At 70.4% G+C, this 56404-nt stretch carries 52 protein-coding genes and 4 tRNA genes (2 of these 56 only partly in view); 37 read left to right on the top strand and 19 right to left on the bottom strand.

The features are described from left to right. The 5 genes from ACZ7OY_RS17810 to ACZ7OY_RS17830 all read right to left on the bottom strand — a co-directional run. Window positions 1-335, bottom strand: the 5' portion of a protein-coding gene (locus ACZ7OY_RS17810; protein WP_471912234.1) for a 2-oxoacid:ferredoxin oxidoreductase subunit beta. 745 nt of this gene lie to the left of the window's left edge; the window shows 335 of its 1080 coding nt (coding positions 1-335); its start codon is at window positions 333-335; the stop codon falls past the left edge of the window. Beyond that, a complete protein-coding gene (locus ACZ7OY_RS17815; RefSeq protein WP_471912235.1) occupies window positions 328-2256 on the bottom strand; it encodes a 2-oxoacid:acceptor oxidoreductase subunit alpha in 1929 nt (642 codons plus the stop codon). Before ACZ7OY_RS17815 ends, ACZ7OY_RS17810 begins: the two co-directional genes overlap by 8 nt. Window positions 2257-2672: 416 nt before the next feature. Further along, window positions 2673-3332 (bottom strand): response regulator transcription factor, encoded by a 660-nt coding sequence (locus ACZ7OY_RS17820; protein ID WP_351607368.1) that lies wholly within the window; start codon window positions 3330-3332, stop codon window positions 2673-2675. 279 nt (window positions 3333-3611) lie between these two features. Continuing rightward, window positions 3612-4982 (bottom strand): sensor histidine kinase, encoded by a 1371-nt coding sequence (locus ACZ7OY_RS17825; protein ID WP_471912236.1) that lies wholly within the window; start codon window positions 4980-4982, stop codon window positions 3612-3614. 128 nt (window positions 4983-5110) lie between these two features. Then, window positions 5111-6436: a sensor histidine kinase gene (locus ACZ7OY_RS17830; protein ID WP_471912237.1), complete on the bottom strand. Its 1326-nt coding sequence runs from the start codon at window positions 6434-6436 to the stop codon at window positions 5111-5113. A gap of 194 nt (window positions 6437-6630) precedes the next feature. On the opposite strand from ACZ7OY_RS17830, the gene ACZ7OY_RS17835 reads away from it, so the two are divergent. The 11 genes from ACZ7OY_RS17835 (at window position 6631) to htpX (ending at window position 18081) form a co-directional block, all read left to right on the top strand. Continuing rightward, a complete protein-coding gene (locus tag ACZ7OY_RS17835) occupies window positions 6631-7050 on the top strand; it encodes an NADH-quinone oxidoreductase subunit A (protein WP_471912238.1) in 420 nt (139 codons plus the stop codon). Then, complete coding sequence (locus tag ACZ7OY_RS17840; RefSeq protein WP_384730685.1) at window positions 7041-7649, top strand: NADH-quinone oxidoreductase subunit B; 609 nt, start codon at window positions 7041-7043, stop codon at window positions 7647-7649. Before ACZ7OY_RS17835 ends, ACZ7OY_RS17840 begins: the two co-directional genes overlap by 10 nt. Continuing rightward, window positions 7646-9262, top strand: a complete 1617-nt coding sequence (locus tag ACZ7OY_RS17845; protein WP_471912239.1) for an NADH-quinone oxidoreductase subunit C — start codon at window positions 7646-7648, stop codon at window positions 9260-9262. Before ACZ7OY_RS17840 ends, ACZ7OY_RS17845 begins: the two co-directional genes overlap by 4 nt. Then, entirely contained in the window at window positions 9259-10227 is a 969-nt protein-coding gene (locus ACZ7OY_RS17850) for an NADH-quinone oxidoreductase subunit H (protein WP_162468675.1), read from the top strand. Before ACZ7OY_RS17845 ends, ACZ7OY_RS17850 begins: the two co-directional genes overlap by 4 nt. Beyond that, entirely contained in the window at window positions 10227-10787 is a 561-nt protein-coding gene (locus ACZ7OY_RS17855; protein WP_384730584.1) for a NuoI/complex I 23 kDa subunit family protein, read from the top strand. The genes ACZ7OY_RS17850 and ACZ7OY_RS17855 overlap by 1 nt, the downstream gene beginning before the upstream one ends. Then, a complete protein-coding gene (locus ACZ7OY_RS17860; RefSeq protein WP_471912240.1) occupies window positions 10784-11452 on the top strand; it encodes an NADH-quinone oxidoreductase subunit J family protein in 669 nt (222 codons plus the stop codon). The genes ACZ7OY_RS17855 and ACZ7OY_RS17860 overlap by 4 nt, the downstream gene beginning before the upstream one ends. Further along, window positions 11452-11856, top strand: coding sequence for an NADH-quinone oxidoreductase subunit NuoK (nuoK, locus tag ACZ7OY_RS17865; RefSeq protein WP_471912241.1), 405 nt, complete (start codon window positions 11452-11454; stop codon window positions 11854-11856). Before ACZ7OY_RS17860 ends, nuoK begins: the two co-directional genes overlap by 1 nt. Then, window positions 11853-13886: an NADH-quinone oxidoreductase subunit 5 family protein gene (locus ACZ7OY_RS17870; protein ID WP_471912242.1), complete on the top strand. Its 2034-nt coding sequence runs from the start codon at window positions 11853-11855 to the stop codon at window positions 13884-13886. Before nuoK ends, ACZ7OY_RS17870 begins: the two co-directional genes overlap by 4 nt. Window positions 13887-13892: 6 nt before the next feature. Next, window positions 13893-15476, top strand: coding sequence for a complex I subunit 4 family protein (locus ACZ7OY_RS17875; protein ID WP_471912243.1), 1584 nt, complete (start codon window positions 13893-13895; stop codon window positions 15474-15476). Then, entirely contained in the window at window positions 15473-17032 is a 1560-nt protein-coding gene (locus ACZ7OY_RS17880) for an NADH-quinone oxidoreductase subunit N (protein ID WP_471912244.1), read from the top strand. Before ACZ7OY_RS17875 ends, ACZ7OY_RS17880 begins: the two co-directional genes overlap by 4 nt. Before the next feature lie 185 nt (window positions 17033-17217). Further along, on the top strand, window positions 17218-18081 hold the full coding sequence (gene htpX, locus ACZ7OY_RS17885; protein WP_471912245.1) for a zinc metalloprotease HtpX: 864 nt from the start codon (window positions 17218-17220) through the stop codon (window positions 18079-18081). 32 nt (window positions 18082-18113) lie between these two features. Here the strand turns inward: htpX and ACZ7OY_RS17890 are convergent, their stop codons facing one another. Then, complete coding sequence (locus ACZ7OY_RS17890; RefSeq protein ID WP_392620078.1) at window positions 18114-18515, bottom strand: YccF domain-containing protein; 402 nt, start codon at window positions 18513-18515, stop codon at window positions 18114-18116. Window positions 18516-18714: 199 nt separating this feature from the next. Beyond that, window positions 18715-19959, bottom strand: coding sequence for an APC family permease (locus ACZ7OY_RS17895; protein ID WP_471912246.1), 1245 nt, complete (start codon window positions 19957-19959; stop codon window positions 18715-18717). Between the two features lie 165 nt (window positions 19960-20124). On the opposite strand from ACZ7OY_RS17895, the gene ACZ7OY_RS17900 reads away from it, so the two are divergent. After that, entirely contained in the window at window positions 20125-20391 is a 267-nt protein-coding gene (locus tag ACZ7OY_RS17900; RefSeq protein WP_471912247.1) for a GlsB/YeaQ/YmgE family stress response membrane protein, read from the top strand. Window positions 20392-20480: 89 nt separating this feature from the next. On the opposite strand, the gene ACZ7OY_RS17905 is transcribed toward ACZ7OY_RS17900, so the two are convergent. Then, window positions 20481-20969 (bottom strand): YajQ family cyclic di-GMP-binding protein, encoded by a 489-nt coding sequence (locus ACZ7OY_RS17905; RefSeq protein WP_471912248.1) that lies wholly within the window; start codon window positions 20967-20969, stop codon window positions 20481-20483. Between the two features lie 234 nt (window positions 20970-21203). Here ACZ7OY_RS17905 and ACZ7OY_RS17910 point away from each other — a divergent pair. Beyond that, window positions 21204-21285, top strand: a tRNA-Tyr gene (locus ACZ7OY_RS17910). Between the two features lie 440 nt (window positions 21286-21725). Here the strand turns inward: ACZ7OY_RS17910 and ACZ7OY_RS17915 are convergent. Beyond that, window positions 21726-22286, bottom strand: coding sequence for a hypothetical protein (locus ACZ7OY_RS17915; RefSeq protein WP_471912249.1), 561 nt, complete (start codon window positions 22284-22286; stop codon window positions 21726-21728). An 87-nt stretch (window positions 22287-22373) separates the two neighbouring features. On the opposite strand from ACZ7OY_RS17915, the gene ACZ7OY_RS17920 reads away from it, so the two are divergent. From ACZ7OY_RS17920 to ACZ7OY_RS17930, 3 genes are all read left to right on the top strand, one after another. After that, on the top strand, window positions 22374-22676 hold the full coding sequence (locus ACZ7OY_RS17920; RefSeq protein ID WP_471912250.1) for a DUF6009 family protein: 303 nt from the start codon (window positions 22374-22376) through the stop codon (window positions 22674-22676). An 87-nt stretch (window positions 22677-22763) separates the two neighbouring features. Next, complete coding sequence (locus ACZ7OY_RS17925; protein WP_471912251.1) at window positions 22764-24050, top strand: hypothetical protein; 1287 nt, start codon at window positions 22764-22766, stop codon at window positions 24048-24050. After that, window positions 24040-24600, top strand: a complete 561-nt coding sequence (locus ACZ7OY_RS17930) for an NUDIX hydrolase (protein ID WP_471912252.1) — start codon at window positions 24040-24042, stop codon at window positions 24598-24600. The genes ACZ7OY_RS17925 and ACZ7OY_RS17930 overlap by 11 nt, the downstream gene beginning before the upstream one ends. A 119-nt stretch (window positions 24601-24719) precedes the next feature. Here the strand turns inward: ACZ7OY_RS17930 and ACZ7OY_RS17935 are convergent, their stop codons facing one another. Then, entirely contained in the window at window positions 24720-25034 is a 315-nt protein-coding gene (locus ACZ7OY_RS17935) for a hypothetical protein (RefSeq protein ID WP_471912253.1), read from the bottom strand. A 129-nt stretch (window positions 25035-25163) separates the two neighbouring features. On the opposite strand from ACZ7OY_RS17935, the gene ACZ7OY_RS17940 reads away from it, so the two are divergent. Then, a complete protein-coding gene (locus tag ACZ7OY_RS17940; RefSeq protein ID WP_152888533.1) occupies window positions 25164-25376 on the top strand; it encodes a hypothetical protein in 213 nt (70 codons plus the stop codon). A gap of 78 nt (window positions 25377-25454) precedes the next feature. On the opposite strand, the gene ACZ7OY_RS17945 is transcribed toward ACZ7OY_RS17940, so the two are convergent. Next, window positions 25455-26111 (bottom strand): NAD(P)H-binding protein, encoded by a 657-nt coding sequence (locus ACZ7OY_RS17945; protein WP_471912254.1) that lies wholly within the window; start codon window positions 26109-26111, stop codon window positions 25455-25457. Window positions 26112-26279: 168 nt separating this feature from the next. After that, a complete protein-coding gene (locus tag ACZ7OY_RS17950) occupies window positions 26280-27593 on the bottom strand; it encodes an amidohydrolase family protein (protein WP_471912255.1) in 1314 nt (437 codons plus the stop codon). Window positions 27594-28061: 468 nt separating this feature from the next. Here ACZ7OY_RS17950 and ACZ7OY_RS17955 point away from each other — a divergent pair. The 8 genes from ACZ7OY_RS17955 to ACZ7OY_RS17990 all read left to right on the top strand — a co-directional run bounded on the left by ACZ7OY_RS17955 (window position 28062) and on the right by ACZ7OY_RS17990 (window position 33185). Further along, window positions 28062-28134 (top strand) — tRNA-Thr (locus tag ACZ7OY_RS17955). 46 nt (window positions 28135-28180) lie between these two features. Continuing rightward, window positions 28181-28253, top strand: a tRNA-Met gene (locus ACZ7OY_RS17960). A gap of 90 nt (window positions 28254-28343) precedes the next feature. Next, complete coding sequence (rpmG, locus tag ACZ7OY_RS17965; RefSeq protein WP_003948671.1) at window positions 28344-28508, top strand: 50S ribosomal protein L33; 165 nt, start codon at window positions 28344-28346, stop codon at window positions 28506-28508. Window positions 28509-28628: 120 nt separating this feature from the next. Further along, complete coding sequence (locus ACZ7OY_RS17970) at window positions 28629-29081, top strand: MaoC family dehydratase N-terminal domain-containing protein (RefSeq protein WP_351618909.1); 453 nt, start codon at window positions 28629-28631, stop codon at window positions 29079-29081. A 7-nt stretch (window positions 29082-29088) separates the two neighbouring features. Beyond that, window positions 29089-29517 (top strand): MaoC family dehydratase, encoded by a 429-nt coding sequence (locus ACZ7OY_RS17975; RefSeq protein ID WP_351618912.1) that lies wholly within the window; start codon window positions 29089-29091, stop codon window positions 29515-29517. A gap of 149 nt (window positions 29518-29666) precedes the next feature. Further along, the gene (locus ACZ7OY_RS17980; RefSeq protein ID WP_471912256.1) at window positions 29667-30236 is read left to right on the top strand and encodes a TetR/AcrR family transcriptional regulator; all 570 of its coding nucleotides are present in this window, start codon (window positions 29667-29669) and stop codon (window positions 30234-30236) included. A gap of 167 nt (window positions 30237-30403) precedes the next feature. Beyond that, a complete protein-coding gene (locus ACZ7OY_RS17985; RefSeq protein WP_471912257.1) occupies window positions 30404-31900 on the top strand; it encodes an MFS transporter in 1497 nt (498 codons plus the stop codon). A 229-nt stretch (window positions 31901-32129) separates the two neighbouring features. Further along, window positions 32130-33185 carry a UDP-N-acetylmuramate dehydrogenase gene (locus tag ACZ7OY_RS17990; protein WP_471912258.1) on the top strand — a complete coding sequence of 352 codons (1056 nt, stop codon included), beginning with the start codon at window positions 32130-32132 and terminating at the stop codon, window positions 33183-33185. Window positions 33186-33207: 22 nt separating this feature from the next. Here ACZ7OY_RS17990 and ACZ7OY_RS17995 read toward each other — a convergent pair whose 3' ends face one another. After that, window positions 33208-33840, bottom strand: coding sequence for an NAD(P)-dependent oxidoreductase (locus ACZ7OY_RS17995; RefSeq protein WP_471912259.1), 633 nt, complete (start codon window positions 33838-33840; stop codon window positions 33208-33210). Between the two features lie 136 nt (window positions 33841-33976). Here ACZ7OY_RS17995 and ACZ7OY_RS18000 point away from each other — a divergent pair, with 136 nt between their 5' ends. Then, complete coding sequence (locus ACZ7OY_RS18000; protein WP_471912260.1) at window positions 33977-34606, top strand: TetR/AcrR family transcriptional regulator; 630 nt, start codon at window positions 33977-33979, stop codon at window positions 34604-34606. Window positions 34607-34619: 13 nt separating this feature from the next. Here the strand turns inward: ACZ7OY_RS18000 and ACZ7OY_RS18005 are convergent, their stop codons facing one another. Both ACZ7OY_RS18005 and ACZ7OY_RS18010 read right to left on the bottom strand, forming a co-directional pair. After that, window positions 34620-35657 (bottom strand): adenosine deaminase, encoded by a 1038-nt coding sequence (locus ACZ7OY_RS18005; RefSeq protein WP_471912261.1) that lies wholly within the window; start codon window positions 35655-35657, stop codon window positions 34620-34622. Between the two features lie 140 nt (window positions 35658-35797). Beyond that, window positions 35798-37024, bottom strand: a complete 1227-nt coding sequence (locus ACZ7OY_RS18010) for a pyridoxal phosphate-dependent aminotransferase (RefSeq protein ID WP_471912262.1) — start codon at window positions 37022-37024, stop codon at window positions 35798-35800. Window positions 37025-37306: 282 nt separating this feature from the next. Here ACZ7OY_RS18010 and ACZ7OY_RS18015 point away from each other — a divergent pair. The 11 genes from ACZ7OY_RS18015 to ACZ7OY_RS18065 all read left to right on the top strand — a co-directional run bounded on the left by ACZ7OY_RS18015 (window position 37307) and on the right by ACZ7OY_RS18065 (window position 51108). Next, window positions 37307-37379 (top strand) — tRNA-Trp (locus tag ACZ7OY_RS18015). Between the two features lie 110 nt (window positions 37380-37489). Then, window positions 37490-37777 carry a preprotein translocase subunit SecE gene (gene secE / locus ACZ7OY_RS18020; RefSeq protein ID WP_152888556.1) on the top strand — a complete coding sequence of 96 codons (288 nt, stop codon included), beginning with the start codon at window positions 37490-37492 and terminating at the stop codon, window positions 37775-37777. An 81-nt stretch (window positions 37778-37858) separates the two neighbouring features. Further along, window positions 37859-38746, top strand: a complete 888-nt coding sequence (gene nusG, locus ACZ7OY_RS18025) for a transcription termination/antitermination protein NusG (protein WP_471912263.1) — start codon at window positions 37859-37861, stop codon at window positions 38744-38746. A 55-nt stretch (window positions 38747-38801) separates the two neighbouring features. Then, window positions 38802-39311: a hypothetical protein gene (locus tag ACZ7OY_RS18030; RefSeq protein WP_471912264.1), complete on the top strand. Its 510-nt coding sequence runs from the start codon at window positions 38802-38804 to the stop codon at window positions 39309-39311. Window positions 39312-39422: 111 nt separating this feature from the next. Then, window positions 39423-39857 (top strand): 50S ribosomal protein L11, encoded by a 435-nt coding sequence (gene rplK / locus ACZ7OY_RS18035; protein WP_037627044.1) that lies wholly within the window; start codon window positions 39423-39425, stop codon window positions 39855-39857. An 87-nt stretch (window positions 39858-39944) separates the two neighbouring features. After that, on the top strand, window positions 39945-40670 hold the full coding sequence (gene rplA, locus ACZ7OY_RS18040) for a 50S ribosomal protein L1 (RefSeq protein ID WP_471912265.1): 726 nt from the start codon (window positions 39945-39947) through the stop codon (window positions 40668-40670). Window positions 40671-40809: 139 nt separating this feature from the next. Further along, a complete protein-coding gene (locus tag ACZ7OY_RS18045; RefSeq protein WP_471912266.1) occupies window positions 40810-41679 on the top strand; it encodes an SCO4651 family lipoprotein in 870 nt (289 codons plus the stop codon). 304 nt (window positions 41680-41983) lie between these two features. Further along, a complete protein-coding gene (gene rplJ / locus ACZ7OY_RS18050) occupies window positions 41984-42514 on the top strand; it encodes a 50S ribosomal protein L10 (protein ID WP_351602441.1) in 531 nt (176 codons plus the stop codon). A 121-nt stretch (window positions 42515-42635) separates the two neighbouring features. Next, on the top strand, window positions 42636-43019 hold the full coding sequence (rplL, locus tag ACZ7OY_RS18055; protein WP_471912445.1) for a 50S ribosomal protein L7/L12: 384 nt from the start codon (window positions 42636-42638) through the stop codon (window positions 43017-43019). Between the two features lie 609 nt (window positions 43020-43628). Then, the gene (gene rpoB, locus ACZ7OY_RS18060) at window positions 43629-47114 is read left to right on the top strand and encodes a DNA-directed RNA polymerase subunit beta (protein ID WP_471912267.1); all 3486 of its coding nucleotides are present in this window, start codon (window positions 43629-43631) and stop codon (window positions 47112-47114) included. A gap of 94 nt (window positions 47115-47208) precedes the next feature. Then, window positions 47209-51108, top strand: coding sequence for a DNA-directed RNA polymerase subunit beta' (locus ACZ7OY_RS18065; RefSeq protein WP_162468683.1), 3900 nt, complete (start codon window positions 47209-47211; stop codon window positions 51106-51108). A gap of 87 nt (window positions 51109-51195) precedes the next feature. On the opposite strand, the gene ACZ7OY_RS18070 is transcribed toward ACZ7OY_RS18065, so the two are convergent. From ACZ7OY_RS18070 to ACZ7OY_RS18085, 4 genes are all read right to left on the bottom strand, one after another. After that, window positions 51196-52575, bottom strand: coding sequence for a M48 family metalloprotease (locus ACZ7OY_RS18070; RefSeq protein ID WP_471912268.1), 1380 nt, complete (start codon window positions 52573-52575; stop codon window positions 51196-51198). An 87-nt stretch (window positions 52576-52662) separates the two neighbouring features. Further along, window positions 52663-53232 carry a Pycsar system effector family protein gene (locus tag ACZ7OY_RS18075; RefSeq protein ID WP_471912269.1) on the bottom strand — a complete coding sequence of 190 codons (570 nt, stop codon included), beginning with the start codon at window positions 53230-53232 and terminating at the stop codon, window positions 52663-52665. Then, on the bottom strand, window positions 53229-55334 hold the full coding sequence (locus ACZ7OY_RS18080) for a hypothetical protein (protein ID WP_471912270.1): 2106 nt from the start codon (window positions 55332-55334) through the stop codon (window positions 53229-53231). Before ACZ7OY_RS18080 ends, ACZ7OY_RS18075 begins: the two co-directional genes overlap by 4 nt. 55 nt (window positions 55335-55389) lie before the next feature. After that, window positions 55390-56404 carry the 3' end of a hypothetical protein gene (locus tag ACZ7OY_RS18085; RefSeq protein ID WP_471912271.1) on the bottom strand. It continues 1211 nt past the right edge of the window, so the window shows 1015 of its 2226 coding nt (coding positions 1212-2226); the start codon falls outside the window, past its right edge; the stop codon is at window positions 55390-55392.

The raw sequence follows: 56404 nt of genomic DNA on the forward strand, positions 1-56404 counted from the left end.
ACCACCCACACGCTCAGGTCGCGCCTGCTGGAGGCGAGCCCCGTCGCGATCGCCGGCGCGCGGCCGTGGATGGAGTGCATGCCGTACGTGTTCATGTAGTACGGGAAGCGCGACGAGCAGCCGATGCCCGAGACGAAGACGATGTTCTCCCTGGCCAGACCGAGCTCGGGCATGAAGCCCTGCACGGCGGCCAGGATCGCGTAGTCACCGCAGCCGGGGCACCAGCGCACTTCCTGATCGGACTTGAAGTCCTTCATGGACTGCCTGGCCTCGGCCTTGGGGACGAGCGAAAGTGCCTCGATCGTGCCCGTGCCTTCCGTGGACGTCTCAGCCATCGATGGCCTCCTTGAGCGCCGTGGCGAGCTGCTCCGCCTTGAACGGCATGCCGTTGACCTGGTTGTACGAATGGGCGTCGACCAGGTACTTCGCCCGGACGAGCGTGGCGAGCTGCCCGAGGTTCATCTCGGGGATCACCACCTTCTCGTACTGCCTGAGCACCGCGCCGAGGTTGCGCGGGAACGGGTTGAGATGACGCAGGTGCGCCTGGGCGACCGACTCGCCGGCCGCGCGCAGACGGCGGACCGCCGCCGTGATCGGGCCGTACGTCGATCCCCAGCCCAGCACCAGCGTGCTCGCGCCGTGCGGGTCGTCGACCTCGAGGTCGGGGACGTCGATGCCGTCGACCTTGGCCTGCCGGGTGCGGACCATGAAGTCGTGGTTGGCGGGGTCGTAGGAGATGTTGCCGGTGCCGTCCTGCTTCTCGATCCCGCCGATACGGTGCTCCAGGCCCGGCGTGCCCGGGATCGCCCAGGGGCGGGCGAGGGTCTGCGGGTCGCGCTTGTACGGCCAGAAGACCTCGGTGCCGTCGTCCAGGGTGTGGTTGGGGCCCTGGGCGAACTGCACCCGCAGGTCGGGCAGCTCGTCGAGTTCGGGGATGCGCCAGGGCTCGGAGCCGTTGGCGAGATAGCCGTCGGAGAGCAGGAAGACGGGCGTGCGGTAGGTCAGCGCCATCCCGGCCGCCTCCAGTGCCGCGTCGAAGCAGTCGGCCGGGGTGCGCGGGGCGACCACCGGGACCGGGGCCTCGCCGTTGCGGCCGTGCATGGCCTGGAGCAGGTCGGCCTGTTCGGTCTTGGTCGGCAGACCGGTGGAGGGGCCGCCACGCTGGATGTCGATCACCAGCAGCGGAAGTTCGAGGGAGACGGCGAGACCGATCGTCTCGCTCTTGAGCGCCACGCCGGGGCCGGACGTCGTGGTGACCGCGAGGGAGCCGCCGAAGGCCGCCCCGAGGGCCGCGCCGATGCCCGCGATCTCGTCCTCGGCCTGGAAGGTCCGTACACCGAAGTTCTTGTGCCGGCTCAGCTCGTGCAGGATGTCCGAGGCCGGGGTGATCGGGTACGAGCCCAGGAACAGCGGCAGGTCCGCCTGGCGGGACGCGGCGACGAGCCCGTAGGACAGCGCCAGGTTCCCCGAGATGTTGCGGTACGTGCCGGTGGGGAACGCCTTCGCCGCCGGGGCGACCTCGTAGGAGACCGCGAAGTCCTCGGTCGTCTCGCCGAAGTTCCAGCCCGCGCGGAACGCGGCGATGTTGGCCGCCGCGATGTCGGGCTTCTTCGCGAACTTCGACGTCAGGAACTTCTCGGTGCCCTCGGTCGGCCGGTGGTACATCCACGACAAGAGGCCGAGCGCGAACATGTTCTTGCTGCGCTCGGCTTCCTTGCGACTGAGGTCGAAATCCTTGAGTGCCTCGACGGTCAGTGTCGTCAGCGGCACCGTATGGAGCTGGTAGCCGTCGAGCGATCCGTCCTCCAGCGGCGAGGTCTCGTACCCCACCTTCTGCATCGCCCGCTTGGTGAATTCGTCCGTGTTGACGATGATCTCCGCGCCGCGCGGCACGTCCCCGATGTTCGCCTTGAGCGCCGCCGGGTTCATCGCGACCAGAACGTTGGGCGCGTCCCCCGGAGTGAGGATGTCGTGGTCGGCGAAGTGCAGCTGGAAGGAGGAGACACCGGGCAGGGTGCCGGCGGGGGCCCGGATCTCGGCAGGGAAGTTCGGCAGCGTCGACAGGTCGTTCCCGAACGACGCGGTCTCGGAGGTGAAGCGGTCACCGGTCAGCTGCATGCCGTCACCGGAGTCCCCCGCGAACCTGATGATCACCCGGTCGAGGCGTTGTACGTCCTTCGCCCCGCCCGGTTTGCGCTGCTCTCCTACGACGGCTCCGTCGGCCTGTTCCGCTGCGCTGCTGACCTTGCTGGTCACTGAACTGGACCTCCCTCGAGGCGGCTGTCTGGGAGCGGCCTTTGCGAAGGCCCTCCCGAAATCAACCCTACGTCCGCAAGGGGCGCCTTCCCCGGGTCATCCGAGCGACGGTCACCGCTTCGGGGCGCTTGTGCGCCCGGAGGTGACACTCTCCCGACGGTCCGGCTCGACACGGTTCACTCGCCCCCGGCGCTTGCCTTGAAGACGTTCTGCGATCGCTGTCTGTTTCGGTGGTGCGGCGGTTCGGTGGTGCGGCGGTTCGGTGGTGCGGCGGTTCGGTGGTTCGCTCGGTTCGTTCGGTGCGCTTGTTACGTGTGGTGCGCTCGGTATGCGTGGTGCGTGTGGTGCATTTCCGTGCGTGTTCCGGTTCATGCGGCCGTTCAACTGAAACAGGTGCGGACACCGGTGTCAGTACGTCACGAGTTCAGGTAGGTGAGCACGGCGAGTACACGGCGGTGGTCCCCGTCGCTGGGGGACAGCCCGAGTTTCAGGAAGATGTTGCTGACGTGCTTCTCCACCGCCCCGTCGCTCACCACCAGCTGCCGGGCGATCGCGGAGTTCGTCCGTCCCTCCGCCATCAGCCCGAGGACCTCCCGCTCCCGCGGGGTGAGTCCCGTGAGCACGTCCTGCTTGCGGCTGCGCCCCAGGAGCTGCGCGACCACCTCGGGGTCGAGTGCCGTACCCCCCTGGGCCACCCGCACCACCGCGTCCACGAACTCGCGCACCTCGGCCACCCGGTCCTTGAGCAGATAGCCCACACCGCGGCTGGAACCGGCCAGCAGTTCGGTGGCGTAACGCTCCTCCACGTACTGCGACAGCACCAGCACCCCAAGGCCGGGGTGCGACTTGCGCAGCTGTACGGCGGCCCGCACCCCTTCGTCGGTGTGTGTCGGGGGCATCCGCACATCGGCCACCACGACGTCCGGCAGCGCGCCCTCCGCGTCCAGCTCCGTGATGGTCTTCACCAGGGCCTCCGCGTCGCCGACCCCGGCGACGACGTCGTGCCCGCGGTCGGTCAGCAACCGGGTCAGTCCCTCCCGCAGCAGCACCGAATCCTCGGCGATGACCACCCGCACCCTGTCCTCCACGATCTTCGGCCCCCCACAGCCCGGTGTCTCCAGACGGCTTCCGCACGGCTCGCCGTACCCCCACCGGGTACCCGCCCGTACGTATACGTCCAGCATTCCAGCAATCGGATCCGACCGCGGCGCGGCGACGGGAAAACGCGCACGGCATGCCGACTTTCGGCCTTCGGGCGCATTGTCGATTACGGGGGTCGTGTCTTACTCGGTTCTGCACGGAGCCCTGTCCCGGGTCGATCGCGGGCACCGGGTTCCGGCCGTCGGGGCGGAGGGTCAGCCCCGCCAGGGCAGCTCCGCCGTCACCAGGGTCGGCCCTCCGGGCGGCGAGTCCACCACCAGCAGCCCGTCCACCGCGTCCAGCCGTCCGGCCAGCCCCGCCAGCCCGGAGCCCGCGGACGCGTCCGCTCCACCGACCCCGTCGTCGAGGACCTGGAGCATCAGCCGGTCCTCCGCCCGCCACACGTCCACGGTCGCGCTCGTGGCCCGCGCGTGCTTGCTGATGTTCTGGAGCAGCTCGGAGACCGTGAAGTAGGCGATGCCCTCGATCGCCTGCGCCGGCCGCTCCGTCAGGTCCACATGCACCCGCACCGGCACCGTGCAGCGCGAGGCGACCGACGACAGCGCGGCGTCGAGCCCGCGGTCGGTGAGAACGGCCGGGTGGATGCCCCGGGCGAGATCGCGCAGCTCCTGGAGCGCCGTCTTCACCTCGCCGTGCGCGTCGTCCACCATCCGTGCCGCCGCCTGCGGGTCCTCGGTCAGCTTCTCCTTCGCCAGTCCGAGATCCATGGCCAGCGCCACCAGCCGCGCCTGCGCCCCGTCGTGCAGGTCCCGTTCGATGCGCCGCAGGTCGGCGGCCGCCGTGTCGACGACGACACCCCGGTCCGACTCCAGCTCCACCACCCGTGACGCCAGCCGCGACGGCCCCAGCAGCCCGTGCACCAGCAGCCGGTCCACCTGCGTCAGCGCCCGTACGATCCACGGCGTGGCCAGCGTGAACAGCAGGCCGACCAGCGCGGTGACGGTGATCTCGAACGGGTTGTCGAGGTAGACCCGGTGGTGCTCGTCGCCGTACAGCTGGAGACCGTCCTGACCGCCGTACATCGGGAAGACCCAGAACCACAGCGGGTACGTCAGCGTCGCCCACCCGTACACCCAGAAGGTCACCGCGACGCAGAACGAGAACACCGCCCACGGGAAGTGCAGCACCGCGTACAGCAGCTGCCGCCACGACGTGCCGCTCTTCAGGACCGCGCCCATCCACGCCCACGCGCCGCGCCCGCGCATCCGCAACGGCTCGGGTTCGGCCACCTCCAGGCCGAGCAGCCCGCGGGCCCGCGCCCGCTCCAGCGCCCCGAAGCCCCGGCAGCCGACCAGCCCCGCCGCCAGCACCGGGATGCCGAGGAAGGTCACCAGCAGGCCCGCGCCGACCGAGAGCATCGTGACGGCGTACGTGAACAGCAGAATGCTGATCGGCAGGCTCAGCAGGACATATCCGAACTCGCGCCAGGCGCGCGCCTCGAACGGCGCCCGCAGCACGGCCGGCAGCCGGTGGCGCCGCTCGTCGCCGCCGTGGCCCTGCCGGTGCTCCTGCCCGTAGGGCATCCCGTACTCCTGCCCGTACCGCGGTCCGTACTCGCTGGCCATCGGTGTCGTCCGTTCTGCTGGTCGGCGGGCCTGTTCCCGTATCTCCACCCTGCTCGATCGCAGGTCAGCGCGACATGGAGGCCGTCGGCGTCTTGGGCGGGGGGTTTTCCCCACCCCGCGCGCCGGGGTCACCTCCGCGGGGAGTCCTCCGCGCGCTCCCGCCAGGGCAGCTCCGCGGTCACCGTCGTCGGACCGCCCGGCGGGGAGTCGACGACGAACAGTCCGTCGACGGCGCCGAGGCGCTCGGCCAGGCCACGCATACCGCTGCCGCCGTCGAGCCGCGCGCCCCCGCCGCCGTCGTCCGAGACCTGGATGAGCAGCCGGTCGTCCACCCGCCACACGTCGACCGACGCCGACTTCGCCCCGCTGTGCTTGCTGACGTTCTGGAGCAGCTCCGAGACGGTGAAGTAGGCGATGCCCTCGATGGCCGCGGCGGGTCTCGACGTCAGCTCGGCCGTCACCTTCACCGGCACCGTGCAGCGCGAGGCGACCGACGACAGCGCGGCGTCGAGCCCGCGGTCGGTGAGAACGGCCGGGTGGATGCCCCGGGCGAGGTCGCGCAGCTCCTGGAGCGCCAGCTTCACCTCTCCGTGCGCCTCCTCCACCATCGCCGCCACGTGTTCGTCGGCCTGGCCCTCCAGCAGCTTCTCCTTCGCCAGGCCGAGCCCCATCGCCAGATTGACCAGCCGGGCCTGCGCCCCGTCGTGCAGATCGCGTTCGATGCGCCGCAGGTCGGCCGCGGCCGTGTCGACCACGACCCCCCGGTCGGACTCCAGCTCGGCGATGCGCCGCTCCAGCTCGTCGGAGGGCGACAGCAGCGCGCGCACCATCGCCCGGTCCGCGTTGGCGAGCCCGCGCGCCAGGAAGGGCAGCACGGGCCACAGCACGAAGAGCGAGGTCAGCGTGATGGTGAAGGTGAGAATGCCCCAGGGCAGCCGGATCACGTCGTACAGCGCCGCCCGCCAGCCCACCGGGTCCTTCACCATCATCCAGATCCGCTGGAAGACCCCCTCCGTCCGCTTCAGCGGCAGCGGGCTCGGCTCGTCGATCCGTATGCCGAGCAGCGTCCGCGCCCGGCCCCGCTCGAACCGGCCCAGCAGCCGCGACCCCATCAGCCCCAGCGCCAGCAGCGGCAGACCGACCACGGTGAAGGTGAGCACGCTGCTGACGAGCAGCGCCGTCGTCACGTAGACGAAGCCGAGCAGTGACATCGGCAGGTTCGCCAGGAGATGCGCGATCTCCTTCCACGTCTGCGGGGCGAAGGCGATACGGGCCGGAGGCAGCCGTCCGTCGTCGTCACCGGGGTCGGCGGCCTGCGCGCTCAGGTTGCTCTGGGGGCTCTGGGGGCCCTGAGGGCTTCGGAAGGCTCGCGTGTCCCGGGCGTTTCGGGGGCCGTGGACGTGATGGGTGTCTCCGGTGACGTCTCCGCCGTCGGAAGGCATGGCTGCGGTCATACCGGCCAGGGTGCCCGGCGCGGCGCCGCGACGCCATGAGGGCGGCCACCGCGACCGACGGGGGAAAACCCCACCGTCGGATCTCAACGAGTGACGGGCTGCTTACCGCTTCTTTATCAGGGCCTAGACTCCCGTGCGTACAGATCGTCGAACGCAGGGTTCACGAGGGTCACGAGTTCAGGGAGCGAGGGACGTTGCCGGAGACGTTGCGGGACACGCTGCGGGACCCGTCCGTCGTCGTCGCGGCGGACTACTTCCACTCCTATTCGGTCGTCGGACTGCTCGCCGTCGTCGGTGTGCTGTTCGTCGCCGTCGCCTTCGGGGCGGGCCGGCTGCTGCGCCCGGTGGTCCCCACCCCCGAGAAGCTCCTCACGTACGAGTGCGGCGTCGACCCCGTCGGCGAGGGCTGGGCCCACACCCAGGTCCGCTACTACGTCTACGCGTTCCTGTACGTCATCTTCGCCGTCGACTCGATCTTCCTGTTCCCATGGGCGACGGTCTTCGCCGACCATGGATACGGCGCGACGACGCTGGTGGAGATGTTCATCTTCCTCGGCTTCCTGACCGTGGGTCTGCTGTACGCATACAAGAAGGGCGTCCTGACATGGACGTGACCCCCGCCTCCCCCGAGCCCGTGCCGCTCCCCGAGCCGAAGCGGCTGGGCGCCCTCGCCCGGCTGGCTCCCGAGCCGATGAAGGTCGTGCTGAACTGGGGCCGCCGCTACTCGCTGTGGGTCTTCAACTTCGGCCTCGCCTGCTGCGCGATCGAGTTCATCGCCGCCTCGATGGCCCGCCACGACTTCATCCGCCTCGGCGTCATCCCCTTCGCACCGGGGCCGCGCCAGGCCGACCTGATGGTGGTCTCGGGCACGGTCACGGACAAGATGGCACCGGCCGTCAAACGTCTGTACGAGCAGATGCCCGAGCCGAAGTACGTCATCTCCTTCGGCGCCTGCTCCAACTGCGGCGGCCCGTACTGGGACTCCTACTCGGTCACGAAGGGCGTCGACCAGATCATCCCGGTGGACGTCTACGTCCCGGGCTGCCCGCCGCGCCCCGAGGCCCTGCTCCAGGGAATCCTGAAACTCCAGGAGAAGATCGCCCGCGAGTCGCTGGCCGAGCGCTACGGAACCACGCGGCCCTCCGCGGCCGCCCTCCAGAGCGGGCTGGTGCAGCCGCCGCCGGCTCCCGTCGCCGCGGGTGAGGACCGATGACCGCGACCGGCTGGCTGCCCGCCCCCGCCGACGAGCTCTTCGGCGCCGGGGCCACGGCCGAGGAGTCGTACGACGTCCTGACCGTCGACGTGCCGCCGGAGGCCTGGATCCCGGCGCTGCACGTCGCCCGCGACGAACTGGGCTGCACCTACTTCGACTGGCTGAGCGCGGTCGACGAGCCGGGCACCGGGTTCCGTGTCAGCGCCCACGTGGCGGCCCTGGGGCCGGTGCGCCGGCTCCTGGTGCGCACGACCGTCCCGCACGAGTCGCCGATGCTGCCGTCCGCCGTGGACGTCTACGCGGGTGCCGCCTGGCACGAGCGCGAGACCCACGAGATGTTCGGCATCGGCTTCGAGGGCCACCCGGCCCTGGACCACCTCCTTCTCCCCGAGGGCTTCGAGGGCCATCCGCTGCGCAAGGACTTCGTCCTGGCGGCGCGGGTCGCCAAGGCCTGGCCCGGCGCCAAGGAGCCCGGGGAGTCCGAGCACGGCGGCCCCAAGCGCCGCCAGATGCTTCCCCCGGGGGTCCCCGACCCGAACGAGTGGGGCCCGCTCAAGGGCCGGCTTCCCGCCGCCCCGGCCCGTCCGGCCCGCGCCGCGGGCCGCGCTCCCGGCGAACGCCCGGTACGCCGTGCCCGTACGGCCTCGGAGGGCTCGGCCAGCCAGACAGGCACGACGACCCCGACGGGTACGGACGCAGGCGCGGCCGCGGGTGCGGGTACGGGTGCGGCTGCGGCTGCGGGTACGAGGGCGGACACGCCCGGCACGGCCACCGGCCCCGGCACGGCCACTGGTCCCGGCACGGCTACCGGTCCCGGCACGGCCACTGGTCCCGGCACGGCTACCGGTCCCGGTACCGGCGGGGAGCCGACGGCGCAGACGCCCGCCGCGGCCCCGGCTCCCGCGCCCGGCACCGCCCGCCGGTCCCGCAGCGCGACCGGCGGGTCCGCCTCGCAGCGGACGGGAGCAGCGGGAGCAGCGGCAGCGGCAGGACCCACGGGAACGGCGGGAGCGCGTCGCTCCCGCTCGGCCACGGAGGGGTCCGCATCCCAGCGCGCCGAAACCCCGGCGGCTCCCGCCCCGGCCACGCCTGCCCGGCCCTCCTCCACCGGCCCCCGCAGCTCGGACGCCCCGTGGCACCACGCCCGCCCGGCCTTCGACGAACCGGAACCGAAGCCGGCACAGGAGCAGGCTCCCGAGCCGGAGCCCGCGCCCGAGCCCGGGTCGGCTCCCGAGCCGAAGCAGGCACCGACGCCTGAGTCGGTTCGCGAGCCGGAGCCTGCGCCTGAGCCCGAGTCCGCTCCCGGACCGGCGCCTGAGCCCGAGCCCGAGCCTGAGTCGGTTCGCGAGCCCGAGCCTGCGCCTGAGCCCGAGTCCGCTCCCGGACCGGAGCCTGAGCCCGAGCCTGAGTCGGAACGTGAGCCCGAGCTGGCGCCCGAGCCCGAGCCCGAGTCCGCTCCCGGACCGGCACCTGAGCCCGAGCCCGAGTCCGCGCCCGAACCGGCACCCGAGCCCGCTCCCGGGTCCGAGGTGAAGTCGGTGCCGGGCAAGGACCCCGTGTCCGACGAACCGACCCCCGACGCCCCCACCGACCCCCAAGGAGGCCCGCAGTGAACGACGCGCTGGATGTCGCCCTGCGACTCCTCGTCGTCTTCGGCGTCTTCCTCACCTTCCCCCTGATCGTCGGTCAGACCGAGCACAAGGTGATGGCCCACATGCAGGGCCGCCTCGGCCCGATGTACGCCGGTGGCTTCCACGGCTGGGCCCAGCTGGTCGCGGACGGTGTGAAGTTCGCGCAGAAGGAGGACGTGGTTCCGGCGGGCGCGGACCGCCGTGTCTTCCAGCTGGCCCCCGCCGTGGCCCTCCTGCCCTACCTCCTGGTGCTGCTCGCCATCCCGATCGGGCCGGGGGAGGGCGCGGTCGGCCAGGTCGTCGACGCGGGCATCTTCTTCGTGCTCGCCGTGATGGGTGTCGGTGTCCTCGGCTCCCTCATGGCCGGCTGGGCCTCCGCCAACAAGTTCTCCCTCCTCGGCGGCCTGCGCACCGCCGCCCAGCTCCTCGCCTACGAACTGCCGATGCTGCTCGCCGCCGCCTCGGTGGCGATGGCGGCCGGCACGGTCTCCCTGCCCGGCATCGTGGCCTCCTTCCACTGGTGGTGGCTGCCCTGGCAGCTCACCGGCGCGTTCGTCTTCTTCATCGCCGGCCTCGCCGAACTCCAGCGGCCGCCCTTCGACATGCCCGTCGCCGACTCGGAGATCATCTTCGGCGCGTACACCGAGTACACCGGTCTGCGTTTCGCCCTCTTCCTCCTCGCCGAGTACGCCGGAATCGTCGTCCTGTGCGCTCTGACCACCGTGCTCTTCCTGGGCGGCTGGCACGGTCCGTGGGGCGCCGAGGGGCTCGGCTGGGTCTGGACCCTGCTGAAGACCGCGCTGCTCGCCTTCGTCGTGATCTGGCTCCGCGTCACCTACCCCCGGCTGCGCGAGGACCAGCTCCAGAGGTTCTCCTGGACCCTCCTCGTCCCGCTCTCCCTCGCCCAGATCGCCCTCACCGGCATCGTCAAGGTGGTGATCTCCTAATGGCCCCCTTCCCCGGCTCCGGACTGGCCAAAGGCCTGGCCGTCACCCTGCGCACGATGACGAAGAAGACGGTCACCGCGCAGTACCCGGACGTCCAGCCCGACCTCCCGCCCCGCTCCCGCGGTGTGATCGGCCTGTTCGAGGAGAACTGCACGGTCTGCATGCTGTGCGCCCGTGAGTGCCCCGACTGGTGCATCTACATCGACTCACACAAGGAGACGGTCCCGCCGGCGGCCCCCGGCGGCCGTGAGCGCAGCCGCAACGTCCTCGACCGGTTCGCCATCGACTTCTCCCTGTGCATGTACTGCGGTATCTGCATCGAGGTGTGTCCTTTCGACGCCCTTTTCTGGTCCCCGGAGTTCGAGTACGCCGAGACCGACATCCACGAACTCACCCACGAACGCGACAAGCTCCGTGAGTGGATGTGGACGGTCCCGGCCCCGCCGGCGCTGGACCCGGCGGCGGAGGAACCCAAGGAGATCGCCGCCGCCCGCAAGACCGCCGAGAAACTGGCCGCCGCGCAGGACCGGCCGGACGAGCGGCAGGGGGAGCAGCCGTGACCCTCGCCGCCACCGCCGTCCCGCACGGTTTCCTCTCTCCGACGGGCGTGGAGATCGCCTTCCTCCTCGTCGGTCTGGTCACCTTCGGCGCCGCGCTCGTCACCGTCACCACCCGGCAGCTGGTGCACGCCGCCCTGTGGCTCGTGGTGACCCTCGGCGGCCTGGCCGTCGAGTACCTGCTGCTGACCGCGGAGTTCATCGCCTGGGTGCAGGTCCTCATCTACGTCGGTTCCGTCGTCGTCCTCCTGCTGTTCGGTCTGATGCTCACCAGGGCTCCGATCGGCCGCTCCCCGGACGCCGACTCCGGCAACCGCTGGGCAGCCCTCACGGTGGCCACCGCGGCAGCGGCCGCCCTGGTCTGGGTCGTCGTCGACGCCTTCCGGGCCACCTGGATCGACCTGGACGGAGAACCCGCCGGCACCACCCGCGTCACCGGCGAGAGCCTCTTCCAGAACTGGGTCCTCCCCTTCGAGGCCCTCTCCGTCCTCCTCCTCGCCGCCCTGGTCGGCGCGATCGTCCTGTCCCGCAAGGCGAAGGCGGACGCGACGGCGACCGCCTCCCCGCGCACCCCCGACCCGGACGGCGGCGCAGGCAGGCCGAACGGCGCCGGCAGCCCGGACCGGGCCCGGAGGGCCGCCGAGGCCGACCAGGAAGGCGTCCGCTGATGCACCTCGTCTATCCCGCCGTGCTCTCCGCCCTCCTGTTCTGCACCGGCCTCTACGGCGTCCTCGCCCGCCGCAACGCGATCCTGGTCCTGATGTCGGTCGAGCTGATGCTCAACGCCGTCAACCTCAACCTGGTCGCCTTCGACGTCTGGCTCAGCAGGACCGCCGAGGAGACCCTGCACTCCGGCCAGGCCCTGACCCTGTTCACCATCGCCATCGCCGCCGCCGAGATCGGTATCGGCCTGGCGATCGTCCTCGCCGTCCACCGCAACCGCGGCACCTCGGACATCGACAAGCTTCGCGACACCGCCGAGGGCCCCGGCAAGGACGGCCCCGACAGCGACGCCTTCGCGGCGCAGAAGGCCGACGACAAGGCCGGCGAGAAGGCTGAGGCCACCGCGTGACCACGACAACCCTTGCCGCGCTCGTCCCCCTCCTTCCCTTCCTGGGCGCCGCGGCCGGACTGCTCCTGGGCCGCACGGCCCCCGGCCTCGTCCGCCCGCTCGCCGTGCTGCCGACGCTGGGGGCGCTCGTCCTCGCCGTACTGGTCGCGGCGCGCCAGGGCGGCGGCCGGGCGATCGACGCCGCCACCGAACTCACGCCCACCGGCTCGGTGCCCATCGAACTCGCCCTGCACATCGACGGCTTCGCCGCTCTCGTCGCCATCCTGGTCGGCGTCGTCGCCACCTGCGTGCAGATCTATTCGACGGGCTACCTGCACAACGACCCGCGCTACCCCTCCTACGCCGCCCTCGTCTCCCTGTTCACCTCCGCGATGCTCCTGGTCGTCTACTCCGGCGATCTGATGGTGCTGCTGGTCGGCTGGGAGGTCATGGGCATCTGCTCCTACTTCCTGGTCGGCCACTACTGGGAGACACCGGAGGCCCGCGCCGCCTCCCTGAAGGCCTTCCTTGTCACCAAGCTCGGCGACGTCCCCTTCCTGATCGGTCTGTTCGCCCTCGCCACCGACGCCGGCTCCTTCCGGATCACCAAGGTCCTCGGCGCCGTCGCCAGTGGCGGCATCCACCACGTGACCCTGGTCGCCCTGCTGCTCCTGGCGGGCGTGGCGGGCAAGTCGGCGCAGTTCCCGCTGCACACCTGGCTCCCCGACGCGATGGCGGGCCCCACCCCCGTCTCGGCGCTGATCCACGCCGCGACCATGGTGGCCGCCGGTGTCTACTTCGTCGCCCGGCTCCTTCCGCTCTTCCAGGCCTCCGCGGCGGCCATGGTCGTCCTCGCCGTGATGGCCGCCGTCACCATGACGGGGGCGGCGCTCGCGGCGCTCGCCCAGGACGACATCAAACGCGTCCTCGCCTACTCGACGATCAGTCAGCTCGGCTACATGACCGGCGCCCTCGCCGTCGGCGACCGCGGTGCCGCCGTCTTCCACCTCCTGTCGCACGGCGCCTTCAAGGCGCTGCTGTTCCTCGCCGCCGGCGTGATCATCCACGTCACCGGCACCAACTCGCTCGCCGCCATGTCCCGGATGACGGGCCTGCGGGACCGCGTCCCGGACGCCTACTGGACGATGACCGTGGCGCTGCTCTCCCTTGCCGCGATCCCGCCGTTCAGCGGCTTCTTCTCCAAGGAGTCCGTCCTCGGCGCCGCCGAACACGTCATCGCCGGCCACACCGGGCACGCCCCCGTCGCCGCGGGCTGGACGGTCCTCGTCGCCGGCCTGGTCACCGCCCTGCTCACCGCCGGGTACGCGACCCGGCTGTGGCTGCTCGCCTTCCGCGGACAGGGTGCCGAGGTGCCGGGCCTCGCCTCGAGCACCGACCCCGGCCGGGCCGAGGAGCACCGGGTCCGCGAGCCCCTCACCATGACCGTGGTGCTGTGGGTGCTCGCCGTCCCGTCCCTCGCCTTCGGCGGGTTCGCCTATGCGTCACTGCCCGGCTGGTTCGACGGCCGCGACCTGACCCCGACGCTCACCACGTCCATCCTCGGCACGGGCCTCGCCCTGGTCGGCGGACTGGTCACCTACGGTGCCTGGCAGCGCGTCACGGCCCTCGCCCCCCGGGTGCCGCTCGGCGCGGTCGCAGCCCACCCCGGCGGCGACGCCGGACTCGTCGAGGCCGAGGCCATCGCCGCCCACGAGCCGGCCTACGGGGACATCGCCCAGGCCCCCGACCCGGCCGACCCCGGCCGCCTCCTGCTCGGCCCGCTGCACCGCCACGCGGCCGCCGGCTTCCACCTGGACGCCCTGTACGGCGTGCTGTTCGTCCGCCCGGTCCAGGCCGGAGCGAGCCTCGTGCGGTTCCTCGACCGCGAGGTCGTCGACACCTACGTACGTGGCGCGGGCGCCCTACCCCGCTGGCTCGGTGCCGCCGTACGACGGGCTCAGACCGGCAATGTGCAGACCTATGTGAGCGCGCTGCTCGCCGGCGCCGTCGTCCTGACGGTCGCCGCCGTCCTCGTCGCCACGGGAGCGTGAGCAGGCGTGATCGATATCAACGAGTCCGTGATGCAGTTCCTTCTGGCGTTCGTCGTCGTCGGCCCGCTCCTCGGTGCCGTCGCCGCCCTGCTGCCGGCCCCGCCCGGACTGAAGGGGAAGTCGCCCGAGCAGGCCGTGCTGCGGCACGGCGTGACCGTCACCGGCGTCGTCCTGCTGGCCGCGATCGTCCTGGCGCTCGGCTTCGACCACGACAACCCGTCGAAGATGCAGGCCACCACGGACATCAGCTGGATCCCCGCGCTCGACGTACGGATCCACCTCGGCGTCGACGGCATCTCCCTCCCCCTTCTGGTCCTGACCGCGCTGCTGACCTTCCTGTGCGCGCTGTACTCCTACTTCAAGCCGCCCGCGGGCCCGGCCCCGAAGGCGTTCGTCGCACTGCTGCTCGTCCTGGAGTCCGGCACCCTCGCCACCTTCGCCGTCCTCGACCTGCTGCTGTTCTTCCTCGCCTTCGAGACGGTCCTGATCCCGATGTACTTCCTCATCGCCCGCTGGGGCGGCGCCGGGCGGGCTCAGGCGGCCTGGAAGTTCATCCTCTTCACCCTGCTCGGTTCGGTCGTCATGCTGCTCGGCCTGCTCCTGATCGGAATCAAGGCGGGCACGTTCGACATGGTGGCACTCGCCACTGACAACGGCCGGTCGCTGACCACATCCGTGCAGGTCATCGCCGCTCTGGCGATCGGGATCGGGCTCGCGGTGAAGACGCCGATGTGGCCGCTGCACAGCTGGCTGCCCGACGCCCACACCGCCGCGCCGACCGTCGGCTCGGTCCTGCTGGCCGGCGTGCTGCTGAAGATGGGCACGTACGGGTTCGTGCGCATCCTCCTGCCGATCACGCCCGACGGCCTGAGCACCTTCGCGCCCTACCTCGCCGCCTTCGCCGTCGTCGGGATCGTCTACGGATCCCTGGCCTGCCTGGCCCTCGCCAAACAGGGTGCGAAGGGCGACCTCAAGCGTCTGATCGCCTACTCCTCCGTCGGCCACATGGGCTTCGTCCTGCTCGGCATCGCGACCATGACCCCGACCGGCGTGAACGGCGCCCTGTTCGCCAACATCGCCCACGGCCTCATCACCGGCCTGCTCTTCTTCCTGGTCGGCGCGCTGAAGGACCGCACCGGCAGCACGGACCTCGACACCCTCGCCGAGGGGACCGGAGCGGCGCTCTACGGCAGGGCCCCGCGCCTGGGCGGCCTGCTCGCCTTCGCCGCGGTCGCCTCGCTCGGCCTGCCCGGCCTCGCCGGGTTCTGGGGCGAGATGCTGGCGCTGTTCGGCGCGTTCGACCCGGCCGCGGGCCTCAGCCGCCCGGCCTTCCTCACCTTCATGGCGATCGCCGCGTTCGGCACGCTGCTCACGGCCGCGTACATGCTCATCGTGGTGCGGCGCGTCTGCATGGGCGCCGTCCCGTCGGACCCGCAGCGGACCGGGCGGCTCGCCGACGTCCAGGCCTACGAGTTCGCGGCCTGGACCCCGCTCGTCGCCCTCACCGTCGTGGCCGGACTGTGGCCGAGGGCCCTTCTCGGCCTGACCGACCCGGCCGTGCAGCAGCTCCTCGCAGGAGGCACCCGATGAGCGTCCTGGCCCTGCCCGCGGCCCAGCCCCTGGCCGAGTCCACAGCACAGACCGCCGCCCAGTCCATGGTCCAGTCCGTCGACTGGCTCGCCGTCGCGCCGCCCACCCTCGCGGCCGTGGTCGGACTGGCCGTCCTCGTCGCCGACCTGTTCCTGCCCGAGGCCAGGAAGGCCGTGCTCGGCTGGACCTCGGTCGCGGGACTCGCCGCGGCCGCGCTCCTGCTGCTGCCCCTGCGCGACGGCGACCGCTCCACCTTCTGCCTCACCGGCGAACCGGCGGTGTGCAGCTACACCGTGGACCGCTTCACCCTCGTCGTGCAGTTCCTGGTCCTCGGCGGCGCCCTCCTCGCGGCGCTCCTGTCCGTCACCACCCTGAAGGACGCCGACAAGGCGCTGCCCGAGGGGGAGTACTGGTTCCTGCTGCTCTCCTCCGCCGCGGGCGCCGCCCTGCTGCCCGCCTCCCGCGACCTCGCCACCCTCGTCGTCGCCCTGGAGGTCGCCTCCCTGCCCGCGTTCGCCCTGGTCGGCATCCGGCACGGCGACCGGAAGTCCTCCGAAGCGGCGCTGAAGTTCTTCCTGTCCTCGGTGACCGCGACCGCGGTCAGCCTGATGGGCATCAGCTTCGTGTACGCCTGCACCGGCAGCCTGTACCTCACCCAGGTCGCCGACCGCATCCAGCACGTCGACGGCCGCCTGCACACCCTCGCCGCGGCCGGCGTCGTCCTCACCCTCGTCGGGTTCGCCTTCAAGACGGCCGCCGTCCCCTTCCACTTCTGGGTGCCCGACACCTACGTGGGAGCCCCCCTCCCCGTCGCCGCGTACCTGTCGGTGGTCGGCAAGGCGGTCGGCTTCTCCGGGCTGATCCTCGTCACCGTCGTCGCCCTCCCGTCGTACGCCGACGCCTGGGGCCCGGCGCTGGCCGCGCTGGCCGCCCTCACCATGACCGTCGGCAATGTCGGCGCGCTGCGCCAGCAGGCCACGCGCGCGTACAGCGCGGTACGGCTGCTCGCGTGGTCGTCGGTCGGCCAGGCCGGCTATCTCCTCGTACCGATCGCCGCCGCCGCGTACTCCGACGACCCGCAGAAGTCGGTGGGCTCCACGCTCGCGTACGCCCTGATGTACGCGGCCGTGAACCTGGGCGCCTTCGCGGTGGCCGCCCTGGTCGGCCGCAGGAGCCCCCTGAACCGCCTCACGGACTACCGCGGCCTCTACGCCTCGAACCCCCTGGCCGCCCTGCTCCTGGCCTTCTTCCTGCTCTGCCTCGCCGGACTGCCGCCGGGCGTCATCGGCCTGTTCGCGAAGGTCACCGTGTTCTCGGCGGCCGTCGACGCGGGCCTGGGATGGCTCGCGGTGGTGATGGCCGTCAACGTGGTGATCGCGCTCTTCTACTACCTCCAGTGGACGACGCTGCTGTTCCGCGCGCCCGAGGGCGAGCCCGAGCGGCATCGCGTCCCGGCTCCCCTCACCGCCGCCGTCGCCCTGACCGGGGTCCTGGGCATCGCCCTGTCCGGCGCGCCGCAGCTGGTCCTGCGGTTCGCCGCCACCGGGCTGTTCTGAGACCGGCGCGCGGCGCGGGCCCGTCACCCGGACGGCGGACGCGCGCGGTCGTGGGCACAAGGGAACTCGGCGCTCCCGCCTGGCGTTGACGAGAGCGGGAGGGTCCACTGGACGTGACACGACACCAGTGGCATCGGAGACAGCAAGCAAAGGGTTCCCCTGCGGCACCACTTGGAGGGCGTACCGTGCACCGCCGGCACAACGGGCTCAGGACCGCAGTCCTTCTCGGGGGACTGTCCGCACTCATCATCCTGATCGGCAGCTTCTTCGGCCGTACGGGCCTGATCGTCGCGGTCGTCGTCGCTCTCGGCACCAACGCGTACGCGTACTGGAACAGCGACAAACTGGCGCTACGCGCGATGCGTGCCCGTCCGGTGAGCGAGTTCGAGGCCCCGGCGCTGTACCGCATGGTCCGCGAGCTCTCCACCCAGGCCCGCCAGCCCATGCCGCGCCTGTACATCTCCCCGACGGAGGCCCCGAACGCCTTCGCGACCGGCCGCAACCCGCGCAACGCCGCCGTGTGCTGCACCGAGGGCATCCTGCGGATCCTGGACGAGCGTGAACTGCGCGGAGTCATCGGCCATGAGCTCAGCCACGTCTACAACCGCGACATCCTGATCTCGTCCGTCGCCGGCGCCCTCGCGTCGGTGATCATGTTCCTGGTCAACTTCGCCTGGCTCATCCCGGTCGGCCGCTCGGACGACGACGACGGCCCCGGCTTCCTGGGCCTGTTGCTGATCATGATCCTGGGCCCGCTCGCGGCCACCGTCATCCAGCTGGCCATCAGCCGTTCCCGGGAGTACGAGGCGGACGCCTCCGGCGCCCAGCTCACCGGCGATCCGATCGCGCTCGCCAGCGCCCTGCGCAAGCTCGACGCGGGCACCAAGCAACTGCCGCTGCCCCCCGAGCCGCGCATCGAGACCGCGAGCCACATGATGATCGCGAACCCGTTCCGGCCCGGCCAGGGACTGTCGAAGATGTTCTCCACCCATCCGCCGATGGCGGAGCGCATCGCCCGGCTGGAGCGGATGGCGGGCCGCCGGGCGTAGGTCCGGCCGGCGCCCGCCGCGCACGGCCCCGGTCAGCGGCCGCCGAATCCTTCGTCCGTCGACACCACTTCCCGCCCCAGCGGCATGAGAGAGATCGGGATCAGCTTCAGGTTGGCCCAGCCGAACGGGATGCCGATGATCGACAGGAAGAGCGGGATGCTGGTGACCAGGTGCGCCAGGGCCAGCCACCAGCCCGCGAAGATCACCCAGATCACGTTGCCGATGAACGACCCGGCTCCGGCGCCCGGCCGTTCCACCGTGGTCCGGCCGAACGGCCACAGCACGAACCCCGCGATACGCAGCGACGCGATCCCGAACGGGATCGTGATGATCAGGACGAAGCAGATCAGGGCGGCGATCGTGTACCCGATGGCCATCCAGATGCCGCAGAAGATCAGCCACAGGATGTTCAGCAACAGGTTGAACAGTTTCATGATCAGTACCTCTCCCCAGGTGGCTGCGCGGACACCGCCCATTCCGGTCAAGTATGGGCGGGCGGAGCGCTCGACCGTGAGCTGCGGCAGCCTTGTGGCGTGATCGGGAACATCCGGAGACGAACATCCCCGGAATCCACGTGGCGCCACACCTCACCGCGTCGCCACGGCTCACCGCACCGCCGCACGGTCGCCGTCGTCACCCTCGCCGCCGCCACTGCCGTACGCCGTACAGGACGATCCCCGCGGCCAGTGCGCCCGCGCCCACCGCCACCGATCCCCACGGCAGCGCGAACGCCAGCACCACACAGCCCAGCAGCCCCGCCACCGGTACCACCCGCGCCGCCGGGGCCGGGTCGAGGGTCCAGGCCGAGGCGTTGGCGACCGCGTAGTACGTCAGTACGCCGAAGGAGGAGAAGCCGATCGCGCCGCGCAGGTCCACCGTGGCGGCGAGCACCGCGACCACCGCCCCCACGGCCAGCTCGGCCCGGTGCGGTACCCGGAACCGCGGATGCACGGCGGCCAGCGCGCCCGGCAGATGCCGGTCCCGGGCCATGGCCAGCGTGGTCCGGGAGACACCGAGGATCAGCGCGAGCAGCGACCCCAGGGCGGCCAGGGCCGCCCCGGCCCGGACGACCGGCACCAGCGCCGGCACCCCGGCCGCCCGTACCGCGTCCGCCAGCGGCGCCGCGGCGCGCGCGAGCCCGTCCGGCCCCAGCACGGACAGAACGGCCACCGCCACGCACGCGTACACCACCAGCGTGATGCCGAGGGCCAGCGGGACCGCCCGCGGAATGATGCGCGCCGGATCCCGTACCTCCTCGCCGAGGGTCGCGATGCGCGCGTACCCGGCGAACGCGAAGAACAGCAGCCCGGCGGCCTGGAGCACCCCGCCCACGCCCCCGGAGGCACCGGTGCCCAGCCGTCCGGCGGCGGACGCCCCGGACCCCAGGCAGACGACCACCACGGCGGCGAGCACGGCCAGCACCACCGTCACGATCGACCGCGTCAGCCACGCCGACTTCTGGACGCCGCCGTAGTTCACCGCGGTCAGCGCCACCACGGCCGCCACCGCCACCGCATGGGCCTGCCCCGGCCAGAGGTACGTGCCCACCGTCAGCGCCATCGCCGCGCACGAGGCGGTCTTGCCGACCACGAACGACCAGCCCGCGAGATACCCCCAGAACGCCCCGAGCCGCTCGCGCCCGTACACGTACGTGCCGCCGGAGGCGGGATAGCGGGCCGCGAGCCGGGCGGACGAGGTGGCGTTGCAGTAGGCGACCACCGCGGCCAGGGCGAGCCCGAGCAGCAGCCCGGAACCGGCCGCGCGCGCCGCGGGCCCCAGGGCCGCGAAGACGCCGGCGCCGATCATCGAGCCGAGACCGATCACGACGGCATCGCCCACGCCCAGCGTCCGCCGCAGTTCAGAGCCGGACTGTGTCATGGGCGGCACCCTACTGACCGTCGCAACCACCGGAAGGCGCGCCGGCGTCTTCCTGGCCGACACATCACGAACGGGCGCGACGAGAACGGCGGGACACGGTCCGGCCGGAAGAAAGTCACAGCGCCGGGACAGTGCAAGCACAACCTGGAGGGGCAGGTTCACGGCATGAGCATCATCAGCTGGATCATCCTGGGGCTGTTGGCCGGAGCCATCGCCAAGTTCCTGCTGCCGGGCCGTGACCCGGGCGGCTTCATCGGTACGACCGTGATCGGCATCGTGGGCGCGTTCCTCGGCGGCTGGATATCGGCCCGCTGGCTGGACCACCCGATCACCAAGAACTTCTACGACGGCGCCACCTGGGCGGCGGCGATCGGTGGAGCGCTCGTGCTCCTGATCGCCTACCGCCTGCTGTTCGGCAACTCGCGCGACTGATCCCGGCGCACGCGAGGGAGGGGTGGACACCGACGGTGTCCACCCCTCCCTCGCGTCCGCCCGACGCCGACGCGCCCGACGCGCCGGAACTACCGGTAGTTCACGAACTGAAGCGCGAAGTCGAAGTCCTTGCCCTTCAGCAGGGCGATGATGGCCTGGAGGTCGTCACGGCTCTTGGAGCTGACGCGCAGTTCTTCGCCCTGCACCTGGGCCTTCACGCCCTTCGGACCCTCGTCGCGGATGATCTTCGCCACCTTCTTGGCGTTCTCCTGGGAGATGCCCTCCTCGATGGTGGCGAAGATCTTGTACTCCTTGCCGGAGAGCTGCGGCTCACCCGCGTCCAGCGACTTGAGCGAGATGCCCCGCTTGACCAGCTTGGTCTCGAAGACGTCGAGGACGGCCTTCACCCGGTCCTCGGAGTTCGCCTCCATCAGGATCTTCTCGCCGGACCACGAGATCGAGGCGCCCACGCCCTTGAAGTCGTAGCGCTGCGAGATCTCCTTGGCGGTCTGGTTGAGGGCGTTGTCGACCTCCTGCCGCTCGACCTTCGAGACGATGTCGAAACTGGAGTCGGCCATGTCCTGTGGCTCCTTGTATCTGAGGGCGAATCGGGTCCGTACCGGCTGCGTACCGCCGTACACGGGGCTGCCGCCGAGCCCGCCGGGGATCGGGGCCGCATCCGCACAAGCCTAGCCACCCAGCCCCTCGCGGGTGGCGATCAATCGGGTGGCGAAGCACCCCTCCTCATCGGGTATTGTTTACGTCGTTGCCAGGGAGCACCGCCAACAGGGGGTGTGAAGGGCAGCAACCCCGGCGGTGTGCCCGAGCGGCCAAAGGGAGCAGACTGTAAATCTGCCGGCTTCGCCTTCCCAGGTTCGAATCCTGGCGCCGCCACCCGGAGGGAAACCCCCTCTGATCAGGTCAAGTACCTGATCAGAGGGGGTTTCTCGTTGTCCCGCCCCGTTCGATTCGGCGTGGACGAGGCATGGACGTGTCTCACCTCGTACCGCCCGTTTCCCACCGTCGATCAGTGCGTGTCCCCCAGGTGTCCCCCAGCGGTGAGCATGATCACTGGGGTTCGTTCCACAGGTCAGCGGCACCAGGTGTGTCCTTGCAGGGGTCCTGCATCACCTTGATCCGGCTCTGTTTCGTTGTGGATCGCTGCGTGTGGACCGGGCGTGGACCATCATTGCGAGACAAACAGCAGGTCAGCGCCCGGTCGAAGGATTGGCGCTGTTGCGACCAGGGGGTGCGGGGGCGCTGTGACGTGGGAGATGGCGGGCCCCCGCCCTCCGACTCGTTCCGGGGGGCGGGAGACCGGGGTGCTCATGTGATCAGTTGCTGTTTTTCATTCTGGAGCCGGTTCCTCCCGGCTCCTTCGGCGCCCAGTCGGGAGTACGGGTCGCGTCCTTGAAATCGGTCGACTTCATCAGAACCCGCCAGTCCTCCTTGCCCGCGTCGCCATCGAGCCGAACGGTGAACTCTTTGACCTGGCGGGTGTCATGGAAGTACAGGACCACGACTTGGCGCTCTGAGCCGTCGTCATAGAAATCGCCTGTCACATTGCGACGGGCGCCAGTACCGAAGCCCTTGATCCAGTTCTCGGCGGTCTTCCGGGAGTCCGTCTCGTTACTGTCGCTGGTCGCCAGCTTGCGAAGTTCATCCGTTTTGCCATCGGCGATGTCCCATACGAGCTTTTGCACCACCAGCAGAGAGCCGGTTGAGGGGTAGCCGACCACGTGCAACGGCTCGTGGTCGGCGTACGCCTGCTCGTAGGACGCGCCCGGCCCTCTGGCATCAGCAGCGCTGCTGTCGAGGACAGCACATCCAGACGTCAGCAGCACTGCTGCTGCCAGCCATCCGGCCGCCGTATGGCTCTGCTTCAACCTGGGCATCTCACTTCCTTGCTAATTGCGAGTCTTGGGCCTGACGATCGTGACCTTCTCGATCGGATTCGAGATGCGGAACTCGTGATCAGGAGGATGGAGGAGCAGGCGCTCGGGTTCCCAACTGGCCGTGTTTTATGTGGCATTCGAGCCGGAGCGCCCTGGCTTCGCTCGGATGCCCGGGCTGGAGACGTGCCAGGCAAGTTCATCCGGCGCGCCCTTTGGGTCAAGGACTACGACAGGTCCGAGGCACCACACGGGACGTACGAGCGCTCAGCACCCAGCGAAGCGGTCGATCCAGCCTCTGCGGCAGGTCGAAGGGGGTTTCTTCGTTTTCGATTCTGTTCGATGCGGCACCTGCTGAACTGGCTCGTGCATGGACGCCGTAGAAAGGGCTGACACATGACCGCGGTCCTCAGCACGTGGTGGGACAGCGTAGGACAGCGGGCCAGGCTGAGCGCCCGGGCGCCCGGGGCCATCGCCCCCATGGAGCGACCGACCTCGCTGGAGCGGGCGGAACTGCTCGGGCGGCTGCGTTGGGAAGTCATCCAGGGCGGCTCTCTTTTCCTGACCTATCCCCAACTGCTCGATGGCGCCGCCTTCGGAGTGCTCCGGCCCGCCGCACTGCTCGACGAGCTGGCCGTCCGGGCGATCGGCGGTGGCGCGGTACTGCCGATCCGGGTGAACTCCCGCAACGCGGACCTGGCCGGACAACTGATCGCGATGCTCTCGACCGGTTTCCTCTTCTCCTCCCTCCCGGTCCCCGACGAACAGTGCCTGCGGCTCCAGCGGGAGCTCGCCGTCCGCGCGGACGGCGAGGCCGCGGCCGCAGCCCTCGCCGCGGAGGGGCCCGTCGGCATGGCGGACCGGTTGCTGGCGGCGACCGGTGTCCTCGACACGCCGTTACGGCGGCGCACAGTCGCCCGGTGGCGGGACTGGCTGGAGGCCGCCGAGCGCGGACTGCTGGAGGTCAGCCCCCTGGTGACGGCCGATTACGCGACCGCGTACGCGCTGCGTCCCCCGCCGCGCCCGGAGGACGCGGCCAGCGACGAGGGCCGGGCGGTGCTCGCCGCCTGGACCAGCGGGGAGTTGGACGTGAACGGCCTGCCCAGCCGCAGCCGCCTGTACGAGAGCCTCGACCCCCTGCTTCGCTCCGGTGACCCCGCGGCGCGTGCCGACGCACAGACACTGCGAGAGTCCTTCGACGAGACGTACTACCGGGCCATCGCAGTGAGCGAGGGCTGCTCGCTCGGGCTGGCCTCGCCGCGACGCGGCATCCGGCGCCGAGAGGCGGCGACGCTGGTGGAGCAGACCCCGGTCGTGATCTATCCGACCCGGTTCGAGCTGCGGCTCGGCCTGATGAGCGGGGCGCAATGGCAGCGCTACACGGATGACGCAGCCGACGCCCTGGCCAACTGGTGGCACCGGCGTGACCTCGCGGCACTGCAGGAGGTCGGCGATCTGCTCGCGGAGCGCACGAAAGAGCCGCCGGCCGCCGACGCGCACGAGGTGCCAGTGACCCGTCTCCAGCGGTTCGTACGGTCCGCAAAGGGGGTCACCACCCAGACGGTTGCGGGCGGCGGAATGAGCCTGGCGACCAGCCTGCTCGGCCAGGGGATGCCCGAGGCGTTCGCCGCCGGCGCCGGCGGAGCGCTCGCGCCGGCCGTCGTTGCGGCCGTATCGGCAGGTGTGACCCGCCTGACCGACTTCCGAGGGCGGTACGACGTGATAGAGCTCCCCGAAGCGACAAGGGGAGGGTCCGATGGACACTGAGGCGCCACGCACACACACCCGCAAGGCCTACACGGACGCCGACGGCGGGCGCTGGTGCGAGGTCCATCTCGACACCTACCGCTTGCCGTCCGGCGCCGAGACCGTCCTGCACCGGATCCGCGTCGGCGGTGGCCGTACCGGAGTCCTGATACTGGTCCGACGAGGCGACGACATCCTGCTGGTCCGCCAGTGGCGGCCGACGATCGGCCGGTGGGCCTGGGAACTCCCGCGCGGCTTCGGCGAGACCGATCCCGTCTCCGACGCGCTGCGCGAACTGGCCGAGGAAGCGGGACTCGTCGGTTCGACAGCGGCTGTGGTGGCGTACCTGGACGTCGACTCCGGCATGCTGGAGAACGAGGTCGCCGTCGTCGAGGTCTCGGTCCAGGGCGACGCCCCACTGCGCCCCGACTCGGCAGGCGACGGCGAGATCGCCGCCGCGCGCTGGTGGAGTCCACGCGAAATCGCACAGGCGATCCGCGCGGGAGAGCTGCGGGACGCCTTCACGCTCGCCGCGCTCGGGGCATCCGGCGCGGCCCGCAGTCAGCCCTAGGGGAAAGGGCTCGGGACCCGCGGCGAGCAAGGGCCCGTGACCTGCGTGACGGCAGGTCACGAACCCTCGGCCGGGCGGGTCGGCGCGTGGTGCGGCCGGTCGGTTCGCGTGGGACGGTGTCAGCCGTCGGTTCGGCCGGCCTTTCCGTGCTCCTCCAGGGTCTCCTCGGGCTCGGGGCCCGCCGCCTGCTTCACGTCCGCCTCGACGTCGTTGCGCGACCTGCCCTCGTCCTTTGCGTAGTCGGTCAAGGAGGCCTGTACGTCCCGTGCCAGGTCCCGCCAGGCCCGCCAGGCGGTCTCGTACGTCTCGGTCTGCTGCTGCGTCCACGACGCGGTCGTGGGGGCGCCGTAGGTGTCCCGTAGCTGCAGGACCCTCAGATGCGCCTCGTTCGCGGCGCGCTGTTTCTCCACGAGTTCCTCGAAGGTGTCTGCCACGTGCACGGAGCCTAGGTACGCGAGCGGGTTTCCGCGCGTCGGCGCCCGCGACCCGCCCGAGCTCCGCCGGTACGGACGTATCCGCACAGCAGTTGTGCCGTCAGGACCCGTGCAGGGCACACTGATTCCATGTCCTCCCGCCGCAGAAGCTGCCCCGAGTGCCGTCGCGAGATCGCCGTGGTCGCGGGCCGGTACGCCCGGCACGACCCGCCCGGGGCACGGGAGAACGGCGCGCTCACCTCGTGTCCGGGCTCGCGCCGGGCCGCCTCGCTGGGCGCGGCCCAGCCCACGCTGGACGGGTACGCCGTACCGGAGTTCCCCGGCCAGATGCCGCTGTTCTAGAAGGCGAGTGCGGGTGTTCCGGAACACACCTGTGCCGTACGGCCGTTCGGGGGACCGCGGCGGTCGTACGCGGGGTGCTCAGTTCCCCGCCACCGACTTCACCGCGACCGACACCGGGGTCGACCCGCCGATCAGCTCCAGGACCAGACCGGCTGTCGCCGGAGTGTCCACCAACTCCGCCAGTACGGCGGCCACGTCGTCCCGCGTCACGGAACCGCGCCCGGTGTGCGCCTCCAGGCGGACCAGGCCGGTGCCGGCGTCGTCCGTCAGCGCACCGGGGCGCAGGATCGTCCAGTCCAGGCCCTGGAGGTTCCGCACGTACGTGTCGGCCGCGCCCTTGGCACGCAGATAGACGTCGAAGACGGCGTCGCCCTCGTGGGCCGGGTCCGCTCCCATCGAGGAGACGATCACCAAGCGCCGTACCTTCGCCCTGACCGCCGCGTTCGCGAACAGCACCGCCGCGGCCTTGTCCACCGTGCCCTTGCGTGCCGCGCCGCTGCCCGGACCGGCACCCGCCGCGAACACCGCCGCGCCCGCGCCCTGGAGGTGCGCCGCGACCTCCTCGACCGAGGCCGACTCCAGGTCGAGCAGGACCGGTTCGGCACCGGCCTCCCGCAGAGCGTCGCCCTGTTCGGCCTTACGGATGATTCCCGCGACCTCTTCCCCGCGCGCGGACAGCAGCCGCTCCAGCCGCAGCGCGATCTGACCATGACCACCAGCGATGACAATGCGCATGTCTTCGACCGTACGCCCGGACAGGCGGGTCCGCCGCACGGCTTCGGCCGTGTCGCCCGCACCCGGCGGCGGCGCCGACGACGGCCCCTTCCGGGTCGACGGCCCCATTCGCGTCGACGGTCCCGTCCGCGTCGACAGCACCCCGTCCGGGTCGACGGCCGCCCTCGCTCAGGACACCCCGCCGCGCCCCTGCCGCGGCAGCCCCGGCTCCATCGCCGCGGCCGGGTTGAAGTACTCCCGCACCGCGCTCGTCCGGGTCACCACCCGCCCCTGGTGCACCACGATCCGGCTGTACGCCGGTGACAGCACCTCCGTCAGCCGGCTGCCGCGCACGGCCAGGAGATCGGCCGGGAAGCCCGCCTCCACCCGGACCTCGGGCAGGCCCAGGGCGGCCCGCGCGGACGCGCTCACGGTGTCGTACGCGTCCTCGGGGTGCAGCCCGTGCCGGGAGGCCAGCAGGTAGGCCGCCTCCAGGGGGTCGCCGCGGCCCACGGGGTTCGAGACGTCCCGCAGCGCGCCGCTCCCGGCGGCGACGCGCACGCCGGCCGCGCGCAGCAGCCGTACCGGAGCGGTACCCCGCCGGTCGACGCCTCCGCAGCCGCCCTGCGGCAGGCACACCACCGTCACCCCGGCCGCCGCCAGCTGGTCCGCGACGCGCGAGACCGCCTCGACGGGCAGCCGGCCGAGGCCGCCGCAGGGGCCGAGGGTCACCCCGGGCCGCAGCCCGCCCGCCATCGCCGCGAGCCGGGCGAGGCGGGCCGGGTCGGCCGCGTCGGTGTGCAGGTCGACCGGGCAGCCGTGCTCCGAGGCGACCTCCAGCACGGCCTCGACATAGCCGGTCGGATCCACGTCCAGGTCCGGGCAGCCGCCCACCACGGAGGCACCCATCTTCATCGCGTCCCGCAGTACGGCCAGGCCGTCGGCCCCGGCCACGCCGGTCAGCAGCCGTGGCATCGCCACCGTCGTCAGCGCGGTGAGTCCGCGCAGCGAGCGCCGCGCCTGGAGGACGGCGGCCAGCGCGCTCAGCCCCTGGACGTCGCCCACGCGCACGTGCGCCCGCAGCGCGGTGGCCCCGTGCCCCAGTTGCACCAGCGCGGCCTCCGTCGCCCGGCGCTGGACGTCCCGGGGGTCGTGCGAGACCGGTCCGCACTCGTCGGCCGAGAGCGCGGTGTCGGCGTGGGCGTGCGGTTCGGCCGGGGCCGGCAGGAGCAGATAGCCGTCGAGATCCACCCGGGCGGCGCATCCGCGGGCCGCCTCCGCCGCCAGGCTCCCGGCGGTGCCGACCGCCTCGATACGTCCGCCGCCCAGCCGTACGTCCACGGCCCGGCCGTCCGTGAGCCGCGCCCCGCACAGCAGCAGGGGAGCCGATTCGGCCTGGTCCGGATATCCCGAGAATTCCGACCGTCCCGAGGGCTCCGATGGCGAAGAGGGGGACGGGGAGGAAGACGACGAGTGGGGCTGCTGCGGCTGGCTGTCGGGCATCGCGCTCCAAGGACTCGGGGATCGGGGCCGGCTCAGGGCCGCGCACGGACGACTGGGCGCAAGATCACGCAGAGTGAGTCGAGCCTAGGGCGGCCGTCTGCCCGCGTCGGGGAGGAGCGCAATAGTCGTACCGGTGTGGCCCTGGCGTCGTTCCGCTGTGATCCTGCCTACAGAAAGCCGACGTGAGCGTGGTGAAAGCGAATCGGGAGAGGCGCGTGGGGCCTGTGAACGGAACTCGTGGGGCCCGTGAGCGGAACTGTCGCATCCGCTCCGTATCCGCTGCGTATCCGTTTCGGCCGCGTCCCGGAGCCTTCCCGGACCCGCCCCGGACCGTTCCCGAACCCCTCCCGGACCCGTCCCGCACGGGCCTCGCGCCGGCCCTGGCCCAGGGCCCTGCCCGGGCCCCGTGAGCCGGAGCGGAACGGATTTGGGTGAACGGCGGCGGACCGTGTAATGTCTTCATCGCTCGCCCCAATAGCTCAGTCGGCAGAGCGTCTCCATGGTAAGGAGAAGGTCTACGGTTCGATTCCGTATTGGGGCTCTGGTGGGAGAGGTCCCCGTCGCAAGACGGGGTCCGATCGCATCAAAGCGGTGTAGCTCAGTCGGTAGAGCAAGCGGCTCATAATCGCTGTGTCACCGGTTCAAGTCCGGTCACCGCTACTGACAGTAGCCGATTGTGGGGTCGGTCCTTCGATCGGCTACTCTTTCTTGCGTTAAATAAGTCCTATCCGTTCGTCAAGGAGCACTCACGTGGCTGCCACCGACGTCCGCCCGAAGATCACGCTGGCCTGCGTGGAGTGCAAGGAGCGGAACTACATCACCAAGAAGAACCGGCGTAACAACCCGGACCGACTGGAGATGAAGAAGCACTGCCCGCGTTGCAACGCGCACACCGCGCACCGCGAGACGCGATAAATCAGGCTCGTACACGAGGCCGCCCCCGCAGTCAGGGGGCGGCCTCGTGTCGTTTCGGCGGGCCGTCGGGCCGGCGCCGATCACAGCAGTCGACAGCACATCAGCAGGAGGTGCCGGGCCATGGCGCTCGATCAGTCCTTCGTGGGGCGGACCTATCCGCCCACCGAGCCCTACGAGGTGGGGCGGGAGAAGATCCGAGAGTTCGCGGAGGCGGTGGGTGACACCAATCCGGTGTACACGGACCCGGAAGCCGCCAAGGCGTTCGGCCACCCCGATGTGATCGCTCCGCCGACCTTCGTCTTCGCGATCAGCTTCAAGGCCGCGGGCCAGGTCGTCGAGGACCCGCAGCTCGGGCTGGACTACAGCCGGGTGGTGCACGGCGACCAGAAGTTCGCCTACACCCGCCCGGTGCGGGCCGGCGACCGGCTGAGCGTCACCTCCACCATCGAGGCGATCAAGTCCCTGGCCGGCAACGACATCCTGGACATCCGTGGCGAGGTCCACGACGAGGCCGGCGAGCACGTCGTGACCGCCTGGACCAAGCTGGTGGCCCGTGCGGCCGAGGAGGCGTGAGGAACCGATGACGGCGAAGATCGCTTACGACGATGTCGAGGTCGGCACCGAGCTGCCCGCGCAGACCTTCCGGGTGACCCGTGCCGACCTGGTCCGGTACGCGGGAGCCTCCGGCGACTTCAACCCGATCCACTGGAACGAGAAGTTCGCCAAGGAGGTCGGCCTCCCGGACGTGATCGCGCACGGCATGTTCACCATGGCCGAGGCGATCCGGGTGGTCACCGACTGGACCGGCGACCCGGGTGCGGTCGTCGAGTACGGCGTCCGGTTCACCAAGCCCGTGGTCGTCCCGAACGACGACGAGGGCGCCACCGTGGAGGTCAGCGCCAAGGTCGCGGCCAAGCTCGACGACGACACCGTGCGCGTGGACCTGACGGCCATGTGCGCCGGACAGAAGGTGCTGGGCATGTCCCGGGCGGTCGTGCGGCTGGCCTGACGGCGGCAGGCGTCCGGGCGGGCGCCGTACATGCGGTAAGGGGCGCACTCACGGCGAGGCGCCCCTTACGCATGGAGTGGTGACCGGACGGTACGGGTCTCGGCGCCGCCCCTTGACCAAGTTAGTGATTGAGTACTAACTTCGTATGCGTGGTCAGGATGAGTGCAGAAGAAAGGCGCGAGAGCGTCATCCGCGCGGCGACGGCCGAGTTTGCGACGGGCGGCTATCACGGCACGTCCACCGAGGCGATCGCCAGGCGTGTCGGTGTCTCGCAGCCGTATCTCTTCCGGCTCTTCCCCGGCAAGAAGGCGATCTTCCTCGCGGCCGTGGAGCGCTGCATGGCGGACGTGACCCGTACGTTCGCGGAGGCGGCCGAGGGGCTGGAGGGCGAGGAGGCCCTGCGGGCCATGGCGAACGCCTATACGGCGCTCATCATCGAGCGTCCCGAGCAACTGCAGATGCAGATGCAGATGTTCGTCGCGGTGTCCGCCGCGGAACAGGCCGGCGATCGCGAATTCGGCGAGTCCGTACGGGCGGGCTGGATGCGCCTGTGGGACACGGTGCACCTGTCGCTGGGTGCGGAGGTCGAGGGGACGACCACCTTCATGGCGTACGGCATGCTCATCAACTGCCTGCTGGCCATGGGGTTTCCGCCCGGACACCGGGTGTGGGAAGGGCTCTATCCGGAGGCCCGGCTCAAGGGCCGGCTGGAGAAGTGACGGGCGGGAAAGCGGCGGGTGGAAGGGGAGTCCGGTCGCAGGCCGATCGCGGGGCTTTCCCATGGGTGTGAAAGTTAGTCAGCAATAACTAATTTCCAGCGGACCTCGACGGTCGGGAACGAACACGCCTCGACTGCCGGGAACGAAAAAGACGCTCTGGGGGAGCGATGTCACAGCAGACCGCGGCACAGCAGACGGCGCACAGCGCACGTCGCGGGGGAACCGTGTGGGCCCTCGTCATCACCAGCGTCGCCGGATTCATGGCGGCCCTCGACAACCTCGTCGTCACGACCGCCCTGCCCTCCATCCGGGAGGACCTCGGGGGCGCGCTGGGCGACCTGGAATGGACCGTGAGCGCCTACACGCTCACCTTCGCCGTCCTGCTGATGTTCGGCGCGGCGCTCGGCGACCGCTTCGGACGGCGCCGGATGTTCCTGGCCGGGCTCGCGGTCTTCACCGCCGCGTCCGCCGCCGCGGCCATGTCGCCCGGCATCGGCTCCCTCATCGCCGCCCGCGCCGTGCAGGGCATCGGCGCGGCGATCATGATGCCGTTGACACTGACCCTGCTGACGGCGGCCGTGCCCGCCGCCAAGCGCGGGATGGCGTACGGCATCTGGGGTGCCGTCAACGGGCTCGCCGTCGCCTCCGGGCCGCTCATCGGCGGCACTCTCACCGAACACATCTCCTGGCACTGGATCTTCTGGCTGAACGTCCCGCTGGGCCTGGCCCTGCTCCCGCTCGCCCGCCTGCGCCTCGCCGAGTCGTACGGCACCGGTGCCCCGCTCGACGTCCCCGGCACCCTGCTGGCCAGCGGCGGCCTCTTCGGCGTCGTCTACGGCCTGGTCCGCGGGCCCTCCGACGGCTGGACCGGCTCCCTCGTCCTGACCGGCCTGTTCGCGGGCGGTGCGCTGCTGGCCGGGTTCGTGCTGCACGGCAGCCGCGCCGCGAACCCGATGCTCCCGATGCGGCTGTTCCGCTCCCGCGCCTTCGCCGGGATCAACGCCGCGAGCATGCTGATGTTCCTCGGGATGTTCGGTTCGATCTTCCTGCTCAGCCAGTACATGCAGGGCGTGCTGGGCTACTCGCCCACCGAGGCCGGCCTGAGGATGCTGCCGTGGACCGGCATGCCGATGCTCGTCGCGCCGGTCGCCGGGATCCTCTCCGACCGCATCGGCGGCCGTCCGGTCGTCGCCACCGGCCTCTTCTTCCAGGCCGCCGGCCTCGGCTACCTGGCCTCCGTGGTCACCGCCGACGTCTCCTACGCGGTCCAGCTGCCCGGTCTGATCCTGAGCGGCATCGGGATGGCCCTCTACTTCGCCCCGGCCGCCAACCTGGTGATGTCCAGCGTCCTGCCCGAGGAGCAGGGCATCGCCTCCGGCGCCAACAACGCCCTGCGCGAAGTGGGCGGTGCGCTCGGCATCGCCGTCATGGCCTCGATCTTCTCCGCCCAGGGCGGCTACGAGTCCGCCGAGTCCTTCGTCGACGGCCTGCGGCCCGCCCTGGTCACCGGCTCCGGTGCGGTGGTCCTGGCCGGCCTGGCGGCGCTGCTGATCCCGGCCGGACGGCGGACGGCTGCGGCGGCGGTGACGGACCGGGCCGCGGAGGGTGCGGCGGACGGTACGGCGGCGCGTCCCGTCGAGGCCCTGGAGCCCACCGCGCGCTGAGACGGACACGCGCGTGCACGAAGACGACCGACCGCGTACGGCCCCGTCCACGGCGACGGGGCCGTACGCATGGGCGCGGTACGGGGACACCGGCGCGGGGGGCGGGCGGTACGCGCGCGTGCCGGGCGGGAAGGGGAGTACGCGCGCGTGCAGGGCTGGAGGGGTACGTACCGGCGCCACCGGCGGTGGGTGGGCCGGGCTGCCGGTGGCGTCTCGTAGTCTTGGGCGCGTGCAGGAACTCCACGACGCCCCCCTCGCCCCGCTGACCACCTTCCGGCTGGGCGGTCCCGCGACCCGGCTGGTCACCGCGACGACCGACGCCGAGGTGATCGAGGCCGTCCGTGAGGCCGACGACAGCGGCACGCCGCTGCTGGTCATCGGCGGCGGGTCGAACCTCGTCATCGGCGACAAGGGCTTCGCCGGGACCGCCCTGCGCATCGCCACCCGTGGGTTCGAGCTGCGCGGGACGACGCTGGAGCTGGCCGCCGGCGAGATCTGGACCGACGCCGTCGCCCGCGCGGTGGAAGCCGGGCTCGCCGGGATCGAGTGCCTCGCCGGCATCCCCGGATCGGCGGGCGCGACCCCGATCCAGAACGTCGGGGCGTACGGGCAGGAGGTCTCCTCGACGATCACCGAGGTGATCGCCTACGACCGCCGGGCCGGCGAGACGGTCGCCCTCACGAACGCCGACTGCGTCTTCTCGTACCGGCACAGCCGCTTCAAGGCGGACCCGGAGCGGTATGTCGTACTGCGCGTCCGTTTCGAGCTGGAGGACGCGGACGGACTGTCCGCGCCCCTGCGCTACGCCGAGACCGCCCGCGCGCTGGGCGTGGCACCCGGCGACCGCGTACCGCTGGCCCGCGCCCGGGAGACCGTGCTGAAGCTGCGCGCGGGCAAGGGCATGGTCCTGGACCCCGAGGACCACGACACCTGGTCCGCCGGGTCCTTCTTCACCAACCCGATCCTCACCGACGCCGACTTCGCCGTGTTCCGGGCACGGGTGCGCGAGCGCCTGGGCGAGGACGCGGAGGCGCCCGCCTACCCGGCGGGGGAGGGGCACACCAAGACCTCCGCGGCCTGGCTGATCGACAAGGCCGGTTTCACCAAGGGCTACGGCACCGGGCCCGCCCGCATCTCCACCAAGCACACGCTCGCCCTCACCAACCGCGGCACGGCCACCGCCGAGGACCTGCTGGCACTCGCCCGCGAGGTGATCGCGGGGGTGCGCGAGGCGTTCGGGATCACACTGGTCAACGAGCCGGTGATGGTGGGGACCAGCCTGTAGCCGGCCGTGCCGAGGCCGGGGCCTAGTAGGCCAGGCCCACCCCCTGCTTCACCGTGGCCGGGTCACCGATCATCGCCAGCATCGCGTGGGCCACGTCGGCGCGGGCGATGAAGCGGCCGCCGGGCGGGAAGCCGCCGACCACCGTCCGGTACCTCCCGGTGAGCGGTTTGTTCTGGAGCCGGGGCGGCCGTACGACCGTCCAGTCCGTGGCGCTGCCCGCCAGCTCCGCCTCCATGGCGCGCAGATCGGCGTACACGTCCTTGAGGGCCGCCGAGACCAGGCCGCGCATGGTGCGGTCGAGGAAGCCGTCGCCCTCGGGCTCGGGGCCGACCGGACCCGCGCTCACCACGAGCAGCCGCCGTGCGCCCTCCGCCTCCATCGCCGCCAGCACCGTGCGGGTCAGCCGGGCCGCGACCCCGGCGTCCTTGCGGCTGCGGGCTCCGAGGCCGGACAGCACCGCGTCCCGGCCGGCCACCGCGGGCCGCAGCTCCGCCGGGTCCGACAGGTCCGTACGGAACACCTCCAGGCCCGCGCCGGTGACCGTCAGCCGGGCGGGGTCACGGACGACGGCCGTGACCCGGTGTCCCGACGCCAGCGCCTGGCGGACGATTTCCTGACCGATGCCTCCGGTGGCACCGAGAACGGTGAGGTTCATGACCGTCTCCCGTACTGTTCCAGATAGGTGGGTGAGCGTTCACTCACCCTTGTTCCCTCAGGGTGAGCAAGTACTCACCCACTAGTCAAGACCTGGCCGGGGCCGGGAAGGACGCGTCGTGAAATCCTTGGGTCCCATGCAGCAGAAACAGGCCGTACCGGCCCGGGTCAGGATTCTCGACGCCGCGCACGAACTGATGCTCACGCTCGGACTGGCCCGCGCCACGACGAAGGAGATCGCCAGGGCGGCCGGCTGCTCCGAGGCGGCCCTGTACAAGTACTTCCCGAGCAAGGAGGACCTGTTCATCCGTGTGCTCGCGGAACGGCTGCCCCGGCTGACCCCGCTGCTGAGCGCCCTGACCGCCGACCCCGGCCGACGCAGTCTGGAGGAGAACCTCACCGAGATCGCCCGCCAGGCGGCCCTGTTCTACGAGCAGAGCTTCCCGATCGCGGCCTCCCTGTACGCGGAGACCCAGCTCAAGCGGCGGCACGACCAGGCGATGCGGGAGATGGGCACGGGACCGCACCGGCCGATCGAGGGTCTGGACGCCTACCTCCGCGCCGAGCAGGACGCCGGGCGGGTCGGCCCCGACGCCGACACCCGCACCGCCGCGTCCTTGCTGCTGGGCGCGTGCGCCCAGCGCGCGTTCGCCTACGACGCGACGCCCGACGGAGCCCGTCCGCCGCTGGACGACTTCGCCCGGCGCCTGGCCCGCACCCTCCTGGCCGGAATCGCCCCCGCGACGGAGCCGGCCGGGACGGTCTGAAGGGGTCGGACCGTCAGGCCGTCAGCCAGTCGTCGATCCCCGACAGCATCCTCTGCTTCACGTCCTGCGGTGCCGCCGAACCCCGTACGGACTGCCGGGCCAGTTCCGCGAGCTCCGCGTCCGTGAAGGCGTGGTGGTGGCGGGCGATGTCGTACTGGGCGGCCAGCCGGGAGCCGAACAGCAGCGGGTCGTCGGCGCCCAGCGCCATCGGGACGCCCGCCTCGAACAGGGTGCGCAGCGGGACGTCCTCCGGCTTCTCGTAGACGCCGAGTGCCACGTTCGAGGCCGGGCACACCTCGCAGGTCACCCCGCGGTCGGCGAGCCGCTTCAGCAGCCGGGGGTCCTCCGCCGCGCGCACCCCGTGCCCGATCCGGGTGGCGTCCAGGTCGTCCAGACAGTCGCGTACCGAGGCCGGGCCGGTCAGCTCGCCGCCGTGCGGCGCCGCCAGCAGGCCGCCCTCGCGGGCGATGGCGAACGCGCGGTCGAAGTCCCGGGCCATGCCCCGGCGTTCGTCGTTCGACAGCCCGAATCCGACGATCCCCCGGTCCGCGTAGCGCACCGCCAGGCGGGCCAGCGTACGGGCGTCCAGCGGGTGCTTCATCCGGTTCGCGGCCACCAGGACCCGCATGCCGAGCCCGGTCTCGCGCGAGGCGGTGTCCACCGCGTCCAGGATGATCTCCAGCGCCGGGATCAGCCCGCCCAGGCGCGGCGCGTACGAGGTCGGGTCGACCTGGATCTCCAGCCAGCCCGAGCCGTCCCGCACATCCTCCTCGGCCGCTTCCCGGACCAGCCGCTGTATGTCCTCCGGCTGCCGCAGGCACGAGCGGGCCGCGTCGTACAGGCGCTGGAAGCGGAACCAGCCCCGCTCGTCGGTCGCCCGCAGTCTCGGCGGCTCCCCGCTCGTCAGCGCCTCGGTGAGCGCGTCGGGCAGCCGCACCCCGTACTTGTCGGCCAGCTCCAGCACGGTGCCGGGCCGCATCGACCCGGTGAAGTGCAGATGCAGATGGGCTTTCGGCAGCTCAGAGACATCACGTACAGGTACACGCTCCATCCAAGGATCCTGCCGTACGTTCCCGCCGTCCCGGTAGCGGTTTCCCCGATCGTGGTCTTGCTCGCACAAAGGAACACAACGGAACAGGGCACCCGGGACCGATGTCCCGGGTGCCCTGTACGGCTTCTGCGGGCGAAAACTCAGTCCCGCGCCTCGGCCAGCAGCTTCTGGATCCGGCTGACGCCCTCGACGAGGTCCTCGTCGCCGAGCGCGTACGACAGCCGCAGGTATCCCGGCGTGCCGAAGGCCTCGCCCGGAACGACCGCGACCTCGGCCTCCTCCAGGATCAGCGCGGCCAGTTCCACGCTGTCCTGCGGGCGCTTGCCGCGGATCTCCTTGCCCAGCAGGCCCTTCACCGACGGGTAGGCGTAGAACGCGCCCTCGGGCTCGGGGCAGAGCACGCCGTCGATCTCGTTCAGCATCCGCACGATCGTCTTGCGGCGCCGGTCGAAGGCCTCGCGCATCTCGGCGACGGCCGACAGGTCGCCGGAGACGGCGGCCAGGGCGGCCACCTGGGCGACGTTGGAGACGTTCGACGTGGCGTGCGACTGGAGGTTCGTGGCCGCCTTGACGACGTCCTTCGGGCCGATGACCCAGCCCACGCGCCAGCCCGTCATGGCGTACGTCTTGGCGACACCGTTGACCACGATGCACTTGTCGGCCAGCTCGGGCACGACCACCGGCAGGGAGTGGAACTCCGCGTCGCCGTAGACGAGGTGCTCGTAGATCTCGTCGGTCAGGACCCACAGGTCCTTCTCGGCGGCCCAGCGGCCGATCTCCTCGATCTGCTCGCGGGTGTAGACCGCGCCGGTCGGGTTGGAGGGGGAGACGAACAGCAGCACCTTGGTGTTCTCGGTGCGGGCCGCCTCCAACTGCTCCACCGAGACCCGGTAACCGGTCGTCTCGTCGGCGACGACCTCGACCGGGACACCGCCGGCCAGCCGGATCGACTCCGGGTAGGTGGTCCAGTACGGCGCCGGGACGATGACCTCGTCGCCCGGGTCGAGGATCGCGGCGAACGCCTCGTAGATCGCCTGCTTGCCGCCGTTGGTCACCAGGATCTGGGACGCGTCGACCTCGTAGCCGGAGTCGCGCAGCGTCTTCGCGGCGATGGCGGTCTTGAGCTCGGGCAGGCCGCCGGCCGGCGTGTAGCGGTGGTACTTCGGGTTCTTGCAGGCCTCGACGGCCGCCTCGACGATGTAGTCCGGAGTCGGGAAGTCGGGCTCGCCGGCGCCGAATCCGATCACCGGACGCCCGGCGGCCTTCAGGGCCTTGGCCTTGGCGTCCACGGCGAGGGTCGCGGACTCGGAGATCGCGCCGATGCGGGCGGAGACCCGGCGCTCGGTGGGAGAGGTTGCAGCGCTCATGGACCCCATCGTTTCAGACCGGAAACGCCCCCGGCACGCTGGTTTCACAGACTGAACAGGACCGGGCGCAGTCCTGAACATCAGTCCGGAATCCCGCGGTGGCCTGGGTGATCTTCCGTCAGGTCTCCGGTGATCTTCCGCTTCCGGTGCCCTCACGGGCACTTTCTGTTCGACGACCGGCCCCGGACCACGTACACTCTCACCTCGTTGGCCTTCAGCGGCCCGCGCTCATCGGGTGCACACCGAGCACTCGTCCGGATGCGGTACGTTGGGGACACACAAAGGGTCGTAGCTCAATTGGTAGAGCACCGGTCTCCAAAACCGGCGGTTGGGGGTTCAAGTCCCTCCGGCCCTGCTACACACACCATTCGCCAGTGATGTGTGCGCATGTACGTACAGTAATGCACCGCCGTGCGGCTCAGACCGGGCGCGGCACGGCCACGACCCGGAATCAGGTGAGGACGAATGGCGGACGCCGTGGGCTCCATCGACATGCCTGATGCCCAGGACGAGGCGCTGGAGTCGAAGAAGAAGCCCCGCAAGGGTGGTAAGCGCGCCAAGAAGGGCCCGCTGAAGCGACTCGCCCTCTTCTATCGGCAGATCGTCGCGGAGCTGCGCAAGGTCGTCTGGCCGACGCGCAACCAGCTGACGTCGTACACCACCGTGGTGATCTTCTTCGTTGCGATCATGATCGCGCTGGTCACCGTGATTGACTATGGGCTCAGCCATGGAGCCAAGTACGTCTTCGGCTGAGCCGACCAGCGAAGGGCGCCGCGGTTACCGGCGTCCCTTTCGCGTGTTCCACCCCTATGTATCCAGGAAGAAGCAGCCACAGTGTCTGACGCCAACCTGAACGACGACGCCATCGAGCCGGACGAGTCCGTGGACGACGAGCTCGACATCGTCGAGGGCGCGGACGAACAGGACGAGTTCGAGGCTGCGGAAGCCGAGGCGGGCGAGCCGGCCGAGGAAGCCGCGCTGCACGCCCTGGACGAGGACGAGACCACCGAGGACGAGTCCGAGGAAGACGAGTCCGACGAGTCCACCGAGGACGAGTCCGAGGAGGCCGTCGAGGACGAGGCCGCCGAGGAGGAGGCCGAGCCCGTCGACCCCGTCGAGGCCCTCCGTCAGGAACTGCGTTCCCTGCCCGGCGAGTGGTACGTGATCCACACCTACGCCGGCTACGAGAACCGCGTGAAGACCAACCTGGAGCAGCGCGCCGTCTCGCTGAACGTCGAGGACTACATCTTCCAGGCCGAGGTGCCGCAGGAAGAGGTCGTCCAGATCAAGAACGGCGACCGCAAGACCATCCGCCAGAACAAGCTCCCCGGCTACGTGCTGGTGCGCATGGACCTGACGAACGAGTCCTGGGGCGTCGTCCGCAACACCCCCGGTGTCACCGGCTTCGTGGGCAACGCCTACGACCCGTACCCGCTGACCCTGGACGAGATCGTCAAGATGCTCGCCCCGGAGGCGGAGGAGAAGGCCGCCCGCGAGGCCGCCGAGGCCGAGGGCAAGCCGGCGCCGCAGCGCAAGGTCGAGGTCCAGGTGCTGGACTTCGAGGTCGGCGACTCGGTCACCGTCACCGACGGCCCGTTCGCCACGCTCCAGGCGACCATCAACGAGATCAACCCGGACTCCAAGAAGGTCAAGGGCCTGGTGGAGATCTTCGGCCGCGAGACGCCGGTCGAGCTCTCCTTCGACCAGATCCAGAAGAACTGAACCGTCCTCGAGGAACACCGGCCGGAATCGGGGGATCCGGGTTGTGGCGAGTGACATGAGTGACATAGCGGCCGAGGGCGCCTCGGACAGTGCGGCACAGCCCGCGCGGTCCGGGCGCCCTCGGCCCTTTCTGGTGGCGGGCGTGTTCCTGCTGCTGGGCACCGCGCTGCTCGCCTGCGCGGCCTGGGTGGGCTGGACGCAGTGGGCGCGGATCACGCCCATCCAGAAGAACGGCGTCCGCGCGGTCGGCGTGTTCCACAACGACCGCGCGGAGAACTGCTGGCGGCACCGCTGCTGGGCCGAGATCGAGGTCGACGGGCGGAAGGTGGAGGCTGATCTGCCGCCCTTCACGTCCGCCAAGGGGTACCACAAGGACCGGGACGGACTGTCGATCGCCGTCCGGTACCTGCCCTCGGACCCGACGGTGGCCGTGGAGGACCAGGGGCTGGGTCGGGTCGGCCAAGTGGTCGCGCCTGCCGGGATGTTCGGCGGGATCTTCCTGGTCGTGGGGCTGGCGAGGACGGTGCTCGCGGTGCGGCGCCGTGCCCCCGGAGAACCCTCCTGACCTGGTCGATTTCTTGTGCCGGTGGGCCATCGGCTACCGTAGTGCGGTATGCCTCCATCCGGATTAAGCGGACGGAGGCTGAAAACTCTCACTAGGACCCGGAGAGAGCACATGCCTCCCAAGAAGAAGAAGGTCACGGGGCTTATCAAGCTCCAGATCAACGCCGGTGCGGCGAACCCGGCTCCGCCGGTCGGCCCCGCGCTCGGTCAGCACGGCGTCAACATCATGGAGTTCTGCAAGGCCTACAACGCCGCGACCGAGTCGCAGCGTGGCTGGGTCATCCCGGTGGAGATCACGGTCTACGAGGACCGTTCCTTCACCTTCGTGACCAAGACTCCGCCGGCCGCGAAGATGATCCTCAAGGCCGCGGGTGTCGAGAAGGGCTCCGGCGAGCCGCACAAGACCAAGGTCGCCAAGATCACCGAGGCGCAGGTCCGCGAGATCGCCACGACCAAGATGCCCGACCTCAACGCCAACGACCTGGACGCCGCCGCGAAGATCATCGCCGGCACCGCCCGGTCCATGGGCATCACGGTCGAAGGCTGAACCCCAGCCCCGTAGCACCTTCGTAGAACCGTGGTGGGGCCTGCTCGGCCCGTAACCACGACTCCTCAAGAACACACAGGAGCAGTAGTGAGCAAGCGCAGCAAGTCTCTCCGCGCTGCGGACGCCAAGATCGACCGGGACAAGCTCTACGCCCCGCTCGAGGCCGTCCGTCTCGCCAAGGAGACCTCCACGAGCAAGTTCGACGGCACCGTCGAGGTCGCCTTCCGCCTGGGTGTCGACCCGCGCAAGGCCGACCAGATGGTCCGTGGCACCGTGAACCTGCCGCACGGCACCGGCAAGACCGCCCGGGTCCTGGTCTTCGCGACCGGTGACCGTGCTGCGGCCGCAGAGGCCGCGGGCGCCGACATCGTCGGCTCCGACGAACTGATCGACGAGGTTGCGAAGGGCCGTCTGGACTTCGACGCCGTCGTCGCCACCCCTGACCTCATGGGCAAGGTCGGCCGCCTCGGCCGCGTCCTCGGCCCCCGTGGTCTCATGCCGAACCCCAAGACCGGCACCGTCACCCCGGACGTCGTCAAGGCTGTCAACGACATCAAGGGCGGCAAGATCGAGTTCCGCGTCGACAAGCACTCGAACCTGCACTTCATCATCGGCAAGGCGTCCTTCGACGACGACAAGCTGGTGGAGAACTACGGCGCCGCGCTGGAGGAGATCCTCCGTCTGAAGCCGTCCGCCGCCAAGGGTCGCTACATCAAGAAGGCCGCGATCAGCACCACGATCGGCCCCGGCATCCCGGTCGACCCGAACCGCACCCGCAACCTCCTCGTCGAGGAGGACCCGGCGGCGGTCTGAGCCTGAAGCTCACCCCAGTCGGTCACGGGCCCCGCACCTCTTTCCAGGTGCGGGGCCCGTCCCTGTTTCCGCGCGCACCCGTGCCCTTTCCGCGGCGCCGGGTTAGCGTGAAGATCACGGGGACACGAGGGGGGTACGGATGAGGGACAGACTCGTCGGGCGCGGTGTCCTCCCGTTGCTCCTCGCGGCCACGCTGACCGCCCTCACGGGCTGCACCTCCGACCGTGACGGCGACCCGGGTCCCGAGGAGTCCGACAGCGCCCCGCACCGCCCCGACACCCGCACGGCGGCCGCGCTGCGTGCCGTGGAGCGGGCCACCGTCCGGGCCGGTTCCGCGCGGATCACCTCGGCCACGGTCATGGGCGCCATGCTCTCCACCCGGACCGAGGGCGCCCTGGACTGGGCCGGCGACTCCACCGGCACCCTGCGCATCACGTACACCGGCGGCGAACTGGCCGCGACCATGCGCAGGCTGGGCACCACCACGATGGAGGCCCGGCTGCTGCCCGACGCGTACTACGCGCAGGTCGGCACCCGCTTCGCGCGGCAGATGGGCGGCCGGCACTGGATCAGATACGACTACGAAGACCTGGACGCCCTGCCCGGCGACTCGGGCCGGTATCTGAAGGACCAGCTCCGCGACACCGCCCCCGTCCCGCCGGTCCGGCTCCTGCTGGCCTCCGGGGACGTCCGCGCGGCCGGGGAGGAGACGGTGGACGGCGTGCGCACCCGGCACTACACGGGCACGGTCGAGGTGGCCGGTCTCACCGACCGCGCGCTGCGCGAGCAGCTCACCGCGGCCGGGGTCACCGGCGAGACCCTGGACATCTGGGTCGACGACCGCGACCTGCTGGTGAAGAAGGTGGAGGAGGCGCGGATGTCGACGGGCCTGATGACCCAGACCGCCCACTACCGCGACTACGGCGTACGGCTCTCGGTGCGGCGGCCGCCGGCCGCGGACACCCGGGACTTCGAGGACCTGGTGAAGCAGCAGAAGAGCACGCCCTGACCGTGCGGTCGTGGCCGGGCGTGAGCCCCGTACGGGCGGATTTGCCTGACGGTGGCCCGCTCACGTACTCTCTTGCCGAAGCCAAAGACCGCTGGTCGTTGCCGTGTGCTCGCAAGAGGGCGCGGTGGCCGAAGGATCCGCTGACAGTGGACGACCCGCGCAGGTGACCGTGGAAATGCTCCCGGAGTTCATGGTTCGCGCCATGCACGCCCGGTCGAGCTACGCCCCGTGCGCCTGCGCCGGGGCGTTTCGTTTGTCCAGCCCCTTCTGAGCGGTCCTCATCACCCGGAAGGAGGCCACGCTCATGGCAAGGCCCGACAAGGCTGCCGCGGTAGCCGAGCTCGCGGACCAGTTCCGCAGCTCGAACGCTGCCGTGCTGACCGAGTACCGGGGTCTCACCGTGGCGCAGCTGAAGACGCTGCGCCGTTCGCTCGGTGAAGACGCCCAGTACGCCGTGGTGAAGAACACGCTGACCAAGATTGCGGCCAACGAGGCCGGGATCGACACGCTCGACGACCTGTTCAACGGTCCGACGGCGGTCGCCTTCATCACCGGTGACCCGGTGACGTCGGCGAAGGGTCTTCGTGACTTCGCCAAGGACAACCCGAACCTCGTCATCAAGGGCGGTGTCCTTGACGGCAAGGCGCTGTCCGCCGACGAGATCAAGAAGCTTGCGGACCTCGAGTCCCGCGAGGTTCTGCTCGCCAAGCTGGCGGGCGCCATGAAGGGCAAGCAGACGCAGGCTGCACAGCTCTTCCAGGCGCTTCCCTCGAAGCTCGTCCGCACCGTGGACGCGCTCCGTGCCAAGGTCGACGAGCAGGGCGGTGCCGAGTAATTCGGCTCGCGAAATGACCGCCGCCTGAGGCTCCCCGCCGGGGGCGGAGGTCGTAGCGGGCCGAACGTACGCCCGCCATACATGTACATCCGGCACCAGCCGATTTAGTGGAAGGAAAGCCATCATGGCTCTCACCCAGGACGAACTGCTCGCCGAGTTCGAGGGCATGACCCTCATCCAGCTCTCCGAGTTCGTGAAGGCGTTCGAGGAGAAGTTCGACGTCACCGCCGCCGCCGCGGTCGCCGTTGCCGGCCCGGGTGTCCCGGCCGCCGCCGCCGAGGCCGCTGAGGAGCAGGACGAGTTCGACGTCATCCTCACGGGTGCCGGCGAGAAGAAGATCCAGGTCATCAAGGTCGTGCGTGAGCTGACCTCCCTGGGTCTGAAGGAGGCCAAGGACCTCGTGGACGGCGCCCCGAAGCCCGTCGTCGAGAAGGTCGCCAAGGAGGCCGCCGAGAAGGCTGCCGAGGCACTCAAGGCCGCCGGCGCCTCCGTCGAGGTCAAGTAACACCCCGAGGTCCCCTGGGCCTCGTCTGCACGCTGATTACGGCCTCCTGGGGCTGTAACGCGAACGCACCGAAGAGCGATCATCCATCTGGGTGGTCGCTCTTCGGCGTTCGAGGGGCCGGGTGGCGGCCTCCTTGCACCGGTCGGTCCGGCGAGTATGGTGATCTTCATCGTGCCTGCGAAACCCCCCGGTGACAGGCGGCAAGTGACGAGCGCGGCAGCCGGTTCGGGCCAGGGGGCCTTGACGAACCGCACGCAGCGCGCAATTCTCAGGACGCGTCGTCACAACGATCCGAATCCGAGGCATGGATCGACGACGTGGAGGGCAGTATCAACGTGCATTGAGGGCGTGGGCTTGCGCAGGTGTCGAGAACAACGAGGGTCTCGAAAAACCCGCACTGGACATCAGTGTGCCTAGTGGCTACACTGTCCCTTTGCGCTGCCTGTTAGCTGTCCCCTGCCCGTCACCAGGGGCATGCCTTCACTCGAGCATCACTGACCGGAACTCTCTGACCTGGCCTTTTGGTCGGATCTGGAATCTCCTGTCCTGATGCGTGAGCGAGGGACCGGTACGCGCGTAGTGAGTCCGAGCCCTCGGAAGGACCCCCTCTTGGCCGCCTCGCGCACTGCCTCGACCGCGAATACGAACAACGCTGCCAGCACCGCCCCGCTGCGCATCTCCTTTGCAAAGATCAAGGAGCCTCTCGAGGTTCCGAACCTGCTCGCGCTGCAGACCGAGAGCTTCGACTGGCTGCTCGGCAACACCGCTTGGCAGAGTCGGGTCGAGGAGGCTCTGGAGAGCGGTCAGGACGTCCCCACCAAGTCCGGTCTGGAGGAGATCTTCGAGGAGATCTCCCCGATCGAAGACTTCTCCGGGTCGATGTCCCTGACCTTCCGCGATCACCGTTTCGAACCGCCGAAGAACAGCATCGACGAGTGCAAGGACCGTGACTTCACGTACGCGGCCCCGCTCTTCGTCACGGCTGAGTTCACCAACAACGAGACCGGCGAGATCAAGTCCCAGACGGTCTTCATGGGCGACTTCCCGCTCATGACCAACAAGGGCACCTTCGTCATCAACGGCACCGAGCGTGTCGTGGTGTCGCAGCTGGTCCGTTCGCCGGGTGTCTACTTCGACTCCTCCATCGACAAGACGTCCGACAAGGACATCTTCTCCGCCAAGATCATCCCGTCCCGGGGTGCCTGGCTGGAGATGGAGATCGACAAGCGTGACATGGTCGGTGTGCGCATCGACCGCAAGCGCAAGCAGTCCGTCACCGTCCTCCTGAAGGCTCTCGGCTGGACCACCGAGCAGATCCTCGAGGAGTTCGGCGAGTACGAGTCCATGCGCGCCACCCTGGAGAAGGACCACACCCAGGGCCAGGACGACGCGCTGCTCGACATCTACCGCAAGCTGCGTCCGGGCGAGCCCCCCACGCGTGAGGCCGCGCAGACGCTGCTCGAGAACCTGTACTTCAACCCCAAGCGCTACGACCTGGCCAAGGTCGGCCGCTACAAGGTCAACAAGAAGCTGGGTGCGGAGGCTCCGCTCGACGCGGGCGTCCTGACCGTCGAGGACGTCATCTCGACGATCAAGTACCTGGTGAAGCTGCACGCGGGCGAGACCGAGACGGTCGCCGACAGCGGCCAGTCGATCGTCGTCGAGACCGACGACATCGACCACTTCGGCAACCGTCGTCTGCGCAGCGTCGGCGAGCTCATCCAGAACCAGGTCCGTACGGGTCTGGCGCGTATGGAGCGCGTCGTGCGCGAGCGCATGACGACCCAGGACGTCGAGGCGATCACGCCGCAGACCCTGATCAACATCCGGCCGGTCGTCGCCTCCATCAAGGAGTTCTTCGGCACCAGCCAGCTGTCGCAGTTCATGGACCAGAACAACCCGCTGTCGGGTCTCACCCACAAGCGCCGTCTGTCGGCCCTTGGCCCGGGTGGTCTCTCCCGTGAGCGGGCCGGCTTCGAGGTCCGTGACGTGCACCCCTCGCACTACGGCCGCATGTGCCCGATCGAGACCCCCGAAGGCCCGAACATCGGTCTGATCGGCTCGCTCGCCTCCTACGGCCGCGTCAACGCGTTCGGCTTCGTGGAGACGCCGTACCGCAAGGTCGTCGACGGTGTCGTCACCGACGAGGTCGACTACCTGACGGCCGACGAGGAGGACCGCTTCGTCATCGCGCAGGCCAACGCCACGCTCGACGACGACCTGCGCTTCACCGAGAACCGCGTCCTGGTCCGCCGTCGTGGCGGCGAGGTCGACTACGTCCCCGGTGACGACGTCGACTACATGGACGTCTCGCCGCGCCAGATGGTGTCGGTCGCGACCGCCATGATCCCGTTCCTCGAGCACGACGACGCCAACCGTGCCCTCATGGGCGCGAACATGATGCGTCAGGCCGTGCCGCTGATTAAGTCCGAGGCTCCGCTCGTCGGCACCGGCATGGAGTACCGCTCCGCCGTCGACGCCGGCGACGTGGTCAAGGCCGAGAAGGCGGGTGTCGTCCAGGAGGTCTCCGCGGACTACATCACCACCGCCAACGACGACGGCACGTACATCACGTACCGCCTGGCCAAGTTCGCCCGCTCCAACCAGGGCACCTCGGTCAACCAGAAGGTCATCGTCAACGAGGGCGACCGGATCATCGAGGGCCAGGTCCTCGCCGACGGTCCGGCCACCGAGAACGGCGAGATGGCCCTGGGCAAGAACCTGCTCGTGGCGTTCATGCCGTGGGAGGGTCACAACTACGAGGACGCGATCATCCTGTCGCAGCGCCTCGTGCAGGACGACGTCCTCTCCTCGATCCACATCGAGGAGCACGAGGTCGACGCCCGTGACACCAAGCTCGGCCCCGAGGAGATCACCCGGGACATCCCGAACGTCTCCGAGGAGGTCCTCGCCGACCTCGACGAGCGCGGCATCATCCGGATCGGTGCCGAGGTCGTCGCCGGCGACATCCTCGTCGGCAAGGTCACGCCCAAGGGTGAGACCGAGCTGACGCCGGAGGAGCGCCTGCTGCGCGCGATCTTCGGTGAGAAGGCCCGTGAGGTCCGTGACACCTCGCTGAAGGTCCCGCACGGCGAGATCGGCAAGGTCATCGGCGTCCGCGTCTTCGACCGCGAAGAGGGCGACGAGCTGCCGCCGGGCGTGAACCAGCTGGTCCGCGTCTACGTCGCGCAGAAGCGCAAGATCACCGACGGTGACAAGCTCGCCGGCCGTCACGGCAACAAGGGTGTCATCTCCAAGATCCTGCCGATCGAGGACATGCCGTTCCTGGAGGACGGCACCCCGGTCGACATCATCCTCAACCCGCTCGGCGTCCCGTCCCGAATGAACCCGGGACAGGTGCTGGAGATCCACCTCGGCTGGCTCGCCAGCCGCGGCTGGGACGTCTCCGGTCTCGCCGAAGAGTGGGCCCAGCGTCTTCAGGTCATCGGCGCCGACCAGGTCGCCCCGGGCACCAACGTCGCCACCCCGGTGTTCGACGGTGCGCGCGAGGACGAGCTGGCGGGTCTGCTGCAGCACACCATCCCGAACCGCGACGGCGAGCGCATGGTGCTCCCGACCGGCAAGGCGCGGCTGTTCGACGGCCGCTCCGGTGAGCCGTTCCCGGACCCGATCTCGGTCGGCTACATGTACATCCTGAAGCTGCACCACCTGGTCGACGACAAGCTGCACGCCCGGTCGACCGGTCCGTACTCGATGATCACCCAGCAGCCGCTGGGTGGTAAGGCCCAGTTCGGTGGCCAGCGCTTCGGTGAGATGGAGGTGTGGGCGCTGGAGGCTTACGGCGCCGCGTACGCCCTCCAGGAGCTGCTGACCATCAAGTCCGACGACGTCACCGGCCGCGTGAAGGTCTACGAGGCCATCGTCAAGGGCGAGAACATCCCGGAGCCCGGCATCCCCGAGTCCTTCAAGGTGCTCATCAAGGAGATGCAGTCCCTGTGCCTCAACGTGGAGGTGCTGTCCTCGGACGGCATGTCCATCGAGATGCGCGACACCGACGAGGACGTCTTCCGCGCGGCGGAGGAGCTTGGCATCGACCTGTCCCGGCGTGAGCCGAGCAGCGTCGAAGAGGTCTGACGGGAGTCCGGCCGGGCTCAGCATGAGCCCGGCCGGCCCCAGGACCCCCGTATCAGACCCCATGACTTACAACCCTGAGAGGGATTGACGCATAGTGCTCGACGTCAACTTCTTCGACGAGCTCCGGATCGGTCTGGCCACCGCTGACGACATCCGTCAGTGGAGCCACGGCGAGGTCAAGAAGCCCGAGACCATCAACTACCGCACCCTGAAGCCCGAAAAGGACGGACTCTTCTGCGAGAAGATCTTCGGTCCGACCCGGGACTGGGAGTGCTACTGCGGCAAGTACAAGCGCGTCCGCTTCAAGGGCATCATCTGTGAGCGCTGTGGCGTCGAGGTCACTCGCGCCAAGGTGCGCCGTGAGCGGATGGGCCACATCGAGCTGGCCGCTCCCGTCACCCACATCTGGTACTTCAAGGGCGTCCCGTCGCGTCTGGGCTACCTGCTGGACCTGGCGCCGAAGGACCTCGAGAAGGTCATCTACTTCGCCGCGTACATGATCACGTTCGTGGACGAGGAGCGCCGCACCCGCGACCTGCCCTCGCTGGAGGCCCACGTCTCCGTCGAGCGTCAGCAGATCGAGAACCGCCGCGACGCCGACCTCGAGGCCCGCGCCAAGAAGCTCGAGACCGACCTGGCCGAGCTCGAGGCCGAGGGTGCCAAGGCCGACGTGCGCCGCAAGGTGCGCGAGGGTGCCGAGCGTGAGATGAAGCAGCTGCGCGACCGTTCGCAGCGCGAGATCGACCGTCTCGACGAGGTGTGGACCCGGTTCAAGAACCTCAAGGTCCAGGACCTCGAGGGCGACGAGCTGCTCTACCGCGAGCTGCGCGACCGCTTCGGCACGTACTTCGACGGTTCGATGGGTGCCGCGGCGCTGCAGAAGCGCCTGGAGTCCTTCGACCTCGACGAGGAGGCCGAGAAGCTCCGCGAGATCATCCGCACCGGCAAGGGCCAGAAGAAGACCCGTGCGCTCAAGCGCCTGAAGGTCGTCTCCGCGTTCCTCCAGACCAGCAACAGCCCCAAGGGCATGGTGCTGGACTGCGTGCCGGTCATCCCGCCGGACCTTCGCCCGATGGTGCAGCTGGACGGTGGCCGCTTCGCGACCTCCGACCTCAACGACCTGTACCGCCGTGTGATCAACCGCAACAACCGCCTGAAGCGGCTTCTCGACCTCGGCGCGCCCGAGATCATCGTGAACAACGAGAAGCGCATGCTCCAGGAGGCCGTCGACGCGCTGTTCGACAACGGCCGTCGTGGTCGCCCGGTCACGGGCCCCGGCAACCGTCCGCTGAAGTCCCTCAGCGACATGCTGAAGGGCAAGCAGGGTCGATTCCGTCAGAACCTGCTCGGCAAGCGTGTGGACTACTCCGCGCGTTCCGTGATCGTCGTCGGTCCGCAGCTGAAGCTGCACCAGTGCGGTCTGCCCAAGGCCATGGCGCTGGAGCTCTTCAAGCCGTTCGTGATGAAGCGCCTGGTCGACCTGAACCACGCGCAGAACATCAAGAGCGCCAAGCGGATGGTCGAGCGCGGCCGCACGGTCGTGTACGACGTCCTCGAAGAGGTCATCGCCGAGCACCCGGTTCTGCTGAACCGTGCGCCCACCCTGCACCGCCTCGGCATCCAGGCCTTCGAGCCGCAGCTGGTCGAGGGCAAGGCCATCCAGATCCACCCGCTCGTCTGCACCGCGTTCAACGCGGACTTCGACGGTGACCAGATGGCCGTGCACCTGCCGCTGTCCGCGGAGGCGCAGGCCGAGGCCCGCATCCTGATGCTGTCCTCGAACAACATCCTCAAGCCCGCCGACGGCCGTCCGGTGACGATGCCGACCCAGGACATGGTCCTCGGTCTGTTCTTCCTGACGACCGACGGTGAGCTGCGCGACACCAAGGGCGAGGGCCGGGCGTTCGGCTCCACGGCCGAGGCGATCATGGCGTTCGACGCCGGTGAGCTCGCGCTCCAGTCGGCGATCGACATCCGCTTCCCGGTGGGCACCATCCCGCCGCGCGGCTGGACCCCGCCGGCGCAGGAGGAGGGCGAGCCGGAGTGGCAGCAGGGTGACACCTTCCGCCTGCGGACGACCCTGGGCCGCGCGCTCTTCAACGAGCTGCTGCCCGAGGACTACCCGTTCGTCGACTACTCGGTGGGCAAGAAGCAGCTCGGCGAGATCGTCAACGACCTGGCGGAGCGCTACCCCAAGGTCATCGTGGCGGCGACGCTCGACAACCTGAAGTCGGCCGGCTTCTACTGGGGCACCCGCTCCGGTGTCACCGTGGCCATCTCCGACGTCGTCGTCCCCGAGGCCAAGAAGGCCATCGTCGCGGGCTACGAGGCGCAGGACGAGAAGGTCCAGAAGCAGTACGAGCGCGGTCTGATCACCAAGGAAGAGCGCACGCAGGAGCTCATCGCGATCTGGACCAAGGCGACCAACGAGGTCGCCGAGGCGATGAACGCGAACTTCCCCAAGACGAACCCCATCTTCATGATGGTTGACTCGGGTGCCCGAGGAAACATGATGCAGATGCGGCAGATCGCCGGTATGCGTGGTCTGGTGTCGAACGCGAAGAACGAGACCATCCCGCGTCCGATCAAGGCGTCCTTCCGTGAGGGCCTGTCCGTGCTGGAGTACTTCATCTCCACGCACGGTGCCCGTAAGGGTCTGGCGGACACCGCCCTGCGTACCGCCGACTCGGGTTACCTGACCCGTCGTCTGGTGGACGTCTCGCAGGACGTCATCATCCGCGAGGAGGACTGCGGCACCGAGCGCGGCCTCAAGCTGGCCTTCGCCGAGCGCGGCGCCGACGGCGTCCTGCGCAAGGCGGACAACGCCGAGACCAGCGTGTACGCGCGCTGCCTCGCCGAGGACATCGTCGTCGACGGCAAGGTGCTCGCCCCGGCGGGCGTCGACCTCGGTGACGTGCTCATCGACCAGCTGGTGGCTGCGGGCATCGAGACGGTCAAGACCCGTTCGGTCCTGACCTGCGAGTCCGCCGTCGGCACCTGCGCGATGTGCTACGGCCGCTCGCTGGCCACCGGCAAGCTGGTCGACATCGGTGAGGCGGTCGGCATCATCGCCGCCCAGTCCATCGGTGAGCCCGGTACCCAGCTGACGATGCGTACCTTCCACACCGGTGGTGTGGCCGGTGACGACATCACCCAGGGTCTGCCGCGTGTCGTCGAGCTCTTCGAGGCCCGTACCCCGAAGGGTGTCGCCCCGATCTCCGAGGCCATGGGCCGGGTGCGGATCGAGGAGACCGAGAAGACCAAGAAGATCGTCATCACGCCGGACGACGGCAGCGACGAGACGGCGTTCCCGATCTCGAAGCGCGCCCGACTCCTGGTCAGCGAGGGCGAGCACGTCGAGGTGGGCCAGAAGCTCACCGTGGGTGCCACCAACCCGCACGACGTGCTGCGCATCCTGGGCCAGCGTGCCGTCCAGGTCCACCTGGTCGGCGAGGTCCAGAAGGTCTACAACTCGCAGGGTGTGTCGATCCACGACAAGCACATCGAGATCATCATCCGGCAGATGCTGCGCCGTGTGACGATCATCGAGTCGGGCGACGCCGAGCTGCTGCCCGGCGAGCTGGTCGAGCGCTCGAAGTTCGAGACCGAGAACCGTCGTGTGGTCCAGGAGGGTGGTCACCCGGCTTCGGGTCGTCCGCAGCTCATGGGTATCACCAAGGCCTCGCTGGCGACGGAGTCCTGGCTGTCGGCCGCCTCCTTCCAGGAGACGACCCGAGTTCTGACGGACGCGGCGATCAACGCCAAGTCCGACAGCCTCATCGGCCTCAAGGAGAACGTCATCATCGGTAAGCTCATCCCGGCCGGTACGGGTCTGTCCCGCTACCGCAACATCCGGGTCGAGCCGACCGAGGAGGCCAAGGCCGCGATGTACTCGGCCGTCGGCTACGACGACATCGACTACTCGCCGTTCGGCACCGGCTCCGGCCAGGCCGTTCCGCTGGAGGACTACGACTACGGTCCGTACAACCAGTAAGGCGCAGGTCGTCTGAAGCACTGAAGGGCGGTCACCCCACGGGGTGGCCGCCCTTCGGCGTTTCCGCACCGGGGTCCGGTGCGGCTCTCAGCGCGGCTGCTGCGGCTGGAGGTACGGCTGGAGGTGGTGCAGCCGGGTGTGGTAGTCCGGGTGGGAGGAGAGCAGCTTGCTCAGCGCGCTCTCCTCGACGGGGACACCGCCGTTCTGGGCGGTGGCCTGGGCCTCGGCCTGCTGCTCCTGCTGGTGCAGCTTGCCCAGTACGGCGGCCAGCATCGGGGCGAAGCCGAGCGCGGCGGCGTGCTCGTCGGCGCGCAGCTCGGCGCGTCGGCCCACGGCGGCGAGCGCGTACGGCACACCCAGGATCAGCAGCGGCAGCCCGTAGAGCGTGCTGATCGTGGCCATCGCGATACCGCCGATGAACAGCACCACGAAGGCGACGCCGAAGCAGCCGAAGGCCTTCGACACCCGGAAGACGAAGGTGGAGAACGCCTTCAGGAAGCGCCAGGCGAGCCGGCCCGGCAGCGCGTACCAGTAGCCGAGCAGGCCGGACCAGGCGTGGCCGCCGACATGGTGGCCCAGCTCGTGGGCCATGACGGCGGCGAGTTCGCCGTTGGGGAGCTCGTTCATGGCGAAGCGGGTGACGCCGACGATGTGGCCGGCCGCGGCGACCGCGTTGAGGCCGTCGCTGTCCTCGACCCACAGCTCGTAGTTGCGCCCCTCGACACCGGCGCGGGCCGTGACCTCCCGCCAGACGGGTTCGATTTTGGCTCGTTCTTGTGGAGTGGGGTAGCGCAGATGAAGCAGACGGCGTGCGAGGGCGCTCTCCGTCGGGCGGTGGAACACGAGTGCGCCACTGGCGATCCAGAGCAGGATCACCACGAACGCGAGATCGCCGAAGATCGCGGAGACCAGACCGACGACACACAGGCTGCACAGGAAGTTCGGCAGGTAGAGCAGCAGGTTGCCGACCGCGGTGGCGTCGGTGCGGCGCTGCTGGGCGGAGATCATCACCCGGCGGGCGTCGGTGCTGATGTGGTGCGGATGGGCGGGGTCGTCGGCGGCCGCTGCCGCGCCGGGAGCCGCGGGAGGGGCCTGGGTGTACTGCGGCGGTATCGGGGCGGAGGTCCCCGGGTAGGCCGGTGCGGCCTGCGGGTAGGTGGGCGGCTGCGACAGGCCCGGATAGGCGGGCGGCTGCTGGCCCGGGTACGCGGGCGGCTGTTGCTGCTGCGGGTACGAGGGCCCCGGCTGCGGATACGCCGGAGGCTGCTGCTGCTCCGGATACGAGGGCTGTTGCTGCTGCTGGGGGTACGTCGGCGGCTGTTGCTGTTGCTGCGGATACGCGGGCGGCTGCTGGCCCGGGTGGGCGGGCGGCTGTTGCTGCTGCGGGTACTGCGGGGGTACCGACGGTCGGGCTGTCTGCGTGGGGTACTCCGGGGGCTCCGGGTACTCCGGTGATGGCTGGGTCATCGTGCTTCCTTGTACTTCCGTGTGCTTCCTGCGGAGACTCAGAGGCCCGACGGCCTCGGAGACGGGGACGACTGCCGTGCGGCCGGATCAGCCGATCAGCAGCGAGGAGGGCAGCAGGGCCGTGCCGGCGCAGAAGGCGACCAGACCGGTGCGGATCCACTGGTGCTTGCGGGCGGCGATATGGCTCAGGCTGGCGAGAGCGCTGGTCAGTCCGGTCGTGGGGTCGCGCCGGGTGTCGTCGAGCGCGGTCTCCAAGCGGCCGAGCCGGACGGCTTCCTGGATGTCGCCGAAGTAGGACAGCGGGCGGCCCGGCGTCCAGGTCCCGGCGCGGTAGCGGGGCAGCACCGCCAGCATCAGGGCCAGCAGGGAGAGCCCCAGGGCTCCGGTCCCGGCCCACCACAGCACCGTGCCCGGGGTGGAGAGCGCGGCCGGGGACCACTTCCGCCCGGCCAGCAGCCCGCTGGAGACACCCGCGGTCATACCGAGGGCGCCGACCAGCACGGACGCCTTGCCGTCCGCGCGGGCCACCTCGGCGCGCAGCTCCGTGAGCAGCCGCTCGCAGAGGGGGACGAGGTCGCCACCGTCCGGGTCGCCGTCCGTGCGGACGACCGGCGCCGGTGCGGGTGCGGGTGCGGGTGCGGGGTCGAGCGTGGTCATCCGCCGCTGCCCTCCACCCGGTCGGCAGGGTTCTTGTCCCCCGGTTCGCTGTCGCTGTCGTCCTGGTGGGCGGCCCCCGGCACCTCCGGCACCGTCTGGGCCGGCAGCGTCGGGGTCCTGCCGTAGCCGGGCGGGGGCTGCCAGGCAGGAGCCTCCGGCGGCCCGGCCGGTGCCGCGGGGGCGTACGCCGGGGGCGGCGGCGAGGCGGGCGGCAGGGCGTCCGGCCCGCCCGCGGCAGGCGGGAACGGGGGACGCTGCGCGGCGCCGGGCGGCGCGGCGGGCGTGGGCGGCGCGCCGGCCGGTGCCGCAGGCGCGTCGGGAACTCCCTGCGACGGGGAGCCGGGCGTCCCGGGACCTCCGTACGAAGGAGTGCCGGGCGTCCCGGGAACGGCATGTGGGGGAGTGCCGGGCGTCCCGGGAACGACGTACGGCGGAGTGCCGGGCGTCCCGGGAACGACGTACGGCGGAGTGCCGGGCGTCCCGGGAACGACGTACGGCGGAGTGTCGGGCGTCCCGGGAACGACGTACGGCGGAGTGTCGGGCGTCCCGTGGGCACCGTACGAGGGAGTGCCGGGCGTCCCGGGAACGGCATGCGGGGGAGTGCCGGGCGTCCCGGGAACGACGTACGGCGGAGTGTCGGGCGTCCCGGGGGCACCGTACGAGGGAGAGCCGGGCGTCCCGGGGGCGCCGTACGAGGGAGAGCCGGGCGTCCCGGGGGCGCCGTACGAGGGAGAGCCGGGCGTCCCGGGGGCGCCGTAGGGGCCGGAACCGTAAGGGCCGGGACCAGGCGTTCCGGGGACTCCGTAGGGCCCGGGAGCGGGGGCTGCCGGTGCTCCCGGGGCGCCGTACGGGCCCGTCGGCGCCGCGTACCCGCCGGGGTGCTGAGCGCTCGGCCACCCCGGGCTGCCGGGGCCGCCGTCACCCGGCAGGCCGGGCATTCCCGCCGCGCCCGGATCCGGCGCGCCGCCCTGCGGGATTGCCGACCCCGGATACACGGGAGCGCCCCCCGGAAGCTGCGGCGGGTCCTGCGGTACGCCCGGCAGACGCTGGGTGAGGATGTCGTTGACCGTGCGCAGGGCCAGCTGCTTCGGGCCCTCCAGCTCCCAGTTCTCCGCGCCGTCGCCGCCGAGCAGCTGCTTCACCAGTTCCATCTGGGACTGGATCATGCGGAGCTGGTCCTCCCGCATGCTGTTCATGACGGTGGCCGAGTCCTCCGGGTGCTGGGCCAGGTGCAGCGCCCAGGCGTGGACACCGCCCTGCTGGAGGTGCCACGCGTAGAACCTGGCCTTCTCCGCCTCCAGTTGCTGGAGCTGCATCTGCTGCTCACCCGCGAGCAGCGCCTGCGCGTGCTGCATGCGCTGCTGCTGGAGGATCAGTTCCTGCTGATGGGCGCCGTACTGCATGGCCCGCTCGATCTGGAGCGCATCGCTCTGGCGGCCCCGGCGGTCGACCTCGACGTCGATGTCCATGCCCCGCTGCGCCGCCAGGATCTGCTCGCTGGCGGACTGGTCGATGGCCCGCATGCGCCGCTGGTGTTCGATGTCGTCCTCGTCGCGCCGCAGCCGCAGGGTCCAGGTGACCTGGAGTCCGGCCGGGGCCCCGAGCGGGCCCAGCAGGTTCATCCGCTCCAGCAGTTCCGCCTCGGCGGTCGCGCTCGCGGCGATGGGGAACCGGCGTGTCACCGGGCGGGCCGCCTGCTGGAGTTCGCTCAGCACCAGACCGGGCACGTCCCGGTGGCCGCTGGCCACGAACCGGGCCGGGTCGATGACCTGCCAGGAGATGTCGACCGCGGCGGTGAACTCGAACGCGTCGTTGTCGCTGGGCAGTTCGAGGTTGCAGGTGTGCGGGTGCACGCCCATGTCCACCTCGTACACGGCCGTGTAATGGTTCGCGAGGACCTCGGCGCGGGTCGGCCGCCGCGGCGGCAGATAGGGCTCGTAGCCGCCCTTCGCGGTCGAGAAGACCAATGCGTGGTCGATACGGACGTACGACTTGAGGTTGAAGTCGAAGCGCGACAGCTGCCGCACGGTGAGGACCGGGTCGACGATCTCGGTGTGCCGGTCGGCCTGCTGCTGCCAATCGGGCTGGCGGAAGGTGGGCATGGGGCGTGTCTCCTCGGACGTACCACCCGGCGGGCGCGGGGCGTTCTGACGTGGGTCAGCGGGTCGGAAGCGTGGTGAGCAGGCGGGCCGCCACCGGGGGCGGGGGGTTGCCGTCCTCGCCGGGCATGGTGCGCAGCAGATGGCTCAGCCGCTGGTGTTCGGCGGGCGTGGTGACGAGCGTCGGGAGCAGGGCGGCCAGCGCCCATTCGGTGGCGGTGGCCCGGTCGGCGATCAGGACCCAGTCGCGCAGGACGTCGAGCGCGTGCCGGGTGGCGCGCGGGTCGGCCAGTGCGGCGCGCCAGAGGTGGGGGATGCCGCGGGCCGCGGTGTTGCCCTCGGGCACCGCGCGGGCGTACCAGGCGAGGACCAGTGGAGTGCCGTACCGTTCGTCGTCCTCCGTACGGCGGCAGGCGTTGACGAATCCGGCGAGTGCGAGGTCGTGCACGGCGCGGTCGCGGTCGAGGTGCTCGCGCAGCTCCGCGAGCACCTGGTCGCTGGCGGGGGAGAGCAGCAACAGCTCGACGGCTTCGGCGAGCTCGCCGGCCATCGCCTCGTCGAGGTCGTCGGGGCCGTCGTCGTAGAGCCGCCGTACCGCCCCGCGCAGGGCGGCCATGGCCTCCGCGGGGCGCTCCGGGCCGATCAGTCCGTACGAGCGCACGGCCACCCAGCGCAGCCGGGCGTCGTCGCCCTCGCACCAGGCGTCGAGGATGCGCGGGATGTTGGGCGTGCCGATGAGGTGGGCGAAGGTCAGCGAGTTGACCGCGACCAGCCGTTGGCGGAACCGCTGCGAGGTCGCCCACGGCTCGATGACCAGCGCCATCGCCGAGGGCAGGTCGGTACGGGCCAGGATCGCGACGGTGGAGGCGGCGCGGGTGCGCACCAGCGGGCGGCCGTCGTCGGCGAGCTGGCGCAGCCACTTGATGAGGGCGGGCCGGGCGGACGGGTGGCCGGTCCACAGCTCGCGCAGCAGCACCAGCGAGGCCCGTTCGTCACGGAACCTGGCCTTCTGCTGGAGGACCAGCCCCCATTCGGTGTGCTCGTCGTCCTCGAACCGCTCCGCGCGGGCCAGC

It is taken from the genome of Streptomyces sp. NPDC107559 (assembly GCF_055657365.1).

What these genes read in the sequence shown, in the direction of transcription:
- ACZ7OY_RS17825 (WP_471912236.1), bottom strand. Translation starts at nt 4,982, where the DNA reads ATGGCCAGCGAGTACGGACCGCGGTACGGGCAGGAGTACGGGATGCCC.
- ACZ7OY_RS17830 (WP_471912237.1), bottom strand. Translation starts at nt 6,436, where the DNA reads ATGACCGCAGCCATGCCTTCCGACGGCGGAGACGTCACCGGAGACACC.
- ACZ7OY_RS17840 (WP_384730685.1), top strand. Translation starts at nt 7,041, where the DNA reads ATGGACGTGACCCCCGCCTCCCCCGAGCCCGTGCCGCTCCCCGAGCCG.
- ACZ7OY_RS17845 (WP_471912239.1), top strand. Translation starts at nt 7,646, where the DNA reads ATGACCGCGACCGGCTGGCTGCCCGCCCCCGCCGACGAGCTCTTCGGC.
- ACZ7OY_RS17855 (WP_384730584.1), top strand. Translation starts at nt 10,227, where the DNA reads ATGGCCCCCTTCCCCGGCTCCGGACTGGCCAAAGGCCTGGCCGTCACC.
- nuoK (WP_471912241.1), top strand. Translation starts at nt 11,452, where the DNA reads ATGCACCTCGTCTATCCCGCCGTGCTCTCCGCCCTCCTGTTCTGCACC.
- ACZ7OY_RS17880 (WP_471912244.1), top strand. Translation starts at nt 15,473, where the DNA reads ATGAGCGTCCTGGCCCTGCCCGCGGCCCAGCCCCTGGCCGAGTCCACA.
- ACZ7OY_RS17890 (WP_392620078.1), bottom strand. Translation starts at nt 18,515, where the DNA reads ATGAAACTGTTCAACCTGTTGCTGAACATCCTGTGGCTGATCTTCTGC.
- ACZ7OY_RS17895 (WP_471912246.1), bottom strand. Translation starts at nt 19,959, where the DNA reads ATGACACAGTCCGGCTCTGAACTGCGGCGGACGCTGGGCGTGGGCGAT.
- ACZ7OY_RS17900 (WP_471912247.1), top strand. Translation starts at nt 20,125, where the DNA reads ATGAGCATCATCAGCTGGATCATCCTGGGGCTGTTGGCCGGAGCCATC.
- ACZ7OY_RS17905 (WP_471912248.1), bottom strand. Translation starts at nt 20,969, where the DNA reads ATGGCCGACTCCAGTTTCGACATCGTCTCGAAGGTCGAGCGGCAGGAG.
- ACZ7OY_RS17915 (WP_471912249.1), bottom strand. Translation starts at nt 22,286, where the DNA reads ATGCCCAGGTTGAAGCAGAGCCATACGGCGGCCGGATGGCTGGCAGCA.
- ACZ7OY_RS17920 (WP_471912250.1), top strand. Translation starts at nt 22,374, where the DNA reads ATGGAGGAGCAGGCGCTCGGGTTCCCAACTGGCCGTGTTTTATGTGGC.
- ACZ7OY_RS17925 (WP_471912251.1), top strand. Translation starts at nt 22,764, where the DNA reads ATGGAGCGACCGACCTCGCTGGAGCGGGCGGAACTGCTCGGGCGGCTG.
- ACZ7OY_RS17930 (WP_471912252.1), top strand. Translation starts at nt 24,040, where the DNA reads ATGGACACTGAGGCGCCACGCACACACACCCGCAAGGCCTACACGGAC.
- ACZ7OY_RS17940 (WP_152888533.1), top strand. Translation starts at nt 25,164, where the DNA reads ATGTCCTCCCGCCGCAGAAGCTGCCCCGAGTGCCGTCGCGAGATCGCC.
- ACZ7OY_RS17945 (WP_471912254.1), bottom strand. Translation starts at nt 26,111, where the DNA reads ATGCGCATTGTCATCGCTGGTGGTCATGGTCAGATCGCGCTGCGGCTG.
- ACZ7OY_RS17950 (WP_471912255.1), bottom strand. Translation starts at nt 27,593, where the DNA reads ATGCCCGACAGCCAGCCGCAGCAGCCCCACTCGTCGTCTTCCTCCCCG.
- ACZ7OY_RS17970 (WP_351618909.1), top strand. Translation starts at nt 28,629, where the DNA reads ATGGCGCTCGATCAGTCCTTCGTGGGGCGGACCTATCCGCCCACCGAG.
- ACZ7OY_RS17975 (WP_351618912.1), top strand. Translation starts at nt 29,089, where the DNA reads ATGACGGCGAAGATCGCTTACGACGATGTCGAGGTCGGCACCGAGCTG.
- ACZ7OY_RS17985 (WP_471912257.1), top strand. Translation starts at nt 30,404, where the DNA reads ATGTCACAGCAGACCGCGGCACAGCAGACGGCGCACAGCGCACGTCGC.
- ACZ7OY_RS17995 (WP_471912259.1), bottom strand. Translation starts at nt 33,840, where the DNA reads ATGAACCTCACCGTTCTCGGTGCCACCGGAGGCATCGGTCAGGAAATC.
- ACZ7OY_RS18000 (WP_471912260.1), top strand. Translation starts at nt 33,977, where the DNA reads ATGCAGCAGAAACAGGCCGTACCGGCCCGGGTCAGGATTCTCGACGCC.
- ACZ7OY_RS18005 (WP_471912261.1), bottom strand. Translation starts at nt 35,657, where the DNA reads ATGGAGCGTGTACCTGTACGTGATGTCTCTGAGCTGCCGAAAGCCCAT.
- ACZ7OY_RS18010 (WP_471912262.1), bottom strand. Translation starts at nt 37,024, where the DNA reads ATGAGCGCTGCAACCTCTCCCACCGAGCGCCGGGTCTCCGCCCGCATC.
- secE (WP_152888556.1), top strand. Translation starts at nt 37,490, where the DNA reads ATGGCGGACGCCGTGGGCTCCATCGACATGCCTGATGCCCAGGACGAG.
- ACZ7OY_RS18030 (WP_471912264.1), top strand. Translation starts at nt 38,802, where the DNA reads ATGAGTGACATAGCGGCCGAGGGCGCCTCGGACAGTGCGGCACAGCCC.
- rplK (WP_037627044.1), top strand. Translation starts at nt 39,423, where the DNA reads ATGCCTCCCAAGAAGAAGAAGGTCACGGGGCTTATCAAGCTCCAGATC.
- ACZ7OY_RS18045 (WP_471912266.1), top strand. Translation starts at nt 40,810, where the DNA reads ATGAGGGACAGACTCGTCGGGCGCGGTGTCCTCCCGTTGCTCCTCGCG.
- rplJ (WP_351602441.1), top strand. Translation starts at nt 41,984, where the DNA reads ATGGCAAGGCCCGACAAGGCTGCCGCGGTAGCCGAGCTCGCGGACCAG.
- ACZ7OY_RS18070 (WP_471912268.1), bottom strand. Translation starts at nt 52,575, where the DNA reads ATGACCCAGCCATCACCGGAGTACCCGGAGCCCCCGGAGTACCCCACG.
- ACZ7OY_RS18075 (WP_471912269.1), bottom strand. Translation starts at nt 53,232, where the DNA reads ATGACCACGCTCGACCCCGCACCCGCACCCGCACCCGCACCGGCGCCG.
- ACZ7OY_RS18080 (WP_471912270.1), bottom strand. Translation starts at nt 55,334, where the DNA reads ATGCCCACCTTCCGCCAGCCCGATTGGCAGCAGCAGGCCGACCGGCAC.